General features: G+C 63.4%; 36 protein-coding genes. 23 read left to right on the top strand and 13 right to left on the bottom strand.

All coding sequences use genetic code 11. The annotated features are described in order from the left end of the window. Positions 1–176 precede the first annotated feature (176 nt). From ACIQ17_RS05095 to ACIQ17_RS05080, 4 genes are all read left to right on the top strand, one after another. A complete protein-coding gene (locus tag ACIQ17_RS05095) occupies positions 177–851 on the top strand; it encodes an STN domain-containing protein (RefSeq protein WP_398466060.1) in 675 nt (224 codons plus the stop codon). After that, positions 848–1393, top strand: a complete 546-nt coding sequence (locus ACIQ17_RS05090) for an RNA polymerase sigma factor (protein WP_398466058.1) — start codon at positions 848–850, stop codon at positions 1391–1393. The genes ACIQ17_RS05095 and ACIQ17_RS05090 overlap by 4 nt, the downstream gene beginning before the upstream one ends. 9 nt (positions 1394–1402) lie before the next feature. Then, the gene (locus ACIQ17_RS05085; protein ID WP_398466056.1) at positions 1403–2392 is read left to right on the top strand and encodes a FecR family protein; all 990 of its coding nucleotides are present in this window, start codon (positions 1403–1405) and stop codon (positions 2390–2392) included. A 232-nt stretch (positions 2393–2624) separates the two neighbouring features. After that, the gene (locus tag ACIQ17_RS05080; RefSeq protein ID WP_398466054.1) at positions 2625–14999 is read left to right on the top strand and encodes a filamentous haemagglutinin family protein; all 12375 of its coding nucleotides are present in this window, start codon (positions 2625–2627) and stop codon (positions 14997–14999) included. Positions 15000–15182: 183 nt separating this feature from the next. On the opposite strand, the gene ACIQ17_RS05075 is transcribed toward ACIQ17_RS05080, so the two are convergent. Together ACIQ17_RS05075 and gcvA are read right to left on the bottom strand one after the other, a co-directional pair. Continuing rightward, positions 15183–15620, bottom strand: a complete 438-nt coding sequence (locus ACIQ17_RS05075) for an acyl-CoA thioesterase (protein WP_398466052.1) — start codon at positions 15618–15620, stop codon at positions 15183–15185. A gap of 170 nt (positions 15621–15790) precedes the next feature. Beyond that, positions 15791–16681, bottom strand: coding sequence for a transcriptional regulator GcvA (gcvA, locus tag ACIQ17_RS05070; RefSeq protein WP_398466050.1), 891 nt, complete (start codon positions 16679–16681; stop codon positions 15791–15793). 119 nt (positions 16682–16800) lie between these two features. On the opposite strand from gcvA, the gene ACIQ17_RS05065 reads away from it, so the two are divergent. From ACIQ17_RS05065 to ACIQ17_RS05040, 6 genes are all read left to right on the top strand, one after another. Continuing rightward, positions 16801–17955, top strand: a complete 1155-nt coding sequence (locus ACIQ17_RS05065) for an acyl-CoA dehydrogenase family protein (RefSeq protein ID WP_398466048.1) — start codon at positions 16801–16803, stop codon at positions 17953–17955. Then, positions 17945–20032, top strand: coding sequence for an acetate--CoA ligase family protein (locus ACIQ17_RS05060; protein WP_398466046.1), 2088 nt, complete (start codon positions 17945–17947; stop codon positions 20030–20032). The genes ACIQ17_RS05065 and ACIQ17_RS05060 overlap by 11 nt, the downstream gene beginning before the upstream one ends. Positions 20033–20043: 11 nt before the next feature. Next, positions 20044–20409 carry a hypothetical protein gene (locus ACIQ17_RS05055; protein ID WP_398466044.1) on the top strand — a complete coding sequence of 122 codons (366 nt, stop codon included), beginning with the start codon at positions 20044–20046 and terminating at the stop codon, positions 20407–20409. Further along, entirely contained in the window at positions 20406–21248 is an 843-nt protein-coding gene (locus tag ACIQ17_RS05050; protein WP_398466042.1) for an alpha/beta fold hydrolase, read from the top strand. The genes ACIQ17_RS05055 and ACIQ17_RS05050 overlap by 4 nt, the downstream gene beginning before the upstream one ends. Before the next feature lie 69 nt (positions 21249–21317). Then, positions 21318–22499 (top strand): ABC transporter substrate-binding protein, encoded by a 1182-nt coding sequence (locus ACIQ17_RS05045; RefSeq protein WP_398466066.1) that lies wholly within the window; start codon positions 21318–21320, stop codon positions 22497–22499. An 80-nt stretch (positions 22500–22579) separates the two neighbouring features. Beyond that, complete coding sequence (locus ACIQ17_RS05040) at positions 22580–24019, top strand: NAD-dependent succinate-semialdehyde dehydrogenase (protein WP_398466040.1); 1440 nt, start codon at positions 22580–22582, stop codon at positions 24017–24019. Between the two features lie 15 nt (positions 24020–24034). Here ACIQ17_RS05040 and ACIQ17_RS05035 read toward each other — a convergent pair whose 3' ends face one another. The 3 genes from ACIQ17_RS05035 to ACIQ17_RS05025 form a co-directional block, all read right to left on the bottom strand. Further along, entirely contained in the window at positions 24035–24958 is a 924-nt protein-coding gene (locus ACIQ17_RS05035) for an HpcH/HpaI aldolase/citrate lyase family protein (RefSeq protein ID WP_398466038.1), read from the bottom strand. Beyond that, a complete protein-coding gene (locus ACIQ17_RS05030; protein WP_398466036.1) occupies positions 24955–26118 on the bottom strand; it encodes a CaiB/BaiF CoA transferase family protein in 1164 nt (387 codons plus the stop codon). Before ACIQ17_RS05030 ends, ACIQ17_RS05035 begins: the two co-directional genes overlap by 4 nt. Before the next feature lie 99 nt (positions 26119–26217). Beyond that, positions 26218–27129, bottom strand: coding sequence for a LysR substrate-binding domain-containing protein (locus tag ACIQ17_RS05025; RefSeq protein ID WP_398466034.1), 912 nt, complete (start codon positions 27127–27129; stop codon positions 26218–26220). Between the two features lie 210 nt (positions 27130–27339). Here ACIQ17_RS05025 and ACIQ17_RS05020 point away from each other — a divergent pair, with 210 nt between their 5' ends. Continuing rightward, positions 27340–28311: a Bug family tripartite tricarboxylate transporter substrate binding protein gene (locus tag ACIQ17_RS05020; RefSeq protein ID WP_398466032.1), complete on the top strand. Its 972-nt coding sequence runs from the start codon at positions 27340–27342 to the stop codon at positions 28309–28311. Between the two features lie 44 nt (positions 28312–28355). Here the strand turns inward: ACIQ17_RS05020 and ACIQ17_RS05015 are convergent, their stop codons facing one another. From ACIQ17_RS05015 to ACIQ17_RS05005, 3 genes are read right to left on the bottom strand one after another with little or no spacing between them, the layout of a single operon-like run. Continuing rightward, positions 28356–29564 (bottom strand): alpha/beta fold hydrolase, encoded by a 1209-nt coding sequence (locus tag ACIQ17_RS05015; protein ID WP_398466030.1) that lies wholly within the window; start codon positions 29562–29564, stop codon positions 28356–28358. Positions 29565–29573: 9 nt separating this feature from the next. Beyond that, positions 29574–30464: an NAD(P)-dependent oxidoreductase gene (locus tag ACIQ17_RS05010; protein WP_398466028.1), complete on the bottom strand. Its 891-nt coding sequence runs from the start codon at positions 30462–30464 to the stop codon at positions 29574–29576. Between the two features lie 58 nt (positions 30465–30522). Beyond that, positions 30523–31203 (bottom strand): GntR family transcriptional regulator, encoded by a 681-nt coding sequence (locus ACIQ17_RS05005; RefSeq protein ID WP_398466026.1) that lies wholly within the window; start codon positions 31201–31203, stop codon positions 30523–30525. A gap of 106 nt (positions 31204–31309) precedes the next feature. On the opposite strand from ACIQ17_RS05005, the gene ACIQ17_RS05000 reads away from it, so the two are divergent. The 6 genes from ACIQ17_RS05000 to ACIQ17_RS04975 are packed head-to-tail and all read left to right on the top strand — an operon-like array spanning position 31310 to position 36281. Continuing rightward, positions 31310–32533, top strand: a complete 1224-nt coding sequence (locus tag ACIQ17_RS05000; RefSeq protein WP_398466023.1) for an ABC transporter substrate-binding protein — start codon at positions 31310–31312, stop codon at positions 32531–32533. A 20-nt stretch (positions 32534–32553) separates the two neighbouring features. Further along, a complete protein-coding gene (locus ACIQ17_RS04995) occupies positions 32554–33414 on the top strand; it encodes a branched-chain amino acid ABC transporter permease (protein ID WP_398466021.1) in 861 nt (286 codons plus the stop codon). After that, positions 33411–34385: a branched-chain amino acid ABC transporter permease gene (locus ACIQ17_RS04990; protein WP_398466019.1), complete on the top strand. Its 975-nt coding sequence runs from the start codon at positions 33411–33413 to the stop codon at positions 34383–34385. The genes ACIQ17_RS04995 and ACIQ17_RS04990 overlap by 4 nt, the downstream gene beginning before the upstream one ends. Further along, the gene (locus ACIQ17_RS04985; protein WP_398466017.1) at positions 34382–35107 is read left to right on the top strand and encodes an ABC transporter ATP-binding protein; all 726 of its coding nucleotides are present in this window, start codon (positions 34382–34384) and stop codon (positions 35105–35107) included. Before ACIQ17_RS04990 ends, ACIQ17_RS04985 begins: the two co-directional genes overlap by 4 nt. A 14-nt stretch (positions 35108–35121) precedes the next feature. Then, positions 35122–35826, top strand: a complete 705-nt coding sequence (locus ACIQ17_RS04980; RefSeq protein ID WP_398466064.1) for an ABC transporter ATP-binding protein — start codon at positions 35122–35124, stop codon at positions 35824–35826. A gap of 50 nt (positions 35827–35876) precedes the next feature. Further along, a complete protein-coding gene (locus tag ACIQ17_RS04975) occupies positions 35877–36281 on the top strand; it encodes a carboxymuconolactone decarboxylase family protein (RefSeq protein ID WP_398466015.1) in 405 nt (134 codons plus the stop codon). A gap of 77 nt (positions 36282–36358) precedes the next feature. On the opposite strand, the gene ACIQ17_RS04970 is transcribed toward ACIQ17_RS04975, so the two are convergent. Together ACIQ17_RS04970 and ACIQ17_RS04965 are read right to left on the bottom strand one after the other, a co-directional pair. Then, positions 36359–37168, bottom strand: a complete 810-nt coding sequence (locus ACIQ17_RS04970; RefSeq protein WP_398466013.1) for a MetQ/NlpA family ABC transporter substrate-binding protein — start codon at positions 37166–37168, stop codon at positions 36359–36361. Next, entirely contained in the window at positions 37165–37473 is a 309-nt protein-coding gene (locus ACIQ17_RS04965) for a hypothetical protein (RefSeq protein ID WP_398466011.1), read from the bottom strand. The genes ACIQ17_RS04970 and ACIQ17_RS04965 overlap by 4 nt, the downstream gene beginning before the upstream one ends. Before the next feature lie 223 nt (positions 37474–37696). Here ACIQ17_RS04965 and ACIQ17_RS04960 point away from each other — a divergent pair, with 223 nt between their 5' ends. Genes ACIQ17_RS04960 through ACIQ17_RS04935 form a run of 6 tightly spaced genes read left to right on the top strand, consistent with a single transcriptional unit; the run spans position 37697 to position 42762 of the window. Then, positions 37697–38968 (top strand): ABC transporter substrate-binding protein, encoded by a 1272-nt coding sequence (locus ACIQ17_RS04960; RefSeq protein WP_398466009.1) that lies wholly within the window; start codon positions 37697–37699, stop codon positions 38966–38968. Between the two features lie 4 nt (positions 38969–38972). Then, positions 38973–39731 carry an ABC transporter ATP-binding protein gene (locus ACIQ17_RS04955; RefSeq protein WP_398466007.1) on the top strand — a complete coding sequence of 253 codons (759 nt, stop codon included), beginning with the start codon at positions 38973–38975 and terminating at the stop codon, positions 39729–39731. Further along, positions 39728–40459 carry an ABC transporter ATP-binding protein gene (locus ACIQ17_RS04950; RefSeq protein WP_398466005.1) on the top strand — a complete coding sequence of 244 codons (732 nt, stop codon included), beginning with the start codon at positions 39728–39730 and terminating at the stop codon, positions 40457–40459. The genes ACIQ17_RS04955 and ACIQ17_RS04950 overlap by 4 nt, the downstream gene beginning before the upstream one ends. Further along, the gene (locus ACIQ17_RS04945) at positions 40459–41319 is read left to right on the top strand and encodes a branched-chain amino acid ABC transporter permease (protein WP_398466003.1); all 861 of its coding nucleotides are present in this window, start codon (positions 40459–40461) and stop codon (positions 41317–41319) included. Before ACIQ17_RS04950 ends, ACIQ17_RS04945 begins: the two co-directional genes overlap by 1 nt. Next, positions 41316–42221 (top strand): branched-chain amino acid ABC transporter permease, encoded by a 906-nt coding sequence (locus ACIQ17_RS04940; RefSeq protein WP_398466001.1) that lies wholly within the window; start codon positions 41316–41318, stop codon positions 42219–42221. Before ACIQ17_RS04945 ends, ACIQ17_RS04940 begins: the two co-directional genes overlap by 4 nt. Positions 42222–42237: 16 nt before the next feature. After that, complete coding sequence (locus ACIQ17_RS04935; RefSeq protein WP_398465999.1) at positions 42238–42762, top strand: carboxymuconolactone decarboxylase family protein; 525 nt, start codon at positions 42238–42240, stop codon at positions 42760–42762. A gap of 18 nt (positions 42763–42780) precedes the next feature. Here the strand turns inward: ACIQ17_RS04935 and ACIQ17_RS04930 are convergent, their stop codons facing one another. From ACIQ17_RS04930 to ACIQ17_RS04920, 3 genes are all read right to left on the bottom strand, one after another. Then, the gene (locus ACIQ17_RS04930; protein ID WP_398465997.1) at positions 42781–44154 is read right to left on the bottom strand and encodes an LLM class flavin-dependent oxidoreductase; all 1374 of its coding nucleotides are present in this window, start codon (positions 44152–44154) and stop codon (positions 42781–42783) included. A gap of 19 nt (positions 44155–44173) precedes the next feature. After that, entirely contained in the window at positions 44174–45256 is a 1083-nt protein-coding gene (locus tag ACIQ17_RS04925; protein ID WP_398465995.1) for an LLM class flavin-dependent oxidoreductase, read from the bottom strand. Positions 45257–45341: 85 nt separating this feature from the next. Next, entirely contained in the window at positions 45342–45548 is a 207-nt protein-coding gene (locus ACIQ17_RS04920; RefSeq protein WP_398466062.1) for a hypothetical protein, read from the bottom strand. Positions 45549–45848 lie beyond the last annotated feature (300 nt).

The following is a 45848-nucleotide window of genomic DNA, read 5'->3' as shown; positions in this document are numbered from 1 at the left end:
TGATCCTGTCCACTCCAGTGCTCGATTATCATCGTGCTGTTGCCAGGAGAGCAACGGCGGCGTTAGGCCAGGCGCCGTGCCCGCTTCTCGGATCGCGCTGACATCTAACTGTTACAATCGTCCCATAGGTACGTGGCTCCAGCTGTAACCTCGCAGAACCTCAAGGTGAAAGTCTGATGCCCGCGCCTTGTGTTGCGCGTCAGGGCGTTGTCATTCGCCTTGCTGCGGTCCTTGCAGTCCTGTTGCTGAGCAGTCCGGTGTCGGCGTTGAGTGGTGTTCGGAGTTACGACATTCAGGCGCAGCCGCTTGTTGCCGCGCTTGCCGAATTCGCGGACCAGGCCGGAATGGCTGCTCTCGTCGATGCCGAGGTGGCGCGCGACAGGATATCGTCCACAGTCAAGGGGAGGCTCGTGCCGCAGGATGCTCTGCGCATCCTTCTGGCTGGTACCGGTCTCTCGTTCCGTCGCGTCAACGACACCGCCTTCGCCGTCGGTCCGAATACCTCGGAGCCGATGCCTGATCGGCTGTCGGAGGGACAGCGCAACGGCGCATATAACGCTTATTTTGTGCGCATTCAGGATCAGGCCGAACGCTCGCTCTGCAACGATCCTCGCATCCATGCCGGCATGGAGAGGGGGGTGGTGCAGGTGTGGGTTGGACCGGCTGGTGCGGTCGATGCGGTCCATGTGGTCACAAGGCTGGACGACGAGCGTCGCGTTGCGCTGGCGGAGCGGATCATGCGGACCCGCGTCGCGCCGCCGCCCGCGGGACTGCCGCAACCGGTCACGATGATCCTGCGTGGCAACGCGGCCGGGGGGCATTGCGCGAACGGACCTGCGGGGGCGCCATGACGGACAACGCGACCGTCCGCATGCGGGCCATTTTCGAAGACAAGTATCAGCGCTTTCGCGAGCGCCTGCGCCGCCGGCTCGGTTCCGACGCATTGGCGATCGAGGTGCTGCACGAGACCTGGCTCCGGCTCGAGCGCATCGGCGATGCCAGCGCGATCCAGAAGCCGGAATCCTATCTGTTCCGGATGGCGCTCAACGAGGCCGCCGACCGCAAGGAAGCAGACAATCGCAAACTGTCCGCAGCCGAGATCGATGCCCTGCGCCACATGATGGACCATACGCTCGATCCCGAGCGGATCGCGGATGCGCGCCGGGAGATGGACGCCCTTGCGGCGGCGCTGAACGAATTGACGCCGCGACGCAAGGCGATCTTCCTGCTCGCCCGGATCGACGAGATGAAACATGCCGATATCGCGGCGCGCTTTGGCATCTCTCCGCGCATGGTCGAGAAGGAGCTTGTGCAGGCCTTGCAGCACTGTGCGCAGCGGCTTGGAAGAAAAGTTGTTCGCCGGTTCGGTCCCGGCGTCTCAAAAGAGTCATAGGGGAGGATGGTGGCTGAGAAAGATACCCCGATGACGGATGCAGGCGGGACGCAGACGCTGGACGGCGAGGCGCAGGCATGGCTGATGCGCCTGACGTCCGGCGACGCGACGGCTGCGGACGCGCAGGCGCTGAAGGCCTGGTGCGGTCGCAGTCCCGCGCATGCCAGGGCATTTGCGGAAGCGAATTTGCTGTGGGACCGACTTGAAAAGGTCGCCCGGTTGCCGGCCGTCGCGCCGGGGGCGGGCCGCGTGGCGTCCCATCGCGGCCTGCCATCGCGACGCTGGTTCCTTGGCGGCGCCATTGCCGCCTCGGTCGCCGGCGCCGGCTATCTGGTGGCCCGCCCGCCGATGGATCTGTGGCCGTCGCCACAGGAATTCGCGGCGGATTATCGGACCCGCACAGCCGAGCGGCGCGAGATCGCGATGGGGGACGGCGTTACGGTCGAGTTGAATACCCGCAGCAGCCTGAATGTCAGCCCCAAGACGACCGAGCGACAGATCGAGCTGATCGCGGGAGAAGCCGCCATATCGGTGTCGCCGCGACAGATCGGAGCGCTCACGGTGCGGGCCGCGGGTGGCCTCGTTCATGCCACCGACGCGCAGTTCAATCTGCGATGCGATGCCGGTCGATCGGTGGTGACCTGCCATCGGGGAACACTTGCGGTCGATTATGCCGGACGAACCGTCGATCTCGGTGCCGGCCGACAGCTGGCTTATGCCGATGGTGTGGTTGGCGCGCCGGTCCCGGTCGATCCGGCCGTCGTGATGGCCTGGCGCGACGGGCAGCTGGTGTTCCGGCAGATGCCGCTTGCCGAGGTGGTGGACGAGGTCAACCGCTATCGCAATGGACGCATCGTCCTGATGAATGAGGCGCTCGGCCGACGTCCGGTCGATGCGCGTATCCCGATCGATCGCGTCGACGACCTGATTGCGCTGGTGCGGGAAGCCTATGGCGCCAAGGTCACGTCACTGCCCGGCGCGATCGTCGTGCTTTCCTGAGCCGGATCTTTCGTACGAAATATTTGTGACACGGTTCAGTCCCGGCCCGCCTCCGACCGTCTTACGGGCAATCACGAGAAGAGACGGAAAGCAGGGGCGCGTGTGTCATCCGCAAGTGATGGTCCGGCAATAGGAATTGCCGGCCGCAATTGCGGATGTTCGATGTGTTCTGCCTCGGTCCCTTCGCTGGAATGGTCTCGGTGCGTTCTGTCGCACCGTTCGAGGGGCAGTCATGGCGTCGAACTTCAACAAGCTTCAGGTGTTTTCGCGTTCCGGCGCTTTGCTGACCACGGTCAGCACGGTGGCCCTCCTGATGTCGTCGCCGATGCTTCATGCCCGTGCACTGAATGGCGGCGGCGGAGGCGGTGCTGTTTCGGCGCCCGACATCGCATCCAATGCCGCGGCGCAGGCTGCGCAGCGGGCGATCGCCGCGGGGCGGCAGACGCAGGATTCAATCGCCCGCGCAGCGCGCGCCATGCAGGACATTCAGGGCGTGCAGGCCGCCGCCCGCGCGGCTGCGGCCGCGGCGCAAACGTCCGTCACCGCGCCGATCGCGGTTCCCAATGGTCTTGGTCTCGGTGGCCTGCTGCCAAACAAGCCGGCGGGCTGGAGCGGCGCCAACGACCCATCGCAGAGCGTCGATGGTTCCGGCCAGACCCAGGTCAATATCCGTCAGCTCACGCAGCAGGCGATCCTGAACTGGCAGTCGTTCAATGTCGGCGCACGCACCACGCTGACGTTCGATCAGGGCGGCAATGCAGGCTGGGTCGCGCTCAACCGCGTCACCAATGCCACAGCGCCGAGCCAGATCCTCGGCAACATCAAGGCCGACGGCCATGTCTATGTGATCAATCAGAGCGGCATCATTTTTGGCGGCAACAGCCAGGTCAATGTCGGCTCGCTGATCGCGTCGACCGCCGATATCACCGATGCGCAGTTCATGGCCAATGGCATCTACAGCACGCAGAGCGGCGGCACCTTCACGCCGAGCTTCAGGGCGGCGGGCGGCAAGGTCGTGGTGGAGGCGGGCGCCAGCATCGCCACGCGCGCGCCGACTGATCCAAGGGTTGGTGGCGGCTATGTGCTGATGATCGGCTCGCAGGTGGAGAATGCCGGCGAGATCATGACGCCGAAGGGGCAGACCATCCTCGCCGCCGGCGACGACTTCATCCTGCGCCGCGGGCTCGGCACTGATGCCAACACCAGCTCGACCACGCGCGGCCACGAGATCCTGCCGGTCATCGCAGCCAACAGTGCAAACGGCGCGGTGCGCAACAGCGGCTTCATTCAGGCAACGCAGGGCGATATCACGCTGGCGGGCCGCACGCTGATGCAGGATGGCGTGCTGATCGCCAGCACGGCGGTCCATACCCGCGGCACCATCCATCTGCTCAACAGTGCGTCGGACAGCAAAGGAAGCGTCACGCTTGGCGCCGACAGTTTCACGGCGATTCTCCCAGAACTGGATAGCAAGGAGACCGCGCTCGACAGCCAGCGCCAGGCGCTGGTCGATGCCTCGGTCGAGGCCAACAAGAAGCGCCTCATCGATATCGCCGGCTTTGACAACCTGTCTGCGCTGGCGGACCGGCAGGATCAGTCGCGCATCGAAATCGTCAGCGGCGGTACCGTCACCTTCAAGGGTGGGTCGACCAGCGTCGCGCAAGGTGGCCAGATCGCTGTTTCATCCACCAGGCAGATCGTCGCCGAGGATGGTGCGCTGCTGGATGTTTCCGGCCTGCGCAATGTCGCGCTGATGATGGAAGACAACAACATCAAGGTCAACCTGCAGGGCAACGAACTGCGCGACAGCCCGCAGAACCGCGATTCCGATGCGTTGAAAAACAACGACGTCTGGATCGACCTGCGCGCGTTGACTCTGCTGCCGGGCAAGGACGGCGTCTATGTCGGCGATCGTTACTATACCAATGGCCTGCTCGAAGTCGGCGGCCATCTCGCCAATACCAAGCATGGGATCGGTGAATGGGCAGCTGTCGGCGGCACCATCACGCTCAGCGCGCCCGAAGTGATCGCACAACGTGGCGCCACGTTCGATATCTCCGGCGGCTCTATCGATTATGCCGCGGGCTGGATTTACTCCACCAATCTAATCGGCAGCGATGGCCGTCGCTACTCCGTGGACAATGCACCGGCCGATCTCCGTTTCCGCGGCTTTGCCGGCGGATTCGTCCGCACGCACAATATCCAGGGCGAAGAGTCCGAAAATCTCACCGAAGTCTGGACCACACTCTTTGATCGCGGCCGCACATCCAAACGCTGGGAAGAGGGATATACGGTCGGCCGCGATGCTGGCCGCCTGATCCTGTCGGCACCGACGGCCTCGTTCCAGGCCAGCATCGTCGCCGACACCGTCACCGGTGAGCGTCAGACGACGAAGCGCAGCGCGGCGACGACGGACGGCTACAAGCTCACGCAGACCACAGCGGCGCAGAACGGCACGCTGGCGCTCGGGCGTTATGATGCCAATGGCCGTCTCGATCTCTACAATTCCGATGTGCGCATCACCGATGCGGCGGAGGGAGGCGGGGCAAACACCGTCTGGTTCGATGCAAAACATCTGAGCGCACAGAATCTCGGCGGGCTCGATCTCGGCACGCGTGGCAAGATCACCGTGGATGCGGATGTGACCTTCGCGCAGGGCGCGGATATTCGCCTGATCGCGCCGGTCATTGAGATCGATGCCGCCATCACTGCGCAGAGCGGTTCGTTCACGGCAACGAATGCGTTCAAGGCATCGACAACGGGGTCGAACGAGCAATATCTCGCGCAGGGCGGCCGTTCCGAAGTGAAACTGGCATCCGGCGCCGTCATCGATCTGCGCGGCGTGTGGGTCAATCAGGTGGCCGACAAGGATGCCCAGGGTGAAGCCTTCATCGATGGCGGCACCGTGTCGCTGGTATCGAGCGGCGATGTCAAAGTCGAACGCGGCAGCGCGATCGATGTGTCGTCTGGTGGCGTGCTGTCGCGCAGCGGCAAGTTGACCGGCGGCAAGGGCGGCAATGTTGCTCTGAAGGCCGCGGCAGATGTGACGTCGAACACGGGCCGCCTGACACTCGATGGCAATATCCGCGCCTATGGCGTTGCCGGCGGCGGCAAGCTCGACATCGCGACCGGCGGCAAGATCGTGATCGGTGCCGTTGCCGAGGCAGGCGCGCTGCGGCTCGATCCCGCGCTGTTCCGGACAGGCTTTGCCAATTACGCCGTCGATGGCCGCCAGGGCGTCACGGTCGCATCGAACACGCGGCTCGATGTTATGATGCCGGTGCTGGCCTTTGGCGGCGAGGTGCTGTCGCAGCCGCTCTATCTGGAGAATCCGCGCACGGCCACGCTGACGCAGCGCAAGGGCGCGAGCCTTGAGCTGCGGGCCAGCCCGGTATTGTCGGGCACGGAGACCGTCGTGCAGGGGGCCGGCATCACCGTCGAAAAGGGCGCGGTGATCACCGTCGATCCCGGCCAGAAGATCGATATCGCAGCCCTCGGCCAGATCACCGTCGAAGGCCGGCTGAATGCCTTCGGCGGCGAGATTGCGATCGATCACCTCCGTTATGGGCTCTACGATCCGAAGGTGCAGAGCCGCTCGATCTGGATCGGCGACAATGCGGTACTCGATGTCGCCGGCCGCGCGGTCACGGCCATCGATGTGCATGGGCGCGCATATGGTATCGTCCGCAATGGCGGCACGATCGCGATCGGCGGCAGCGTCGATTTCGAGAATACCACGCCGACCGCAATGCCGGATTCCTTCGTCGTCATCCGCGCCGGCGCGGTGCTGGATGCGTCGGGCACGCAGGCGATCATCGATCTTCCCGGCGGTGGCCTGAACAAGTCGTCATTGCCGCTGAATGTCGCCAGCAATGGCGGCACGATCAGTTTGCAGTCCTCTCTCGGCATGGTGCTCGACGGCACCATGCGCGCTGCGGCCGGCGGCGAGGGCGCAGCGGGCGGAACGCTGAAGCTGGGGCTCAACGGCGCCAAGTACAACAGCAAGCTATCGCTCGATGCGGCGGTGCTGACGCCCCGCGAAATTGCCATCGTGATGACGCAAGGTGGCCACACGATTTCCGACGATATGCGGCCCGGAGACGCCGGTTTGGCGTATGGACAAGCGCGTCTCGGCGTCGATCAGATCAAAGCCGGCGGCTTCGGAAATCTCACGCTGCTGTCCAATGGCATCACCACACTCGCGGACGGCGTCAATCTAAAGCTCGCGCAGAGCCTGCAGATCTATGGCCAGATCGGCCTGGCCGCAGGCGGCTCGACCAGTGCGCGCGTGACGCTGGAAGCGCCCCATGTCCTGTTCGGGCAGGCGCCGCTGTCGGCGGGCCCGAGCGAAAACGCGGTCTTGCCGGGTCTGGAGTCGGTCGTTTCGAACGAGCCGTCAACCCAGCCATCACGCGCTTATGACGGCGCGTATCTCGGTGTCACCGCCGATCACATCGATGTGCGCTACGCCAGTTTCGCCGGCCTGCAGGGCAAGCTGCGCGTGCTAGTGGAACAGTTCTACAATCGCGGCGGCTTCCGGGCGGTGGCGCTGACCAGCAGCGGCGATATCCGCATGCTCGAAGAGCCGACATTGAGCGGCAGCGATATTCGCTCGCGCCTGTCCGCCCCCGGCGACCTGACCATCACGGCGGCGCAGCTCTATCCGGGCACCGGCGTTCCCGCGATCATCGAAACCGCGGGCACGTTGACCATTGCGCGCACGCCCGGCACCGATCCGGCCGTGCCTTATTCGGTGTTCGGCTCGCTGCGATTGCAGGGCGGCGTCGTCAATCAGGGCGGCGTGGTGCGCGCACCGCTCGGCCTGATTTCGATCGGCCGCGATATCAGCATCAGCAATAATGTTGTCATCGTTACTCCTTCGCAGACCAACCTTCTTGCCGGGAGCATCACCTCGGTGAGCGCCGCCGGTCTCGTACTGCCCTATGGCGGCACCATCGATGGGCTCAGCTACAAATTCAACGGCACCGACATCACGCCCTTCGAAGCGCTCGGCACCGACTATAACGGCGATGCCGCGCGCGGCGTTTCACTGCGCGGCGTTGCCGTCGCTGTCGATCGCGGTGCTGTCATCGACCTCACGGGCGGCGGCAAGGTTGTCGGCGCGGGCTTCTTCAGCGGCCGCGGCGGTTCGGTAGACATTCTCACCACGCCGCTGGCCAATGCGAACCCGGCCTTCGACTATAGCAGCGCCAGCAACAAGGTCTATGCCATCATGCCGGGCTTCACCGGCACGGGACCGGTGGCGGACAAGAGCGCTGCGGGAACGCCGGTGATCGGCCAGCAGGTGACGGTGCCTGCGGGCGTGCCGGGCCTGCCGGCCGGCACCTATACGCTGTTGCCGTCCAATTACGCGCTGTTGCCCGGCGCATTCCGCGTCGAGATCGGACAAAACGTCACCGCCGCACGTGCGCCTGTTGGCACCGAGATCGGCACCTATGTCGCGACCGGTCATCTCAGCATCGCCCATACCGGCATCCATTCGTCGTTGCTGAACCATCTCCTGATCACGCCCGGCGACAAGGTGCGCACGCATTCCGCCTATAACGAGATGGACTACAATTCCTTCGTCCTGGCCGATGCCGTCCGGCGCGGCTTTGCGCGCGGCATGATCACCTCCGACGCCAAGATGCTGGAGCTGTTTCTGTCGCAGGGCGCCGGCCTGGCGGGCAAGCCGGCGCTGGCGTTCGATGGCACAGCGCTGTTCGCACCGGAAGCCGGAAGCCAGGGCTTTGCCGGCACATTGACGGTCCGCGGTGTCAATAATGCCGACATCGAAATCCTTGCCGCGGGCCAGACGCCGGTGAAGACCGGGAAGGCTGTCGCTGTCTATGCCGATCAGCTCAACGCCTTCGGTGCGGCGCGCATGACCATCGGCGCCGGCGCGACGCTGGGCAGCCAAGGCTACGGCAAGAGCATCGTGAATTTCGGAAACAACGCTGCCAACAGCGTGACGGTTCGGTCGGGCGCGGTCCTGTCAGCCGCCGAAGTCTTCCTGATCGCGAGCCAACGTGCGGACAGTCCCGGAACCGGAAACATCACCATCGAGCAGGGGGCCACGATCAACACGCTGGGTCGTGGTCCGGTGCCGTTCGATTCCAGCAATGGTTTTGTTTACATTCCGGCCAAAGAGGCTGTGTTCGTGGTCTCGAACGGCTGGGTCAATCTGCTGGCGCCGGACGCGGTATCGACGTCGATGGGCGGGCCGGTTGCCATCGATGTGGGCGGCTGCGTTGCCGACTCCATTTGCCGTGGCGAGACGGCTCTCTATTCGGAAGGTACCATCGGCGCGGCGACCACTGCCGCCTTCACGCTGCGCGACAGCCTGCGCTATGGCACACGCAACCTCGTGCTCGGCATTTCCGCGGTCAATCTCGGCAGTGCAGAGGCGCTTGCTGCAGCAGGCGCGGCCGGCCAGTTGCCGCCGGGCATGGCGCTGAACCAGACGGTGCTCGCCAATCTCCTGCGCGGCAATACCAGCATCGGCGCACCCAAGCTCGAGACGCTGGTGCTGAACGCCCGCGAGTCCGTCAATATCTACGGTTCGGTCGATCTCAACACGCTCAATCCCGAGACCGGCAAGTCGTCGCTCGATCGTCTCGTCATCGGCGCGCCAGCGATTTATGGCTATGGCGCGGCGGGCGACAAAGCCAGCATCACCACCGGCGAATTCATCTGGTCCGGTGCGATCGCTGCAACGAATGGCGCAATCGCCGTGCCTGGCGGCGCGGTCACGCAGCTTCCGGGCGCGCCGGTGCTCAGCCGGCTCGGCGACGGTACGCTCGATATCGTCGCCGATCGCATTCTGCTCGGCTATGCGCCGAATACGCGGCCGAACCCAGCGATCTCGGCGGATCGCCTCGCGCTCGGCTTCAGCAATGTCAATCTCACGGCGTCCGAGCGCGTGTCGTCCAGCGGCAAGGGCTCGCTCAACGTCTATCACAAGCAGGGCGGCTATCAGGCGGAGACCGGATTCATCCTGAGCGGCGGAGATCTCACCATTCGTACCGCAATGATGACCGGCGAGGCCGGATCGGCCAGCACGATCAAGGCCGGCGGTCATGTGCTGATCACGGGCAATGGCGGTAGCGTTTCTGCCACCAGTGATATACTCGGCGCCGAACTGAAGATTTCCGGCCAGCGCATCACGCTCGATACGGCGGTCGTGCTGCCGTCGGGCCGTCTCACGCTGGACGCGGTCAATGATCTCGTGCTGACGAATGGCGCACGCATCGACATGGCCGGTCGCGAGATCACCATGTTCGATGTGAAGAAGTATAGCTGGGGCGGCGATGTGGTCCTCAGCAGCGCCGATGGCAATATCGCCATGGGGGCGGGGGCCAGTATCGATCTGTCAGCGCGCTACAACCGCGCCGGCACGCTACAGGTGACGGCGCTCGACGATGCGGCGGGTTATGTCGATCTCGCCGGCTCGATCCGCGGCAGTGCGACAGGCGTGCATGATGCCGGCGGCACCTATGTGCCCTATGAGGCTGCGGAGATTTCCGTGCGTGCGCAGACGCTGGCGGATTTCGCCGGGCTCAATGCACGCCTCAATGCCGGCGAGGTGTTCGGCGCCCGCCGCTTCCAGATCAAGCAGGGCAGCCTCACCATCGGCGACGAGGTGAAGGCGCGCCAGGTCGAGATCGCCGTCGATGGCGGCAGCCTCACCGTCAATAGCCGCATCAATGCATCCGGCTTCTCGGTCGGCTACATCCGTCTCGCGGCGATGGGCGATCTCATCATCAACGGCACGCTTGACGCCCATGGCACCGGCTTGCGCGTGGATAGCTATGGCAAGATCATCGACAGTCCGAACCGCGCGGTCATCGACCTGACCACGCAGAATGGCCGGCTGACGCTGGCCGCGGGCGCGCGGATCGATCTGCGCCACGGCACCGAATCCGCCGACCATGACGGACGCGCCCGTGGCACGCTCACGCTCAACGCGCCGCGCCTCGGCGCCAATGATGTCGCTGTCGATGTGCTTGGCAATCCGACGATTGCCGGTGCCAAGAGCATCGCTGTCAATGCATTCCGCTCCTATGACGACGCGCCGCTTGCGGCTGTGCCGGATGTCAATGGCGGCAAGCCGCAACTGATCACGCAGGCCTATCTCGACGCGATCGATGCGCAGAGCCGGACCTTCATCAATGCCGCGCTCGGCAATGGTGCGCTGAGCGCGCGTCTTTCCGGGCTCGGCAGCTATCATTTGCGCCCGGGTGTCGAGATCGTCGGCAAGGTCAGCGCCGACAATCCGAATGGCGATCTCACCCTGGTCGGCGATATCGACCTGTCGAACCATCGCTATGGTCCGCAGTCGAACACGATCGACGCCAATCTGCGCGGCTTCGGCGAGCCGGGCGCGCTGGTGTTCCGCGCCGCCGGCAATCTCAATATCCATGGCAGCATCAATGACGGCTTCGCGCCGCCGCCGTCTTCGCCGGACGATGACAAGGGCTGGCAGCTGATCGAGGCCCGCGACGCCCAGGGCAACAACATGACGCCGTTCGGCGGCGACATCGTGGTGCCCATCGACGGCGTCCGGCTGGAATCCGGTACGACCTTCCCGGTGGGGGCGGTGCTGAACTACAGCATTCCGGTCCGTGCCGTGACATTGCCGGTCGGCACCGTCGTGCCGGCGCAAGTCACGCTGACGGGAACGCTTGCTCTGCCGGCCGGCACCGTGCTGGCCGCGGAGGTGATCACGGCCACTGGCACCGTCTATGCCGCGGGCACGGTGTTGCCGACCGCCATCACGCTCGCCGCCGGCAGCAAGCTCGGTGCGGGCTTCGCGCTGCGCAGCGAGGTCGGCGTCGCTGCTTTCACCTGGCCCAAGGGCGTCAAGATTCCCGTGCTGTTGATCACCAGTGCGCGGGTCACCCTGGCGCAGGGATCGCTGATCCCCGCGATGACCAAGGTCGAACTGCTCAATGACCAGGCGGTCAATCTGCGGCCGAACGGTTCGGGCCGCAACTGGGCGCTGGCGCCGATGCTGGGCGAAGGCTCGACCTCATGGGACCTGACGCTCACGGCCGGTGCCGATCTCGGTTCGGCGGATGTGCGTGCGCGCAATGTGAAAGGCAAGGGCGACGTCGTTCTGGCCGACACCCATCAGGGCATCAACAGCACGTTCAAATCGACGACGACGACGCAATGGGTTGGAGACCCCAGAACGATCACGCTCGAAGGCGCGATCAATATTCTCGGAGATGAATCACTAGCTGGCTTGCCTGCCGAAGGCGTGTGGGGCTATTCGGAGGAAGCAATCTGCGCCTTGGATCCGATCGTTTGCGAGGGTAACGGTCAGTACGAATCCGTTATCGTCAACACGACCGCGTACGGCTACGGGACGCCCGGCTACAGCGTGATCCGCACCGGTACCGGCGATCTCGCCGTGGTCGCCGGCCGCGACGTCCGCATGATGTCGATGTTCGGCGTCTACACCGCCGGCACAAACAGCCTGCTGCCCGGCGGCGCAGCCGCCAATGCGCCCTACAATCTGAAACGCGCACCTGACGGCAGCTATGTGCTCGGCCCCGTGCAGGCCGAAGGCAAATATGATGCGGCGCTCGCCGCCTATCGCGCCTGGTATCCCGACCAGGGCGGCAATGTGCTGATCGATGCCGGCCGCGACGTGATCGGCGACAGTTGGGGCGATGGCTCCTGGAGCGGCACGCCCATCGATCCCTCGTCAGGGACATCCACCAATGCGGCTGCAGGGTCATCCAGCGCGGCTGTGAGCAACTGGCTGTGGCGGCAGGGCAGCGGCGGCACCATCGGTGTCGGCGATGTCGCCACCAGCTGGTGGATCAATTTCGGCACCTATGCGACGAATATGGAGAGCGCTGAAAAGAGCCCGCGCCTGATCGGCTTCACCGGCATCGGCGCGCTCGGCGGCGGCGACGTCACGGTGCGTGCCGGACGCGATGCCGGCGTGATCGACGTCCGCGGCGATGCCGCTTACAACAGCACCGGAAGTCGCGCCGAGCGCAGCCAGGGGCTCAATCTGGCCATCGGCTCCACCGGCCGCGTGGTGAACGGCGAACTCGTTCTCACCGGCGGCGGTGATCTCACTTTGCGCACCGGCGGCATGCTTAATCCGAACCTCGTGGCGACCGCTGCTCTGCCGCGCGGGGGCCTGCAGGCCGGCCAGGCCCAGAGGCTCGATCTCAACGGCACGCTCACCAATCTGCGCGGCGCCTTGAATGTCGATACATCGCGGATCGGCGGCATCGCGACCACGCAGTCGAGCTATGCTGCGGGGCAAAGCCAGAGCGGCGGCGGCATCCTGCCCGTCGACCCCTTTGTCGCCACCGGCGGCAGCCTCCTGGGCGGCATGGTGCTGATGCTGGGCGACAGCGTGGCCGCGATCGACACCCGCGGCAATCTCATCCTCGGCGGCGCCGGCGATCCCGGCCGTGTCCATGCGTTCGACACGGCGTCGTTCAGCCATAACGGCACGACCTATGATCGTGGCGGTAGCAGCTGGTTCTCGCTCTGGACCGACCGCACGGCCGTCAACCTGTTCTCGGCCGGTGGCGACCTGGTGCCGACGCTGATCTCGAGTACGACCAGCTACAGCGCCAATGTCGGCATCGAACCGGTCGGCGGTGGTGTGAACTACATGATGATGCCGTCGATCCTCCGTGCCGTCGCGGCGAGTGGCACGATCAATTTCGGCTATGGCACGGTTTCGCCCAATGTGCTGATGCTGGCGCCGTCGCCGAACGGCCAGCTCGAAATGCTGGCCGGCAAGAGCATCTTTGGCGCCGGCTATGGGATCGCCATGTCCGGGGCGGATACCGAATTGCCGAACCCGTTCCATGCCGCGTTCCTCGCCAGAGTTGGCGGCACATTGAATCCCATCGCCCACAATCTGTCCGGCGACGCGGCGTCTATGACCACCAGCAATGGAAGCAAGCCGCCACTATTTGCCTTCGGGCCGAACACGCCGCTGGCGAGCGGATTGCACACCGGAAACGGCGAGCCGGCCCGCATCTATGCGGGCGACGATATCGTCAACCTGACCTTCGGCAGCGTGCGCAAGCCGGGCTTGCCGTTCTACAGCCTGCCGCGCACCGTCGATACCTGGTACGAGGCAGCGGCCCCGGTCTGGATGCGCGCCGGCCGCGACATCCTGGCGCCGAACGTCCTCGCCATGCACAACAACGTCACGGATTTCTCGCTGATCGAGGCCGGGCATGACGTGATCTATGCCAATGCACAGGTGGCAGGGCCGGGCACGCTGGTGATCTCCGCGGGGCGCAACATCCGTCAGGACGACAAGGCCTCGGTGACCAGCCTCGGCAGTGTCATCCCCGGCGACAAGAGACCGGGCGCGAGCATCCTGATGCAGGCGGGGATCGGCGAGGGAGCGCCGGATTACGCCAAACTCGCGTCGCTCTATCTCGATCCGGCCAATCTCGCCGTGAAGGACACACCGCTGGCGGATCAGCCCGGCAAGGTCGCCAAGACCTATGAGCAGGAACTCGCAGTGTGGCTGAAGGATCGTTACGGCTTTAACGGCACCGATGACGAGAACCGCGCTTACTTCGCCTCGCTGGCACAGGAGCAGCAGGCGATCTTCCTGCGGCAGGTGTATTTTGCCGAGTTGAAGGAAGCCGGGCGCGAATACAACGATGCCGATGGTCCGCGAAAGGGATCCTATCTACGCGGCAGTAACGTGATCGCAGCGTTGCTGCCCGAGAAGGATGCCAACGGCAACGCGATCGCCCGCAGCGGCGACATCGTGATGTTCGGTGGCTCCGGCGTGCGCACCGTGTCCGGCGGCGACATCGAGTTGCTGGCGCCCGGCGGGCAAACGATCATCGGCGTCGAAGGGCAGCTGGTGCCGGCCAGCGCCGGCGTCGTGACCCAGGGCGCCGGCAATATCAGCATGTACGCAAAGGGCAGTATCCCGCTCGGCCTGTCGCGCGTGATGACCACCTATGGCGGTCACATTCTGGGGTGGACTGCCACCGGCGATATCAATGCCGGCCGCGGCGCGAAGACGACGGTGATCTACACGCCCCCGAAGCGCACCACGGACCAGTTCGGCAATGTCGAATTGTCGCCCGTCGTGCCGTCCTCCGGCGCCGGCATCGCGACGCTGAATCCCATTCCGCAAGTGCCGGCCGGCGATATCGACCTGATCGCGCCGTTTGGTACCATCGACGCCGGCGAAGCGGGCATCCGCGTATCGGGCAATGTCAATCTCGCCGCGTTGCAGGTGCTGAATGCCGCGAATATCCAGGTGCAGGGCACGGCGACGGGTATCCCGACGGTGCAGGCGCCGAGCATCAGCGCGGCATTGTCGAGCTCCAATGCCACGGCGGCGACGCAGCAGACGGCCGTGCCGACGCAGACTGCCAATGCGCAACCGTCGGTGATCATCGTCGAAGTGCTCGGCTATGGCGGCGGCGGCGGGGATGACGAGAACAAGCGTGAGCAGCTGCGCACCGAACCCCGCGACGAACGCCGCACGCAGAATCCGAACAGCCCGGTTCAGGTCCTCGGTGCCGGCACGCTCGAACAGGCGGCGATGGACCAGCTGACAGCGGAGGAGCGACGCCGGCTCGTGCGCTGATCTGCTGGCGGGATGCTAGACGTCGCGCTTCGGCCAGGATTGGCTTGGGCGCTGGTGGGAAAGGTGGTCGGCACTACAATCCGTTCGTCACGATTGTGGTGCCGGCACTGTCGACAACAGGCGCTGGAACAGTTGTATCGAACGACGCGTTCGAGGGATCGATCTCCCTCGGCGTGGCTGCTGCTACATCGTCAGTTTGGACAAGGCGGCACGAAGTGGTTCCGGAAGAGGGACCGGGCGGCCCGATGCGCGATCAACATAGACGTGAACGAAGTGGCCCTGGGCAGAGGCGTCTTCGGCCTCTTCCTCAAATAGTCCGATCTCGTAACGGACGCTGCTCGATCCGATCCGCGCAACACGGAGGCCCACGGCCACTTTTGCGGGGAAGCCGAGGGATCTGAAATAGCTGCACATGGTTTCAGCGACGAGGCCGATAACCTCGCTTTTCTCGATGTCGAGGACACCATTTTCGATGAGATACTGATTCACGATCGTGTCGAAGAATGAATAATAGGTCGTATTGTTCATGTGACGATACGAATCATTGTCCATCCAGCGCGTCGTCATTGTCTGGAAGTAAACATAGCTGTTGCGTCGATCTGGCCTCGGGCGCTCACTCATCGAAAACTCTCGGTTAGTGTGTGGCTCATGCGGTCGAACCTATCTTGATCGTCGCTACGAAGCGATGCGTATTCGAAGCGCTGTGCCACGGTTCGGTGGCGGCATCGCTTTCTCGAGAAGATCGCGCCCATCGCGCAGATGCGCCGCGCGGTCATGCATTCGTGCCAGTATCACTGCGATGAGAGGGAGGTCTGGATCTGGCCTTTGAGCCAATGAATGAAACTGCGTGCCTTGCGACCGAGCGGGCGATTTTTCGGCCACGCCACGTAATGCGCCATCGGGCGCTCGAACGGGGCATTGAAGAGCGGCACCAGTGATCCGTCCTGGATTTCATTGCGCAACAGGAAGAGCTGGCCGACCGCGACGCCGACGCCTTCAACGGCGGCCTGATAGGTCAGCACCGAACTCGGAAAGCTGATGCCGGCATCGGTGAGCAGGTCGGGTCGTTTCACTGCCATCAGCCAGTCCGGCCAATCGGCACGGCGATAATGCGAGTGCAGCAGCTGCACGTGACGCAGATCGTCGAGCTCGCCGAGCCGCGCGCGCTTGAGCAATTTCGGGCTGCAGACCGGCTGGATGACGTCCGTGAACAACAGTTCCGTCTCGACGCCCGGCCATTGTCCGCCACCGAATTGCACGGCGAGATCGACCTTGTCCTTCTCGAAATCGATGGGCGCGACGACATTGCTGATGTTCAGCTTGATGTTGGGATAGGCGACATAGAACGATGGCAGCCGCGGGATGAGCCATTTTGCCGCAAAGGTCGTGTAGACGCGGATCTTCAGCGGCTCGGCCTTGCCGGTGGCCATCACGCCGGCGGTGGCATTGGCGATGATGCGGAAAGCCGGCGCGATCTGGCGCTGGAACTCCTCACCCTCCGACGTCAGGCGCAACCCGTGCCGGTCGCGCTCGAACAGGCGAATGCCGAGAAAGCCCTCCAGCGTCGTGATCTGCCGGCTGATCGCCGGTTGCGTCACGCGCAGTTCCGCCGCTGCGCGCGTGAAGGACAGATGGCGCGCCGCGACGTCGAAGACATGAAGCGGATTGAGCGGTGGGATCATGGTCCGATCAACCAATTCCAATCATTACATTTTGTAATGACCGTATAACCGATGTGCAGTTGTCGGTCAAAGCCTGCGCTGGGAAACAGGACGCGTAATCGAGCAGGTGCGCCAGACAGATGAATTTCGAACTGAACGAAGAGCAGCAAGCATTCGCGGACTCCGTGCGTCGTTTCGCTGAAGCCAACCTGAAGGCCGGCGCGCTGGAACGCGCGCACGATCCGCATTTCCCGCGCGACGTCGCGCAGATGATGGGCAAGCAGGGCCTGATGGGCATCGCCTTCGATCCCGAACATGGCGGCCAGGGCGGCACGCTGTTCGACAGCGTCATTGCCATCGAGCAGATTGCCTCGGTCTGCCCGCGCAGCGCAGATGTGATCCAGGCTGGCAATTTCGGTCCGATCCGTACCTTCGTTGAATATGCGACGCCGGACCAGAAGGAACGCTGGCTGCCGGATCTGCTCGCCGGCAATATTTGCATCAGCCTCGGCATGAGCGAGCCCGATGCGGGCTCGGCTGTGACGGAATTGAAGACGTCTGCCACGCAGGACGGTGACGGCTATCTCATCAATGGCAGCAAGGTGTTCGGCACCCACAGCCCGGATGCGGCCATCTATCTCGTCTATGTCCGTTTCGGGCCCGGCGTGAATGGCATCGGCTCGGTGATCATCGAGCGCGATACACCCGGCTTCACCATCGGCAAGCCGACGCCCTTCATGAGCGGCGAGCAGTGGAGCCAGCTCTATTTCGAGAATTGCCATATCCCTGCGAAGAACGTTCTGCTCGGCCCCGGCGGTTTCAAGAAGCAGATCTCCGGCTTTAATGTGGAGCGCCTCGGCAATTCGTCACGCGCGCTGGCGCTCGGTCGCTACGCTTTCAATCTTGCCCGTGACCACGCGTCGATCCGCAAACAGTTCGGCCGCCCGCTGTGCGAGTTCCAGGGCTTGCAATGGAAGTTCGCCGACATGGCGCTGAAGCTGGAATCCGCGCAGATGCTGCTGTACCGCGCCGCCAGCGTGACCGAGGGCCTGCCGTCGCCCTATCAGACGGCGCTGGCGAAGCTCGCCTGCAATCAGGCTGGCTTCGACGCCGCCAATGAAGCGGTACAGATCATGGGCGGTCTCGGCTACAGCCAGGAGGCGCTCGCCGAATACTGCATGCGCCGTACGCGCGGCTGGATGATTGCCGGCGGCTCCATCGAAATCCTCAAGAACCGGATCGCAGAAGATGTGTTCGATCGGCGGTTCGATCAGCGGGGCGCCCGTGCAAGCTGAGACGACCAGACCATCGCTCCGGCAGGCGCTGCTGGCCCCGCGCAGTATCGCGCTGGTCGGCGCGTCGGACGACGTAACCAAGACCTCGGCGCGGCCGCTGCAATATCTGCGGCGCGCCGGCTATGAAGGCACAATCTACCCGATCAATCCGCGTCGACCCACGGTGCTGGGTGACCAGGCCTGGCCCTCGCTTGCCGACCTGCCGGAGGTGCCGGATCACGCCTTCATCCTGACGCCGACAGAAGGCGCGGTGGAGGCCGCCGCCGAATGCGCGAGGCTCGGCGTGCCGGTGGCAACCATTCTCGCGTCCGGTTTTGCGGAGGGTGGCGAGGACGGCCAGAAGCTGGTCACGCAGTTGCAGAAAATCTGCGCCGAAACGGGTCTGCGTATTCTCGGACCCTCCAGCCTCGGTGCCATCAATCTGCACCACAAGACGATCATCACCGCCAATGCTGCTTTCGCCGAGCCTGATCTGCCGCGCGGCGGCGTCTTCGTGGCGTCGCATAGCGGCAGCCTGCTCGGTGGCCTGATCTCGCGCGGCAAGGCGCGCAATATCGGCTTTGCCGGCCTCGTCTCAGTCGGCAACGAGATCGATCTCAGCCTCGGCGAGATCTGTTCGGCGACGCTCGATGACCCAGCCGTCACCGGCTACATGCTGTTTCTCGAAAGCATCCGTCACGCACAGGATCTGCGGAGCTTCGCGCTCGCGGCGGCTGAGCGCGGCAAGCCGGTGGTGGCCTACAAGCTCGGCCGTTCTGCCGCTGCCGCAGAACTCGCGCTGTCGCATACCGGTGCGCTGGCCGGAGAAGACGATGTCGCCGCGGCTTTCCTCGCCGATTGCGGCATTGCCCGCGTGTTCAGTTTCGAAACCCTGCTCGAAGCGCTGCCGCTGCTGCAGCGGCTGCCGGCGCGGCCCGTTGCTGCGCGCAGCAAACGTGTCGGCGTCGTCACCACCACCGGCGGCGGTGCGGCCATGGTGGTCGATGAACTCTCGATGCGCGGCATCGATGTGGTGAAGCCGAGCGACGAGACCTTTGCAAGGCTCGGTGCGGCCGGCGTCAAGGCCAATCACGAGCGCATCACCGATCTCACCCTCGCCGGGACGCGCTATGACGTGATGAAGGCCGCGCTCGACACCATGCTGTCGGCTCCGGAATTCGATGTGGTCGTCGCCGTTGTAGGATCCTCTGCGCGCTTTCAGCCGGAACTCGCGGTGAAGCCCGTGATCGACAGCGCATCATCGGCCAAGCCGCTGGTCACTTTCCTTGTGCCCGATGCGCCTCAGGCGCTCGGCTTGCTGGCCGAAGCCGGCGTGCCGAATTTTCGCACGCCCGAATCCTGCGCCGATGCTGTCAGCGCCGCGCTGCTGCGCCGGCCGGCAACGGCACAGGCAAAACCGCTGCACGACATCACGGCGAAGCCGACGCAACAGCTCGACGAGATTGCGGCCTATGCACTGATGAAGAAGGTCGGCGTGCCGCATGCACCGGCCGTCGCCGTCGATATCGACGCGCCGTCGATCGCGCTGCCCTTTGCCTATCCGGTGGCGGTGAAGTTGCTGTCCGCCGAGATCGCGCACAAGACCGAAGTCGGCGGTGTCGTGCTCAATGTTGGCAATGAGGCGAAGCTGAAAGCCGCGATGGCGAAGATCGCCGCCAGCGTGAAGATGCATCGGCCCGACGCTGCCGTGTCAAAGGTGCTGGTGCAGCAGATGACGTCCGGCCTCGGCGAAATGCTGCTCGGTTATCGTGTCGATCCCGAAGCCGGGCCGCTGGTGCTGCTCGCCGCCGGCGGTATCTATACCGAGATCTATCGCGATCGCAGCATTCGCCTCGCGCCGGTCGATCTCGATACCGCGCGCGGAATGATCGCGGACCTGTCGATCAGCCGCGTGTTCCATGGCTTCCGCAACAAGCCGCACGGCGATATGGAGGCCCTAGCGCAGGCAATCGTGGCGATGTCACAGCTTGCGCTGGATAAGGATGCGGTCGTGGTGGATGCCGAAATCAATCCACTGATCATCAACCGGGTGGGTGACGGCGTGGTCGCCGTCGATGCTCTGGTCGCGCTCGCCTGAAGGGAGAACACATGATCGAAGACCTGAAAAACAAGGTCAATGCCGACGAGATGCTGGTGAAGCGCGGTCGTTTTCTCTCGACCACCTTCCTGCTCGAGGTCGGCGCCACCGCCTGGCTGATCGGCATCAACGAAGGTAGGATCGTCGCGATCACCAAAGGGCCGTTCGTGATGCCGTCGTGGTCCTTTGCGCTGCGCGCGTCGGAGGACGAATGGACGAAATTCTGGAGCGCGAAGCCGCAGCCCGGCTCGCATGACCTGATGGCGCTGATCAAGCGCCGCACCCTGAAGACCGAGGGCAATCTGCACGTCTTCATGGCCAATCTGCGCTACTTCAAGGAAGCGCTGGTGAAACTGCGTGCAGGAGTCGCCGCATGACCGCCCGTTTTGAATCCACCATCGGCCGCTATCTGCATCTCGATCTGTTCGGCCGCAAGCATCGCATTTATGTCGAAGAAGCCGGCCAGGGCACGCCGCTGCTCTGCTTGCACACGGCTGGTGCCGACGGGCGCCAGTATCGCGCGTTGATGAATGACGAACGCGTCACCGCGGAGCATCGCGTCATCGCCTTCGACATGCCCTGGCATGGCAAGTCGTCGCCGCCGGCCGGCTGGCACAATGAGGAATACCAGCTCACCTCGGCGCAATATACCGAGATGATCCTCGCGATTTCCGATGCGCTCCAGCTCGACAAGCCGATCGTGATGGGCTGCTCGATCGGCGGCCGCATCACGCTGCATCTTGCGCTCGAACATCCGGAGCGCTTCCGCGCCATCATCGGCCTGCAGGCCGGCGCGCATGTGGACCCCTATTACGATCTCAACTTCCTGCATCGGCCCGACGTTCACGGCGGCGAGGTCTGCGCGGCCATCGTGTCCGGCCTTGTCGGCCCGGATGCGCCGGATGCCGACCGCTGGGAGACGCTGTGGCACTACATGCAGGGCGGCCCCGGCGTGTTCAAGGGTGACCTTTATTTCTACAAGCTCGACGGCGACATCCGCGAACGCGTCGCACAGATCGATACGTCGAAATGCCCGCTGTTCCTGCTGTCCGGCGAATACGACTATTCGTGCACGCCGGAGGAGACGATGGCCGTTGCCAACAGCGTCAAGGGCAGCCACGTCACCATCATGAAGGGACTCGGCCACTTCCCGATGAGCGAGGATCCCGACAAGTTCCTGGGCTACCTGCTGCCTGTTCTCAAAGATATCAAGTGAACCAAACCTAAGAAAACTCAGAAGAGGGGAAAACGCGTGAAGATCAACAAGCTGCTTGTGACGGCCGCCATGCTGTCATTCGTCACCTCCGCCTCGGCGGATATCTCGAATGGCACGGTCAAGATCGGCGTACTCACCGACATGTCCGGTCCCTATGCCGACAATGTGGGCGCCGGCTCGGTGCTCGCTGCCCGCATGGCGGTCGAGGACTTCGGCGGCAAGGTCAATGGCATGCCGGTCGAGGTGATCTCGGCAGATCACCAGAACAAGGCCGATATCGGCCTCGCGCTGGCGCGCAAGTGGTATGACACCGAAGGCGTCGACGCGATCACCGAAGTGGTGTCGTCGGGCGTCGCGCTCGCGGTGCAGCAGCTCTCGCGCGAGAAGGACAAGGTGTTGCTCGCCACAGGGCCCGGCACGCCGGAGCTCACCGGCAAATCGTGTTCGCCGAATGGCGTGCACTGGGCCTATGACAACTACGCACTCGCCAATGTCGCCACCGCGCCACTGGTGCAGAAAGGCCTCAAGAACTGGTACTTTCTGACGGCGGATTACAGCTTCGGTCTCGCACTGGAGTCGGAGGCCGCCAAGGTCGTCACAGCCAATGGCGGCAAGGTGCTTGGTTCATCCAAGCATCCGCTGAATTCATCGGACTTCTCCTCGTTCCTGCTGCAGGCGCAGGCCTCGAAGGCGCAGGTCGTCGGGCTCGCCAATGCCGGCTCGGACATGATGACCGCGCTGAAGCAGGCGAATGAATTCGGTCTGACCTCGGGCGGCCAGAGCATCGCTGCGCTGCTCGTGAATCTTCCGGACATCCATGCGCTTGGCCTCGCCAGCGCCAAGGGCCTGATTTTCTCGGACAGCTTCTACTGGGACGCCAATGACAAGACGCGCGCCTGGAGCAAGCGCTTCATGGAGCGCTTCAACGGCAAGGCACCAGGCAGCCTGCAGGCCGCCGTCTATGGCGCGGTCACGCACTATCTGAAGTCTGTGGAAGCCGCCAAGACCGACGCCGGCGCAAAGGTCGTGGCCGAGATGAAGAAGCTGCCGATCAACGACTTTTACACCACCAATGCCTCGATCCGCGAGGATGGTCGCGTGATCCGCGACATGTACCTGCTGCAGGTCAAGGAGCCCGGCGAGTCGAAGTATCCGTGGGACTACTACAAGATCCTCGATACCGTCCCCGGCGACAAGGCATTCCGCCCCATGAAGGACGGCAACTGCCCGCTGGTCAGCGCGGCCAAGTAAGAGCCGGGCGTCAAACACATTTTGCCCCAACTCGCGGGCACGGCGTTGCCGTGCCCGTTTTGTTTTCCGGAGGATTTGCGATGATCGATTATCCCGCGCTCAAGCTCTTCATCGATGGCACATGGCGCAACGGCGAGGGGCGGGCAAGCGAACCGGTGCTCAATCCATCCACTGGCGGCGTCCTCGGCGAACTGCCGCACGCGAGCGCGACTGATCTCGACGAGGCGCTGGCCTCTTCCGCGCGGGGCTTCGAGGCCTGGCGGAGAATGTCGGCAGTGGAGCGTGGTGTGATCCTCCAACGCGCGGCTGCCTTGATCCTCGAACGCAAGGAGACGATCGCCAGCCTGATCACGCTGGAGCTCGGCAAGCCCATCGCGGAGTCCCGTGTCGAGGTTGATACCGCCGTCGGCATCTTCACGTGGAATGCGGAGGAGGGACGTCGCGCCTATGGTCGCGTGATCCCGTCGCGGAGCCGCAACCTTCAGCAGATTGCCATACGAGAGCCGCTCGGTCCGATCGCAGCCTTTTCTCCCTGGAATGCACCGGCCATCACGCCCGCGCGCAAGATTTCGAGTGCTCTGGCGGCGGGGTGCTCGGTCATCATCAAGCCGGCGGAAGAGACACCGGCCACCGCGCTTGCCATCGCCGCGGCACTTGTGGACGCGGACTTGCCGGCAGGGGTGTTGAACGTGGTCTTCGGCAATCCCGCGTTGGCCTCGCAGAAGCTTCTCGGCTCGCCAATCACCCGCGGCCTGACGTTCACGGGATCAACGGAGATCGGAAAGCAGCTTGGCGCGCTGGCCGTGCAGACGATGAAGAAGATGACGCTGGAGCTCGGTGGCCATGCGCCGGTGCTGATTTTTGGCGATGTCGATCCGGAAGCTGCGGCGATATCGGCGGTGACCGCGAAGTTTCGCAATTCCGGCCAGGTCTGCACCTCGCCGACGCGCTTTTTCGTGCATGAATCGATCCATCAGCGCTTCGCAGCCAAACTCTCCGAGCTTGCCAACGCGATCACCGTTGGCGATGGCTTTGCGTCCGGGACCAGAATGGGACCGTTGGCGCATGCGCGCCGTATCGAGAGCATGGAACGGTTCGTCGATGATGCGCGGACGCGCAGCATCGGAGTTACCGCGGGAGGTGCGCGCTGCGGCAATCAGGGCTTCTTCTTTCGGCCCACTGTACTGACCGGTGTCGATGATGCCTGCATGGCCTCGAATGTCGAGCCGTTCGGTCCGCTGGCAGCCACAGCGCCTTTCAGCACCATGGATGATGCGATCCGTCTCGCCAACCGGCTGCCCTTCGGCCTAGCCTCTTATGTCATGACCCATGACATGCGCAACGCATCAGCGATCACAGAAGCGATTCAGAGCGGCAATGTCATCGTCAATCACTGGCAGGCCTCGCTGCCCGAGACGCCGTTCGGCGGCTACAAGGACTCAGGTGTCGGCTCCGAAGGTGGAATCGAGGGGCTTCAAGAGTTTCAATCGGTCAAATATGTCAGCCAGTTTGCGGGATAGCGTGTCGCGTCGACATCAGCTGGCAAACTGCAAGACTCGTGCAGCCATCCGGACATTGGCAAGGTCGATCATCCGACCGTCCAGTGTCACGGCGCCGTGCCCGTCGCGTTCCGCGGCTTCCATCGCTTCGATGACACGCCTGGCCGAGGCCACGTCATGGTCCGATGGCCGGAAGGCCAATCGTGTCGGCTCGATCTGATCCGGATGAATGACCTGCTTGCCGTCATATCCCATGGTCGCTGCCTTCCTGGCAGAACCCGACGTGCCATGAAGGTCGCGGAACGCACCGAAGGGACCATCGATCGCCCGCAGATTGAAAGCCCGCGCTGCAATGAGGATGCGCATCATCGGATAGGCGAAGAGATCCAGCGGCGTTTCCGCATGGCCATCGGCTGCAGCGCCCACATGTCGGTAAGCGCGCGGCGAAAGCCCGATCTCGTCGCTGCGCGCGCCGATCGAGGCGCTGAAATCTCCCACCCCGAAATGGAGCGCCGAGACGGAGGGATGCGCGGCGGCGAGCGCATCGACATTGACGACGCCAAGCGCGGTCTCGATCAGCAGCTCGAACTCCAGTGCCTCGCTCCTGTTTCCGCGATTGGCGGACAGAGTCTCTCCCAATGCGGAGACGTCGTCGATGCGCTCCGCCTTTGGCAGCAGCAGCGCATCGAGCCGCGAGAGGCTGGCAAGACGCTGAACTTCATCCTGGATGAATGGGCTGCCGACTGCATTGATGCGAACGGTGACGGTTTTCGAGCCCCAGTCGAGGCGTTCGATCGCTTCGATTGCCGTGAGCAATGCCTGGTTCTTCTCGCCGACCGGAACGGCGTCTTCCAGATCGAGAAAGACGGCATCAGCCGCCGATTCAGCGGCGCGCTCCACCATGCGGGCGCGATGGGCGGGGACAGCGAGATAGGTACGCGTCAATCGGGTATCAGTCATCGTGAAAGCTTTCGCGCGCTGAGTTCGGCAAGGATGGATTGGGTGTGCTGTCCGACCGCCGGAACCGGGCCCATGTAAGGCTGGACATCCGGGATCGTGATGGCCGGCAGATAGCTGGTGACGGGGCCGTTCGGTGTTCCCACGGTGGTGACGCGATTGCGGCCCGACAATTGGGGATGGCCGAGAAATTCCTCAACAGTGTTGAGCCGGGCATTGGCGATCGAGGCGTCCTCCAGCTTCGCCAGAACGTCGTCGCTGGTCATGCTCGAGAAATGGGCTTCGATCTCTTTCTCCAGCTGGTCCCGGTTCTTCATTCGGTCGGGATTGGTCGCGTAGAGGGGATTGGTCGCAAAGCCGGGATCGCCAAGCACGTTGCTGCATAGCGAGAGCCATTCGCGCTGGTTCTGGATTCCGAAAAACACGGTCTTGCCGTCGCCGGCCCGGAACGGACCGTAGGGTGCGATCGTCGCATGGCGCATGCCAGTGCGTTTGAGCGGCTTGCCTGCGCCTTCGGTATAGAGCGACGGATAGCTCATCCATTCGGTCATCGCATCGAACAGGGAGACCTCGAAAGCTGTCCCGCGGCCGGTGCGTTCACGCGCATAGAGCGCCATCAGAACGCCGTTCAGGACATACATCCCGGTCGCAATGTCGGCGATGGCGATTGCCCCCTTTGCGGGCTGTTCTTCGGTGCCGTTGATCGAGAGAAAGCCGGTCTCGCATTGCACCAGCAGATCATAGGCCTTCTTTTCGCTATAGGGACCACCGGACCCATAGCCGGAGATGTCGCAGGCGATGAGGCGTGGGAATCGCTCGGTCAGCGCTTTCGCATCCAGTCCGAGGCGCTGTGCGGCACCGGGCGCGAGGTTTTGCAGGAACACGTCGGCATCAGTGAGCAGATCTTCGAGTGTCTGCCGGTCGTCCTTTTCCTTGATGTCGAGCGCAATGCTTTCCTTCGATCGATTGGTCCAGACAAACTGGCTCGACATCCCGTTCAGGACGTAGTCGTAGTCCCGGCAGAAATCACCATTGCAGGCGCGCTCGATCTTGATGACCCGCGCGCCCCAGTCGGCCAGATGGCGGCTTGCCAGTGGTGCAGCGATCGCCTGTTCGAGCGATATCACGGTAATTCCGGACAGCGGCAATCCGTTCTTGTTCATCTCGCGCTCCTGCTGGTATCGCGAGCACTCTTACCGCGCATCTGCGGAAACGGATCATAATGGTTCGCCATCGCCCGTATAGGCCGTGCCAATGGCAGCCTAGTCGGAGGCCTTGTCCCAGATCGCGGCGTGTTCGCGGGCGAGGGTGCGGATGGTTTCCTCGGCCGCCAGGGCGGCAGCCGATTGCGGAATTCCAGTCGGCTGACAGAGGCTCACCGTGCGCTTTACGGTGGGATTGATCAATCGCCGGGCGAGGATCGGAACCTCTGATGCCCGCGCGACGCCCGACGAATTGATCGTCGCGAAGTCTCCATTGCGCACGAGCTTCATCATCACTGGCAGGGAATCGATATCGCACATCACATTCAGCGGCACACCGGCCTCGGAGAAAGCGCGCTCGACCAGCAGGCGGAGGCCATTCGTCTTCTCCGGCAACACCATCGGGACGTCGGCGAGCAATGCGAGGTCACAGGTCGCTGCATTGATGTCTCCCACATCGGGCGCGCCGAACACGGAGAGCTCTTCGGTAAAGAGCGGCCGAACCGTGATGCCGGGCGCATCGGAGTTGCGGAACAGGATCGCCATATCCAGGCGCCCATTGGCAAGCAGCTCGTTGAGATAACCGCTGAAGCTCTCGAACAGCTGCAGACGTACGCCCGGATGATCTGTCCGCAGGCGCTCGACCAGCGGCACTGCAAGCACCGAGGCGATGCTGGTCGGAAGACCGACCGCGACAGGGCCGACCGCACCGCTGCCCTCATCGGCAATGTCGGCTTCGAGCTCCTGCAACTGTCGCAGGACGATGCGGGCGTGGCGGTAGAGCTTGGTGCCCGCGTCCGTCGGCTTCACGCCGGCGGCGCTGCGCAGCAGAAGCGGGACGCCGAGCTCATATTCCATCGCTGCTATCTGCTGGCTCAGGGACGGCTGAGAGACCGACAGCAGGGCGGAAGCCTTCGACAGGCTTCCCATATCGACGACGCTGACGAAGGATCTCAGATGTCTCAATTCCAATGCATCGGTCCCGCGGTTAGCCTTTGATCCTCAACTGCTTACACCGAATGTCGGACGCTCTGCCACTCCCGCCTGCGGCCGATTGAGCCAACGCACCGTCCTATACCCCTCAGAGCGTCAGCCTATGGGACGTCGGCACGCGGGTGTGTCAGAAAGCGTAGAGCAGGGCGCGTACGACGCCTGATGAACTAACAATCGAGGGAGGCACTCTTGCGCCAATTGCTCATCGGCATTGCATTGCTGGCCGTTTCGCTGACATCGGCGCGCGCCGATGGCTACCCGGATCGCCCGATCACGCTCGTCGTCCCCTACGCAGCAGGCGGCACCACGGATGTTCTCGGGCGAATACTCGCCAAGGCGCTTGGCGCCGAACTCAAGCAGACGGTGATCGTGGAGAATGTCGGCGGCGCAGGCGGCACGCTTGGCACCCAGCGTGTCGTGCGGGCGAAGCCGGATGGCTACACACTGAATTTCGGCAATATGGGATCGATGGCGGCCAGCGTGCCGCTCTATCCCACCCTTGGCTTCGATACACGGAAGGATCTGGTTGGCATTGGCGTATTCGCCAATGTCCCGATGATGATCTCGGTCAGCAAGAAGAGCGGGATCACCAGCCTCGGCGAACTCATCGTTCGCCTGAAGGAGCAGAGCGGCCGGGTCACCTTCGGTCATTCGGGCGCCAGCTCCACAGCTCAGCTTGCTGCGGCCATGCTGCTCTATCTGACCGAGACCAAGGCGACACTGGTTCCTTATCGTGGTTCAGGGCCCGCCATTCAGGACCTCATTGCCGGCAATATCGACGCCGTGATCGATCAGACCGTGACCATGATCCCGGCCCATCAGAACGGTCTGGTGCGCTCGATCGGCGTATCCGCAACGCAGCGTCTGGGGCAGGTGCCGGACGTCCCGACTTTCGCCGAAGGCAATGTGCCGAAGTTCGATCTTCAGGTCTGGAACGCGCTGGCAGCGCCGGCCGGAACGCCGCCTGCGGTGATCGCCGTGCTGGAAGCCGCGCTCGCCAGATCGCTCGAGAATGAGGAGGTCAAGGCTCGCTTCACGGAGCTGGCGGCACAAGCTCCACCGAAATCCGAGCTCGGCGGCGCCGCCCTGCAGAAACTGATCGCCTCGGAAGTCGACCGCTGGTCGACGATCGTCAAGGAAGCCAAGCTCGACGCGCAATAGGCGGTGGACCGACATGTTGCGCATCATTGATGATGCGCAGCATCTTACTGTTTGAGCGATGCGAATACGGGGCGCAGATATCGCAACATCTCTGCCGGATGTTCCGTCATCGGGAAGTGCCCCAGTTCCGGCATTTCAATGACCTGCGCATTTTCGATCCAACCGGCGAGCTGGTGCGCGTCATCGACCGTGGCCGAGAAATCGTAGTGGCCGATCAGGAGCGACACCGGAATCGCCTTGCCATCGATCCGCCTGGCGATCTGCTCGCCGTCGAACTCGTCCGAGTAGAAAGCGAGGTCGCCGTCATAGATGCCGGGTGCGCCCTGCGAGTAGATATAGGCGGCGCGGCGACGCAGATCCGCCGGGCTGCGCGGCCCGAGCAGGCCGCGGACATAGGCTGCCGAGTGCCAGCCGCCATTGACCTTTGCGTGGGTGAGATAGTCATTGCGGCGGCCGCGCGGACGCAACGGCGCTTCCAGCGCAATCACCGCGCGGACGAGATCGGGGCGTTCTGCCGCAAGCACCATGGCGATGCCGGCCCCCATCGAGCATCCCATCACGACGACGGGCTCTCCGATCACCTGTTCGATGAAGCTCACGCACCAGTCGAGATAGGTCTGCTGATCGAGCAAATAGGTATCGCCGCTCCAGTCCGCCGGCGGCATCGAACGGCCGTGAAAGGGCATGTCGAAGCCGATGAAGCGCCAGTCCTTGCCGAGGGCTGCGTCGCATATCACACCGTGAAACTGACGCGTGTCCGCGCCCGCCGTGTGCAGGCAGAGCACGGGCGTGCCAGTGCCGGCCTGTTCACTGTAGATCTGTGCAATCCGGCGCGTCGCGGTCGTGACGCTGTGATAGCTGCCACGCAGGTGGCTCAGATCCGCTTGCGGTGCCGGAATGTCATACGGCGTGAGATTGGCGAAGATGGCTTCGAAACAGGCGCGGGCCTGTGCGATGGCCAGCGGATCGCCGGTGATCGTGAAGCGGGGATTGCGCAACTGGATCGATGAGAACGAGTGATAGGTCGGCGGTGCCGGATCGGCGAGCACCAAGGCCCAGTCGTCGGCGCTGGCCGCGATCCCGATATCGCTCGCCTCGTCTAATGACGTCGGTGACGAGCCGATCACGACGGCATGAGTCTGGTCGCCAACCGTAAAGTGCACGCGCAGCGAGAGGCCGCGCGAAAACACTTTCACTTCCGGTTTGTCGAGCGCCGCCGTGAGATGATCGAGCAGCCGTTCGAAGACGGACATCGATATCGCTCACTTGTCCGCGGTGAGATAGCGTCCGATCTCCGTGTGGTCCGACTTGGGGCCGAGCTGCTTGAGCGCGTTGTTCCACATGGCGGTGATCTCGTCGGCGAGCGGAGCCTTGACGCCGATCTGATGGGCGAGTTCGTCAGCGGTCTGGATGTCCTTCGCCATCAGCGCCATCGCGAAGCCCGACGCGTAGCTTTCCGAGATCATGAACTGCTTGAGCTTGTTCTCGGTGGAATTGTTGCGGCCGGTCGACGCATTGAGGACGTCGACGAGGGTGTTCGGCTCGATGCCGAACTTGCTGCCGATGGCGAGTGCCTCGGCAGCCGCAGCCAGGCCTGCAGCGGATACGTAGTTGTTGAGCGCCTTGGCGGCGTGGCCAGAGCCGAGCGGACCAGTGCGGAAGGCGGCCGGGCCCATGGAGAGCAGAACCTTGTCGGCGCGATCGATGGTGGCGTGCGCGCCACCCGCCATGATGGCGAGGGTGCCGCTGATGGCGCGCTTCACGCCACCGGAGACCGGGGCATCGATGAATTCGAAGCCATCGGCGATCAACTCTTCACCAAGGGCGCGCGTGCCAAGCGGCGCGGATGAGCTCATGTCGATGATCACGGTGCCCTTGGCGAGCTTGGTTTTGAAGCCTTCAATGGCCGCACGAACGATCTTGCCGTCGGGGAGCAGGGTGACGATCGCAGCTGCGCCGGCGATTGCTTCGTCGATTGTCGCGGCGGCATTGCCGCCTTCTTTCGCGAAAGCGCTTCGCGCATCTGCCGACAGGTCGAAACCTGTCACTTGAAAGCCGGCGCGGGCGATACAGGCGGCCATCGGACGGCCCATATTGCCAAGTCCGATCACGGTCACCTTGGCGGGCGGGATGATTGCTGCTGAATTCGTCACGGGCGTTCCTCTGCTATTGTTGTGTTTGTTTCGTGCTTGTTTGAGTGCGCTCGGGTCGTCAGTCGCTGCGACTGAGGGCCTCGAGCGCGACCTTTGCCGCATTCTGAATATGAAGGACGCAGGCGCGCTCGGCGCCTGCCTCGTCGCCGTTTTCGATGGCGACGAGTATCGTCTCGATCTCGCGCAGGCTGGTCCCGATCCGGTTTCCCTGAGTCATGGATGTCATGCGCAGGACCGTCACGCGATTCAGCAGCATTTTCAGGAAACGCTCGACGAAACCATTGCCGCAGCCTTCGAGCAGGGCGGCATAGAATTCGGTCTTGGCAGCGAGCAGGTCGCTTCGGTCTTCCTGGCCGGCGACTTCGCCCATCCGCACGAACTGCTCACGCAGCCGCGCGATGATTACGGGATCGCGGCGCCGCGCGCATTCGCGACCGGCATAACCTTCGAGTAATCCGCGAAGATCGTAGAGCTGTGCTGCTTCTTCGGTGGTGATCGTGCTGACGACGGGGCCCCGATGCGGGATGGTCGTGACGAGACCTTCAGCTTCGAGCTGTCGTAAAGCCTCGCGAATGGAGGTGCGGCCGACGCCGGTCTGCTCGCAGAGTTCGCGCTCGATCAGCCGCTGGCCGGGCTTGAAGCGGCCGCTGCCGATTGCAGACCGCAACCGGTTTTCCACCAGCTGGCGCAGGCTTGTCGTCTCGCGCGTGACGTTCAGATCCGAGTCATTTTCTGCCATGCGTCAATTGACCGCCTATCAGACAATCTGTCAAGCAGCTTGACCGCCTGTCTGATTTGTGTTCCCCATAAGGCAAGCCTTAAGGCACCCATCGGAGGAAACTGTCATGTCGAAGACGTCGTCTACGCGCGGAGGGATCGATCGCCGCACGGTTTTGGCCGGAACGGCCTCGCTGATCGCAGCGCCCTGGATTTCCTCCACGGCTCAGGCCCAGGCCAAGCAGGTGAATATCGGCGTGATCATGCCGCTGTCCGGCGCGAATGCGCAGTTCGGCATCAATTCCCGCAATGGCATCGAACTGGTCGCGGACGAGATCAACGCAGCCGGGGGCATCAAGGCGCTCGGCGGTGCGAAGATCAATCTGATCGTTGCCGACTCCACCTCGACCCCGACCACCGCCGGCACGGTCGCCCAGCGCATGATCAGCCAGAATGAAGTCACTGCCATTCTCGGCGCCTTCGCATCGTCGCTGACCATTGCGATCTCCGAAGTCACTGAACGTCGCGATATCCCGCTGCTGACGATGTCGTTTGCGGACCAGATCACCGGTCGCGGCTACAAGAACATCTTCCAGGTCGTCGCCAAGGCATCGGCGCTTGGCAAGGCGCAGCTCGATTACACCGTGGCGATCGCGCAGGCAGCCGGCACCAAGATCGACAAGATCGCAATCATGTATGAAGACACGGCCTATGGCACCGCGCAGGCCGGCGGTCTCCGTGCCGCAGCCAAGGCGGCGAATATCCAGCTGGTGATGGATGATGCCTATCCGCTCGGCATCACCGACACGACCCCGCTGATCAACAAGCTCCGTGCATCCGGCGCGCAGGCCGTCTTCCCCGTCTCCTATCTGAATGACAGTTTGCTGCTGATCCGCACCATGCGCCAGCAGCGCATCACCATTCCGGCCATCGGCGGCGCCGCCGGCTACGTGATCCCGGATTTCGAAAAGGGGCTCGGCGAGTTCGCCGAAGGCGTGCTGTCCATCGCTCCGGCCAATTATGATCTCGACACGAGTCTCACCGATCGCTTCCGCAAGCGCTTCGGCTATTTCATGGTGCACGAAGCGCTCGAACACGCGGTGGCGCTGGATGTGCTGGTGCAGGCCATCGAGAAGGCGAAGTCGGCCAAGGCCGAAGACGTCACCATGGCGTTGCGCGGCGGAAAATTCACCGGCGGATGGACCAAGGCGATGACCGGCGGTGCCGTCGAGTTCGACAGCACGGGCCTCAACACCGCATCGATCCCGGTGATGGTGCAGTGGCGCAAGAAGGAGCTCGTGACCGTGTGGCCAAAGGATGTGGCCAAGGGCGCGGCCGAGTGGAAGTCCTGATCCTTTAGCGAAAGAAGATCGTGTCGTTCATTCAAGCGATTCTGGATGGCCTCCTGGTTGGCGGCGTTTACGCCGTCATCTCGATCGGCCTGACACTCGTCTACGGCGTGATGGGCATCGTGAATTTCGCGCAGGCGGAATTCCTGATGATCGGCATGTTCGTCTCGTGGTTTGCCTGGGCCTATCTCGGCCTCGATCCCGTCCTCGCGGCGCCACTGTCCTTTGTCGTGGCATTCGTTCTCGGATGGCTCGTGCAGGGGCAGTTGATCTCGCGTGTGCTCAAGGCTCCGTCGGTCGCTCAGATCTTTCTGACCGTCGGACTGCTGATCGTGCTCGAGAATGGCGCGTTGCTCGCATTCGGATCGCAGTTCCGCTCGGTGACGACATCCTATCAGACGCTGTCACTGTCGCTGGGCTCGCTCTTCATCAGCGTGCCCTATCTGATCGCCTTCTCCATGTCGTTGGCGTGCGGTCTGGCCTTGTGGTGGTTCATGCGCACCAGCTGGTTCGGCCGCGCCATGCGGGCAACCGCGCAGAATCCCATGGCGGCTCAGCTGATGGGGATCGATACCGCGCTGATGTACAAGATGGCATTCGCGCTTGGTGTCGGTCTCACGGCCTTCGGCGGCGCCGTCATTCTTCCCTATGTCACAGTATTTCCGCAGGTCGGCGGCCAGTTCGTCGTGTTGATGTTCACGGTCGTCGTGCTGGGCGGGTTGGGGAGTGTCGCCGGTGCGGTTGTCGGCGGTCTGGCGGTCGGCGTCATTCAGGCGCTGTCTGCCTTGTTCTTCCCGATCCAGCTGCAGAACCTCGTTCTGTTCCTCGTCTTCATTCTCGTGCTCGCCGTTCGGCCGCAGGGTCTTGTGGGAGCAAGCCGATGAAACGCTGGATCGCAATCGCTGTCATCGTTGTTGCTGCGGCGATCGTGCCGTTGCTGCTGAACCCGACCGGATACTGGATCCGTGTCTTCACCTTCACGCTCCTGTTCGCTGCAATGGCGCAGGCGTGGAATCTGATCGGCGGTCTCGCCAATCAGCTCTCGCTCGGGCACGCCGCCTTTTTCGGCATTGGCGCCTATACGTCGACGATCCTGCTGCTGAAATTCGGAATCAGCCCGTGGATCGGCATGTTCGCAGCCGGTGCACTCGGTGGTCTTGCCGCGCTCATCATCGCGATCCCGACCATGCGGCTGCAAGGGCACTATTTCGCGCTCGCCACGCTTGCCTTCGGTGAGGTGGCACGTGTCATCGCCAATGTCTGGACCTCGCTGACCGGCGGCCCGGGCGGACTGTCCGTGCTGTTCGTTCCGCCGAGCTTCGCCGCCTATTCGTTCAAGCAGCTGCTGCCGCATGCCTATATTGCGCTGATTGCACTCATCATCGTCACGGTGATCTTCGAGGTGATCCGGCGTGGCGCGATGGGCTACCGGTTGCGCGCCATTCGCGAGAATGCGGCGGCCGCGGAAGTCATCGGCATCGACACGACCAAGGTCAAACTGCAGACCGCGGTCATCTCCGGCGTGCTGACGGCCATGCTGGGCACGCTGTTTGCCCAAGTCGCCGTGTTCTTCGATCCCGATACCGCGTTCAGCGCGGCGTCGATCTCGATCCGCGTCGCCCTGATCGCCATCATCGGTGGTGTCGGTACCGCCGTCGGCCCGATCCTCGGTGCGTTCTTCATCGTGCCGATCGAGGAACTGATGAACGATCTGTTCTCGTCAGGCGCTGCAGGTCTGTCGCAGTTGATCTTCGGTGTCATTCTGATCGTGGTCATTCTCTGGCGTCCGCGTGGACTGGTGACCGTCATCGAGGCGCTGCGCGCTCGGCTTCAGGGCAAGGGAGCGCAATCATGACGATCCTCGATGTCCGCGGCATCTCGCGGCGGTTCGGCGGCTTGCAGGCACTGTCGGACGTGACGTTCTCCGTGCCGAAAGGGCAGATCGTCGGTCTCATCGGGCCCAATGGTGCCGGCAAGACGACCTTCTTCAGCACGCTCTGCGGGCTGATCAAGCCGGATACCGGTGCCATCACGCTCGACGGCACCAGCATCGTGGGCGAGAAGCCGCACAAGGTCGCCGGGCTCGGCATGACAAAGACGTTCCAGAACGTGGCGCTGTTTGCCGAGAGTTCGGTGCTCGACAATGTGCTGACGGCGGGCCTGCTGCGCCACAATGTAGAGACCGCGCGTGAGCGGGCACTGGTCTGCCTCGATCGCGTCGGCCTCAAATCCGTAGCTCACAAGATGGCCGGCAACCTGTCGTTTCCGGAACGCGCCCGGGTGGAGCTCGCGCGTGCGCTGTGTACCGATCCCAAGGTTCTGCTGCTCGACGAGGTGATGGCGGCGCTCAACCCCGTCGAAATGCAGGAGATCATGGATCTGATCCGCCAGTTGCGCGATGACGGCATTACGCTGCTTGTCGTCGAGCATCATATGCGCGCCATCATGGCGATCTGTGACCGCATTCTCGTGCTGAATTTCGGCCGCCTGCTTGCCGACGGCACGCCGCGCGAGGTCGCCAACGATCCCGTGGTGGTCGAAGCCTATCTTGGCCGTTCGGCGGAGGGGCACGCATGACCGGCTCCCAGCTCCTGCTCGAAATCAAGGGTCTCAATGCCGGCTATGGTGGCATCGATGTCCTGCATGACATCGACATCGAGATGCGCGAAGGCGAATTCGTCTGCATCATTGGCGCCAACACCGCTGGCAAGAGCACGATCCTGCGCACGATCTCGCGGCTCGTTCCCAATGTCCGTGGCACGCTGCGCTTCGACGGTCACGATATCGCCGCACGCACGGCACATGACATTCCCTCGCTCGGCATCGCGCATGTGCCGGAAGGGCGTCATGTCTTCCCGGACATGAGCGTCGAGGAAAACCTGATGCTCGGCGCGTTTACGGCGCGCAAGGCGACGGACCTGCAGCAACGGATGGAGCGTATTTTCGAGCTGTTTCCGCGCACCCGTGAGCGGCGTTCCCAGCTTGCCGGCACTCTGTCCGGCGGCGAGCAGCAGATGGTCGCGGTCGGCCGCGCGCTGATGCTGCAGCCCAAATTGCTGTTGCTCGATGAGCCCAGCCATGGTCTCGCGCCAAAGGTCGTCGAGGAAATGCACGATGCGTTTGTGAAGATTCATCGCGACGGGACATCCATTCTGCTCGTGGAGCAGAATGTCAGTCTCGCTCTCGACGTTGCCGCGCGCGGCTATGTTCTGGAGAGTGGCCGCGTCACACTTCACGGCAGCTCTGCGGAATTGAATGAAAACCCGGCCGTTCGCGCCGCCTATCTCGGTATCTGACCGGTAAGCGGGCGAGGGGAAGCCTCTACCTAGCAAGAAGGAGCCACAACATGAGCTACGACCAGACGATCACCCTTGGCGGTCTATTCGACGAAGGCCTGAAGACCCGCCGCGAAGTTCTTGGCCCTGCTTATGTCGACAAGTCGATTGAAGCTGCCAATGATTTTCAGATGGCTTTCCAGCACATCACCACTGAATGGTGCTGGGGCTATGCTTGGAATCGCCCGGGTCTCGACAAGAAAACCCGCAGCATGCTGAACCTCGCGATGCTGACCGCCCTCAATCGCTCGCCCGAAATCAAGCTGCACACCCGCGGCGCGATCAATAACGGCGTGACCGTCGAGGAAATCAAGGAGGTGTTGCTGCACGCCACCGTCTATTGCGGCATTCCCGCTGGCCTCGATGCGTTCAAGGCGGCCAACGAGACGCTCAAGGAAATGGGCAAGGTCAAGTAACGCCTTCACATGAAGTCTTGGCAAAATGCCCGCGCCGTGAGGCGCGGGCATTTTCGTTGGTGTGTCGGTGTCCTCGCCTACCAGGCCGGCAGGATCGAGCCCTTGAACTTGGCCAGGATGAAATCCTTGACCGGCTGCGAGCGATAGATCGCGATAAATTTCTTGAGGTTCGCTTCATCCTTGCGGTCCTCGCGGGCGGCGAAGATCAGGGTGAAATAGGGCTTGGCCTCGGTGACCTCGGTCTCGGCCACCAGCGCGGTGCTCAGCGGGAGGCCGGCCAGATAGGCATAGTTCGAGGAAACGAAAGCCGCCGCCACGTCGTCGAGCGAGCGCGGTAATTGCGCAGCGTCGATCTCCGCGATCTGCAGTTTGTTGGGATTTTCTGCAACGTCGAGAATGGTCGCCGAGAGCCCCGTATTGGGTTTCAGCTTCAACAGGCCGGCCTTTTCGAACAGGAGCAGGGCGCGGGCCGCATTGGTCGGGTCATTCGGAATCGCGATCCTGGCGCCGTCGGGAATCTCGGATGCCTTCTTGTACTTCCTGGAGAAGATGCCGGCCGGAACGAGGATCGACTCGTCGAGGGCTGCCAGCTTGTAGCCGCGCGCCTTCGACTGGTTGGCGAGATAGAAGCGGTGCTGGAAATTATTGAGGTCGATGTCGCCGGCCTGCAGCGCCGCATTGGGCTGGTTCCAGTCGGTGAATTCGATGATCTCGGCCTTCAATCCTTCTTTCTCGGACAGCCGCGCAGCTTCGCGCAGGATGTCGCCATAAGGCCCGGCAGAAACGCCAACCTTGATCGGCTTGTCGGCTGCGCTGGCCGGAAGGGCGGGAAGAGAGAGGACGATGGCCGAAAGGGCAATGGAGAGAACTCGTGATGCGATGGTCATTGAAGGTCCGGCTTGGCGTATTCACGCGGAATGGGAGAGCGAGTGCGGAGCTGCCGCAGGTCGAAATGATCGATCATCGTCATCGCGCGCGTCAATGAAATGGAATTTTGATTCTCGCCGGCTTTGGAGAGAGATGCGCAGGCGCTCACGATCGGCAGGAGCAAGCGTTGCTGATCCGGGCCGGCGTTGAGCTGGCGAGCCAAACGACTGCTGTGTTCTGCGATGGAAACCGCATCGATGGCGACACCATGCCGGCGGGCTTGAATGGTGACGAAGGCTTCACGGCGGGGCCACGCCCGCGACATTCATTCAAAATGCTTCTTCTGCGCTATCCCGGCGTGTGGAAGAATTTTTCTCCCAGGGCTGCCTTTTTGGTAGATTGTCTTTTCCGGAATTTGACGGGCGCGCGAAAATGTCTTCTTTATAAAGCTATCTTGACAATGAGGTGAGATCGCGGGACGGAAATGCGTGTTCCCAGGCGCAAGCTTGGACAAGCCTCTGATTTTTCACCGTAAGAAGGACAGCGGAATGCGTCTTGCAGACGCCGTCCAGTTGCCCGCGACATGTCTGGAGATGACCGTGCCGACCATTTCGCTTCCGCGCCGTTCCCTGCTGGCCGCTTCGGTGGCCATGGTCGCTGCGTTCGCCAGCCCGTCGATCGGGCTCGCTCAGGACGGGCCGGTCCGCATCGGCCTGCTGGCACCGCTGACGGGCACTGGTGGTCCCTACGGTCAGGAAGAAGAGCAGGCGGCGCGCGCCGCGGTCAAGATCATCAATGACGCCGGTGGCGTGCTCGGTCGCAAGCTCGAACTCGTGGTGGCTGATGACGAGTCGCAGCCCACCGCAGGCGTCGCAGCCGCGCGCAAACTGATCGACGTCGACAAGGTCGTCTCGATCGGTGGTGTGTGGAGCAGCGCCGTGGCCCTCGCCATCAAGCCGATCGCACTCGAAAAGGGCGTGCTGCTCAGCACCGTCGGTTCGGCCGATGAAATCACCGATGGCGACAACAAGAATCTGGTGTGGCGCTTCCAGACCAACGGCAAGAGCTGGGGCGAAGGTTTCGCCAAGGCCATGGTCAAGGACGGCGTGAAGAGCGCTTCGATCCTGGTGCTGCAGACGCCGTTCACACTGAGCACCATCCAGCCGTTCCGCAAGGCGTTCACCGATGCCGGCGGCAAGGTGCTCGATGAGGTCAACTTCAATGCCGGCCAGCCGTCCTATCGCACCGAGGTCGAGCGCATCTTCGCGAAGAAGCCCGATGCGGTGTTCGTTGCGGCTTACATCAACGAACTCAGCGCCATTGCCAAGGAAGCATTCCGCTCGGGCTATGAGAGCAAGATCTATGCATTCGGCAATGCTGCCGGCAGCAATGGTCAGTTCGTCAAGAATGTCGGCGCTAATGTTGCCGAGGGCGTGGTCTGGACGCAGCAGGTGCCGGTCGGAAAGTCGGTGTCGTATAGCCGCTACCTGAAGGAAATCGGAAAGCCGGAAGGCACCATCATGACCTTCGGCGCGCAGGTGTTCGACCAGATCGTGCTGACGGCGCTTGCCATCGAGAAGGCGAAGAGCACCGATGCGACGAAGTTCGGTGGTGAATTTCCGTCGCTCGTGAACAGCGACGGGCCGTCGCTCGGCGATCCCGCCGAAGCGCTGAACGCACTGCGCGACGGCAAGCCGTTCCGCTACGCCGGTGCAGCCTCGGACTTCAAGTTCGCGAAGAATGGCGACCAGACCAATCTCAGCTATGGCCATTTCGTCATCAAGTCGGGCGAGAGCAAGCTGCTCGGCGAGATCCGCTGAGGCGATGCTCGAGGCCGACGATGTCAGCGTGGTCTATGAGGGCGGCTTCACCGCGCTGAGTGGTGCGTCGGTGACACTTGCTGCCGGCAGCGTCACAGGCCTGATCGGACCGAACGGCGCCGGCAAATCCACGCTGTTCGGTGTGCTGGCCGGCGCGGTCAGGCCGGCCAGTGGCGAGGTGCGTCTGGCCGGCGAGATGGTGACGCATCATGGGCCGGTCTGGCGCGCGCGTCGCGGATTGGCGCGCACCTTCCAGCTGTCGCGCGAACTCGCGAGTCTGTCGGTTCTTGAGAATGTGATGGTGGCCCAGCCACAGATGCGCGGCGAGCGTCTGCTGTCAGTGCTGTGGGCCCGTGGCGCCGTGCGGCGGGAAGAAGACGCCGCGCGCGACAAGGCACGCGGGCTGCTGCAGCGTGTCGACCTGTGGCGGCTTGCCGATGCACCTGCCGGCACGCTCTCGGGCGGGCAGAAGAAGCTCCTGGAAATCTGCCGCGCCCTGATGCTCGACCCACGTATCGTGTTGATGGACGAGCCGAGCGCCGGCGTGAATCCGACACGGATCGGCGAGATCGTCGAATTCGTGCAGGCGCTGCGACAGGAAGGCACGACTTTCGGCCTCGTCGAGCACAATATGGGGATGGTCCGTGCGCTGTGCGATCACGTCTATGTCCTGGCAGAAGGACGTGTCCTCACCGCCGGTCGCTTCGACGAGGTGATCGCGGATACACAGGTCGCATCCGCCTATCTGGGCGCCCAGTCATGACATCGCGCGCGAGCGGACTTGAATTGCGCGACGTGATCGCGGGCTATGGCGGCCAGCCGATCCTGCATGGCGTCAGCTTGACCGTGCAGGCCGGTGAGACGCTGGTGGTTGTCGGCCCCAATGGATCCGGAAAATCGACGCTCATGAAGACGGCCGTCGGCCTGCTGCGTCCGATGTCCGGCGTGATCAGGCTTGGCGATGCCGATGTCTCGGCGCTCGGCGCGCCCGCGCGGGCCGCGCGTGGCCTTGCTTACGTTCCGCAGGAAGCCAATGTCTTTCGCAACATAACCGTGCTTGAAAATCTGCAGGTCGGGTATGAATTCGTGGCGCCGTCCGGAAGCCCGGGCTTTGCCGAGCGGCTCGAGGCAGTGCTGGCGTTGTTTCCCGAAATCCGCGTCAAGCTGCGCAGCACTGCCGGGCATCTCAGTGGCGGCCAGCGGCAGATGGTGGCCATGGCGGCGGCCCTGATGCCGAATCCGTCTGTGCTCGCCCTCGACGAACCATCGGCCGGACTGTCACCGCGCAATGCCGAGCTTCTGTTCGAAGTGATCGGCCGCGTGGCCGCCTCGGGCGTCACCATGCTGATCGTGGAGCAGAACACGCGGCTCGGCCTCGGTGCCGCCGATCAGGGTGTCGTGCTGGTGGGCGGCAAGGTGCGCCTCGCTGCCCCCGCGGCGACGGTGCTGGCCGATCCCGATATCCGCCGCCTCTATCTCGGAGGTGCGTGATGTTGCAGCTTCTCGTCAATGGCGTCGTCACCGGGCTGCTGCTGGCGCTGCCGGCGCTGGCGTTGTCGCTGACCTTCAGCGTGCTGCGCTTTGCCAATTACGCCATCGGCTCCTATCTCACTTGCGGCGCCTATCTCGTCTATGTCGGCAATGTCGTGCTCGGGCTGCCGCTCTGGCTCGCTGCCGGTGCTGGCGCGATCCTGTTTGCCGTATCCGCTGTGGTCATCGACTGGCTCGCTTTCCGGCCGTTGCGTGACCGCTCCGGCGTGACGCTGCTGGTGGCTTCTATGGGCGTCGCCATCGCATTGGAGAACGTGATCCGTTTCTTCGCCGGCAATTCGCCGCGTGCTTATGATGTTGCGGTGACGCGGCCGATCCGTCTCGGCGATATCCGCCTCAATCACGAACAGCTCACCATTCTGATGACGGTCACCGCAGCGCTCGCCGTGGTCTGGATCGTGTTCCGCTTCACGCGGCTGGGCCGCATGATGCGCGCCGTGGCGGACAACCCCGATCTCGCCGCCGTGCGCGGCATTACGCGCTCGCGCGTGGTCGCCTGCGTCTGGCTTATCTCGGGCACGCTGATCGCACTGTCGGGCGTGCTTGTCGGGCTCGATGCCAATGTGGAGCCGCAGATGGGCTGGACCTATCTGCTGCCAGTGTTCACGGCTGCGATCCTCGGTGGCATCGCCAATCCGATGGCTGCCGTCGCTGGCGCGCTGACACTCGGCATTGCCGAGGAACTGGCGACATTGATCATGCCGGTGCACTATCGGATGATCGTGACATTCCTGGTGATGGTGGCGCTGCTGTTGCTGCGGCCATGGGGTCTGTTCGGAACGCGGTGGGTGACGAAATGACGGTCTATCTCATCGCCACCCTCACGGTCGTCGCCATCGCCGCCCTTGCGGGCCTCGCGCTCAATCTGCAATGGGGCATGGGCGGCCTGGTGAATTTCGGCCTGTTCGGCTTCTACATGCTGGGCGCCTATATCGCAGGCCTGTTGACGGTGCAGGGCGTATCACCCCTGTTTGCTCTCGTCGCTGCGATGATCGGTGTCGCCGCGCTCAGCGCGGCCAGCGCGCTGATCTCCGTGCGATTGTCGGAAGACTATCTTGCCATCGTCACGCTCGGCTTCGCCGAATGTCTGCGCCTCGTCATCAGCTATGAAGGCTGGCTGACCAAGGGCATGCTCGGGGTCGCCGGCATCGAACGGCCGCTCCAGGCGCTGTGGCCGCGCGGCTTTGGCGATGTCGGCTTCCTCATGCTTGCGCTTCTATCGGTGCTGATCGTCTATGCTGTGCTGCAGGGCCTAGCGCGTTCGCCCTTCGGCCGGCTCGTGCGCGCCACGCGCGATGATCCCGGCGTGGTCGAGGCGCTCGGCAAGTCCGTGCTGTCGGTGCGTGTTCGCGTTTTTGCGGTGGGCGGCGCCATTCTCGGCCTCGCCGGCAGCCTGCATGCGTTCTATTACACCTATATCGATCCCACCCAGTTTGGCCCGATCATCACCGCCTACGCCTTCATGGCAGTCGTCGTCGGCGGCCGCGGGAGCAATCGCGGCGTTCTCGCCAGCGCCTTCACGCTGATCTTCCTGCTCGAGGGCAGCCGCTTCCTGATCGACTATGTGCCCGGCCTCGGCGCGGCCGAACTGGCGGCCATCCGCCTGTTCCTTGTCGGCGTGGGGCTGGTTGTTCTACTGATCTTCAAACCCGACGGCTTTGGCCGCGAGCCGCGCTCGGCGCTCGCGAACAAGGCGAGCTGATTCCAGGAGTTTTCCCATGGCCCGTGTCACCCTCAAGCGCCGGGACGATCTGCCCGACCACCTCAAGCCGCTCTGGGACCGCATGACCGTCTATGGTCCGTTCGAGGGGCAGGCCGGCGCGATGGCCAATCGCCTGCCGATCTTCGAACATATGTGGAAACTCCTCACCCAGCTCGGTGATGAGGGCGTGCTGAAGAAGCGCTATCTCGAATTGGCAATCGTTGCGACCTCGCTGGTCAACCAGTGCGAGTTCTGCGTCGCCCAGCACTCGCCCAAGCTGGCCGTGGAAGGCATCACGCCGGACGGCGCAGCCAGCCTGCTCGACTGGGAGAAGCATCCCGAACTCGATGAGATCGACCGTCTCGTGGTCGAGTATTCGATTGCCGTGACGGCGAACTGGAGCCGCATTCGCGACGCCATGTTCGAGCGCCTGCGCGCGCATTTCAACGACGCGCAGATCGTCGAGCTGACCTGGCGCATCGCCCTGTGCGGCGCCTTCAACCGCTTCAACGATGTGCTGCAGGTCGAAGTCGACGTCTGAGGCGCGCGGGCAGCCGGTTCAGACCGGCTGCCGATACTGCGCTGCCGGGTGGCTTGCCGGCAGCAAGGCTGCCGCGTTGGGAAACAGTTTTTCGCGCAGCGTTCCCTCACGATAGGCCGTCTTGTAGAGCCCGCGCGATTGCAGCTCGGGCACGACAAGGTCGACAAAGGCCGCCAGTGACTCGGGTGCGACCAGGCGCACGAGATTGAAACCGTCGATATCGGTTTCGCGCGCCCAGTCCGCGAGCTCGTCGGCAACATCCTGCGGCGACCCCACCACGAATGGCGCGCGTGCACCGGCGGGGCTGAGCGATGCGAGGTCGCCAATCTTCATCGGCACATCGCTGCGCTTGGTGAGGTTCTCGACCATCGACTGGATCGCATTGCTCTCGACATATTGCAGCGCCTGGTCCGGCGCAAACTTGGAAAAGTCGATTCCGGTCCAGCCGGACAGCAGCGCGAGTTGCCCGCTTTGATGCACGTAGGACGCATATTCGGCGTGCAGGTCCTTCGCTTCACCCCGCGTCGGCGCCACGATGATGTTCAGCCCCGCGAATAGCTTGATGTCGTGGGGGGAGCGGCCAAAGTCCTTCGTGGCCGTACGGATCGCCTTCACCGTCTCGGCCAGCATCGGCTTGGTCTGCCCGTTGAGAAAGATCGCCTCGGCATGTTTGGCGGCGAAAGAGCGGCCGCGCCTGGAGGCACCGGCCTGATAGAGCAGGGGCGTTCGCTGCGGCGACGGCTCCGACAGATGGATGCCGTCGACACGGTAATGTGGCCCGTGATGATGGATCGCGCGCACCTTGGCGGGGTCGGTGAAAACACCGCTAACGCGATCGCGGCGCACGGCATCCTGCGCCCAGCTGCCCTCCCACAGTTTGTAAGTCGCAGCCAGGAAATCATCGGCGACATCATAGCGATCGTCGTGAGCGCGGCCGGCCTCGAACCCCATGCCACGCGCGCCACTGTCGAGATAGCCGGTGACAATGTTCCAGCCGATGCGTCCCTGGGTCAGATGATCGAGCGTCGAGAAGCGGCGCGCGAAATGATAGGGATGATCGAGCGTCAGATTGGCGGTGATGCCGAAGCCGAGATGCTTCGTCACCAGCGCCATCGCCGAGACGAACAAGGTCGGATCGGCATTGGGGATCTGCACGCCATGCCTGATTGCAGTGTCCGGACTGTCGCCGAATACGTCATAGACGCCGAAGACATCGGCCAGGAAGATGCCGTCGAGCAGGCCGCGCTCCGCCGTTCTGGCGAAGTCTGTCCAATAGTCGAGCGTGTTGTAGCCGATCGAGGCATCGCGCGGATGCGACCACAGGCCGGCCCAGTTGTGGCTCGGTGCGGTCATGTTGAAGGCGTTGAAGCGGAGTTCTTTGGTTGCAGTCATGTGTCCGGTGTCTGGTCGATCAAGTCCCGGCTTCGTCGCGCAGAAGCGGGAGGAGGAGGCGTCCTTGTCGCTCGATCTCGGCGAGATAGGGCGTGTCGGACAGGATAAAGGTTCGGACGCCCGATGCGCGATATTTCTGCAGCGATCGGGCAACTTCCTCTGCAGACCCGACCAGCCAGGTGGTGCCGGCGCCGGCTGCCCCATATTTTCCGGGAGCGGTGTAGAGATTGTCGTCGAGCACGTCGCCGCGCGTCTGCAGATCGAGCAGGCGGCGTTGCCCCACGGCGATCGGCGGGCCGTGATCATTCCAGCCGGCGCCCGCCTTCTTCGCCATTTCAGCGACCTTGGCTTCGGCCACGGCCCAGGCTTCACGTGATGTCTCGCGCACGACGGTGGTAATGCGCAGGCCGAATTCCAGCGGCGCGAGATCGCGATCAAGGCGTCGGCTGATATCGCCGAGCCGCGCAATGCGCTCTTTCACATCAGCCAGCGGTTCGCCCCAAAACAGCTGCACATCGGCTTCGGTGGCGGCGACACGCTCGGCGGCTTCCGACGCCCCGCCGAAATAGAGCTTTGGATGCCGGCGTTCGCCGTGCGGTGAGATCCGCGGCGCGGCTGTGGAGTTCGCGACGCGGAAATGCTCGCCCGCATAGGTCACGTCCTCCTCGGTCCAGAGGCGTCGAACCAGCCGCATGAACTCTTTCGTCCGCGCATAGCGGTGGGCTGGATCGGATTCGCCGTCGCCATAGGCGGCGAGATTGTCTGTCCCGGTCACGATATTGACGCGGACACGACCGCCGGTGAGCTGATCGAGCGTGGCGGCTGCGGAAGCGAAATGCGCAGGCCGCCAGTAGCCAGGTCGTATCGCGATCAGCGGTTCAAACGTGGTGGTGCGTGCCGCCAGGGCTGCAGCGACCGTAAACGTATCCGGCCGTCCCCAGCCGGTCCCGAGCAGCGCGCCGCGCCAGCCGTGGCGCTCAAGTGCCTGGGCCTGGTCGGTCAGTGTCGCGATGCTGTTATGGTTGGGATCCGCGGTATCGCCGCGATGGCCGGCCTTGACGTCATTCGGGATGTACCAAAGGAATTCCGACTGAACGCTCAAGGTCATCTCCGGTGTCTCGGGGGAGCGGCACGCACGACCGCCGCGGCGTCCCACGACGGTTCATGCACGCCTTCGGTGGCATTTCTCAGGCAGCCTGCAGGCGGGCATGGCCGGCGCGGCGGGAGTCGATAAGTGCACGCGCGGCGCGTTCCGCAGCGCGGGCCGATCCGAAGTGAGTTCCCTCGAGTGAATCGAAGGCGGTCTCCGACGAGAAGAAGCGGAAGCCGCGCTCATCGGCAACGACGATGCCGGCGGTCTGGTTTGCGATTTCGATGATATAGGCGTGTGGCATGTGTTTGTGTCGCTGCATGGCAGCGATCCCATCCGAGAGTTGCGATGTCACGAAATGAAAGGTCGACGTCTGGCTGGGATCAACAACACGCGCCGGTGGCCGCAGACACGCAGCGGCGTGTCACGCTTCTGCGCAACTCACTCACTCCTGTTCTGCCGGTCATGGTCATGCGGGTGCCTCTGAGCACGGGTTGTCTATGTGAATTTCGTCGGAATAGCCGTTCCGGTCAATGAAATGGCTATCCATATTCGGCAGCCAGGTGTGCCGAATGTCCTTTGGGAAGGGTGACAGACAGAAGAT

Origin of the sequence: Tardiphaga sp. (assembly GCF_044340795.1) — a bacterium.
Classification (GTDB): domain Bacteria; phylum Pseudomonadota; class Alphaproteobacteria; order Rhizobiales; family Xanthobacteraceae; genus Tardiphaga.
The sequence above is the reverse complement of the archived record's forward strand: the minus strand, read 5'-3'. Positions and strand labels throughout refer to the sequence as shown.

What these genes read in the sequence shown, in the direction of transcription:
- ACIQ17_RS04935 (WP_398465999.1), top strand. Translation starts at nt 42,238, where the DNA reads ATGGCCCGTGTCACCCTCAAGCGCCGGGACGATCTGCCCGACCACCTC.
- ACIQ17_RS04920 (WP_398466062.1), bottom strand. Translation starts at nt 45,548, where the DNA reads ATGCCACACGCCTATATCATCGAAATCGCAAACCAGACCGCCGGCATC.
- ACIQ17_RS04960 (WP_398466009.1), top strand. Translation starts at nt 37,697, where the DNA reads ATGCGTCTTGCAGACGCCGTCCAGTTGCCCGCGACATGTCTGGAGATG.
- ACIQ17_RS05080 (WP_398466054.1), top strand. Translation starts at nt 2,625, where the DNA reads ATGGCGTCGAACTTCAACAAGCTTCAGGTGTTTTCGCGTTCCGGCGCT.
- ACIQ17_RS05095 (WP_398466060.1), top strand. Translation starts at nt 177, where the DNA reads ATGCCCGCGCCTTGTGTTGCGCGTCAGGGCGTTGTCATTCGCCTTGCT.
- ACIQ17_RS04965 (WP_398466011.1), bottom strand. Translation starts at nt 37,473, where the DNA reads ATGTCGCGGGCGTGGCCCCGCCGTGAAGCCTTCGTCACCATTCAAGCC.
- ACIQ17_RS05040 (WP_398466040.1), top strand. Translation starts at nt 22,580, where the DNA reads ATGATCGATTATCCCGCGCTCAAGCTCTTCATCGATGGCACATGGCGC.
- ACIQ17_RS05035 (WP_398466038.1), bottom strand. Translation starts at nt 24,958, where the DNA reads ATGACTGATACCCGATTGACGCGTACCTATCTCGCTGTCCCCGCCCAT.
- ACIQ17_RS05000 (WP_398466023.1), top strand. Translation starts at nt 31,310, where the DNA reads ATGTCGAAGACGTCGTCTACGCGCGGAGGGATCGATCGCCGCACGGTT.
- ACIQ17_RS05075 (WP_398466052.1), bottom strand. Translation starts at nt 15,620, where the DNA reads ATGAGTGAGCGCCCGAGGCCAGATCGACGCAACAGCTATGTTTACTTC.
- ACIQ17_RS05045 (WP_398466066.1), top strand. Translation starts at nt 21,318, where the DNA reads ATGCTGTCATTCGTCACCTCCGCCTCGGCGGATATCTCGAATGGCACG.
- ACIQ17_RS05065 (WP_398466048.1), top strand. Translation starts at nt 16,801, where the DNA reads ATGAATTTCGAACTGAACGAAGAGCAGCAAGCATTCGCGGACTCCGTG.
- ACIQ17_RS05050 (WP_398466042.1), top strand. Translation starts at nt 20,406, where the DNA reads ATGACCGCCCGTTTTGAATCCACCATCGGCCGCTATCTGCATCTCGAT.
- ACIQ17_RS05090 (WP_398466058.1), top strand. Translation starts at nt 848, where the DNA reads ATGACGGACAACGCGACCGTCCGCATGCGGGCCATTTTCGAAGACAAG.
- ACIQ17_RS04940 (WP_398466001.1), top strand. Translation starts at nt 41,316, where the DNA reads ATGACGGTCTATCTCATCGCCACCCTCACGGTCGTCGCCATCGCCGCC.
- gcvA (WP_398466050.1), bottom strand. Translation starts at nt 16,681, where the DNA reads ATGATCCCACCGCTCAATCCGCTTCATGTCTTCGACGTCGCGGCGCGC.
- ACIQ17_RS04990 (WP_398466019.1), top strand. Translation starts at nt 33,411, where the DNA reads ATGAAACGCTGGATCGCAATCGCTGTCATCGTTGTTGCTGCGGCGATC.
- ACIQ17_RS05005 (WP_398466026.1), bottom strand. Translation starts at nt 31,203, where the DNA reads ATGGCAGAAAATGACTCGGATCTGAACGTCACGCGCGAGACGACAAGC.
- ACIQ17_RS04930 (WP_398465997.1), bottom strand. Translation starts at nt 44,154, where the DNA reads ATGACTGCAACCAAAGAACTCCGCTTCAACGCCTTCAACATGACCGCA.
- ACIQ17_RS04985 (WP_398466017.1), top strand. Translation starts at nt 34,382, where the DNA reads ATGACGATCCTCGATGTCCGCGGCATCTCGCGGCGGTTCGGCGGCTTG.
- ACIQ17_RS05055 (WP_398466044.1), top strand. Translation starts at nt 20,044, where the DNA reads ATGATCGAAGACCTGAAAAACAAGGTCAATGCCGACGAGATGCTGGTG.
- ACIQ17_RS04970 (WP_398466013.1), bottom strand. Translation starts at nt 37,168, where the DNA reads ATGACCATCGCATCACGAGTTCTCTCCATTGCCCTTTCGGCCATCGTC.
- ACIQ17_RS04975 (WP_398466015.1), top strand. Translation starts at nt 35,877, where the DNA reads ATGAGCTACGACCAGACGATCACCCTTGGCGGTCTATTCGACGAAGGC.
- ACIQ17_RS05015 (WP_398466030.1), bottom strand. Translation starts at nt 29,564, where the DNA reads ATGTCCGTCTTCGAACGGCTGCTCGATCATCTCACGGCGGCGCTCGAC.
- ACIQ17_RS04955 (WP_398466007.1), top strand. Translation starts at nt 38,973, where the DNA reads ATGCTCGAGGCCGACGATGTCAGCGTGGTCTATGAGGGCGGCTTCACC.
- ACIQ17_RS04945 (WP_398466003.1), top strand. Translation starts at nt 40,459, where the DNA reads ATGTTGCAGCTTCTCGTCAATGGCGTCGTCACCGGGCTGCTGCTGGCG.
- ACIQ17_RS05030 (WP_398466036.1), bottom strand. Translation starts at nt 26,118, where the DNA reads ATGAACAAGAACGGATTGCCGCTGTCCGGAATTACCGTGATATCGCTC.
- ACIQ17_RS04950 (WP_398466005.1), top strand. Translation starts at nt 39,728, where the DNA reads ATGACATCGCGCGCGAGCGGACTTGAATTGCGCGACGTGATCGCGGGC.